The sequence below is a fragment of the Nocardia sp. NPDC058658 genome, from assembly GCF_042716665.1.
GTDB lineage: Bacteria > Actinomycetota > Actinomycetes > Mycobacteriales > Mycobacteriaceae > Nocardia.
Window position 1 is genome coordinate 55818 of the sequence record NZ_JBHXRR010000018.1, and the last position, 57671, is coordinate 113488.

At 67.0% G+C, this 57671-nt stretch carries 51 protein-coding genes and 3 tRNA genes (2 of these 54 cut by a window edge); 27 read left to right on the top strand and 27 right to left on the bottom strand.

Annotated elements, in window-relative coordinates; all coding sequences use genetic code 11:
- A protein-coding gene (locus ACFWUP_RS22545) for a DUF6049 family protein (protein ID WP_379237308.1) crosses the window boundary here: on the top strand, nucleotides 1–1131 show its 3' end. The gene continues 1323 nt to the left of window position 1, outside the view; the window shows 1131 of its 2454 coding nt (coding positions 1324–2454); its start codon lies off the left edge, out of view; its stop codon occupies nucleotides 1129–1131.
- Nucleotides 1132–1204: 73 nt separating this feature from the next.
- Here the strand turns inward: ACFWUP_RS22545 and ACFWUP_RS22550 are convergent, their stop codons facing one another.
- A complete protein-coding gene (locus ACFWUP_RS22550) occupies nucleotides 1205–1564 on the bottom strand; it encodes a hypothetical protein (RefSeq protein WP_379237310.1) in 360 nt (119 codons plus the stop codon).
- A 774-nt stretch (nucleotides 1565–2338) separates the two neighbouring features.
- On the opposite strand from ACFWUP_RS22550, the gene ACFWUP_RS22555 reads away from it, so the two are divergent.
- From ACFWUP_RS22555 to ACFWUP_RS22580, 6 genes are all read left to right on the top strand, one after another.
- Nucleotides 2339–6109 carry a murein biosynthesis integral membrane protein MurJ gene (locus ACFWUP_RS22555; RefSeq protein ID WP_379237311.1) on the top strand — a complete coding sequence of 1257 codons (3771 nt, stop codon included), beginning with the start codon at nucleotides 2339–2341 and terminating at the stop codon, nucleotides 6107–6109.
- 292 nt (nucleotides 6110–6401) lie between these two features.
- Nucleotides 6402–6998 (top strand): RNA polymerase sigma factor SigM, encoded by a 597-nt coding sequence (gene sigM, locus ACFWUP_RS22560; protein WP_379237426.1) that lies wholly within the window; start codon nucleotides 6402–6404, stop codon nucleotides 6996–6998.
- Nucleotides 6999–7094: 96 nt separating this feature from the next.
- Complete coding sequence (locus tag ACFWUP_RS22565) at nucleotides 7095–7865, top strand: hypothetical protein (RefSeq protein ID WP_379237313.1); 771 nt, start codon at nucleotides 7095–7097, stop codon at nucleotides 7863–7865.
- Between the two features lie 89 nt (nucleotides 7866–7954).
- Nucleotides 7955–8941 carry a thioredoxin-disulfide reductase gene (gene trxB / locus ACFWUP_RS22570; RefSeq protein WP_379237315.1) on the top strand — a complete coding sequence of 329 codons (987 nt, stop codon included), beginning with the start codon at nucleotides 7955–7957 and terminating at the stop codon, nucleotides 8939–8941.
- Between the two features lie 15 nt (nucleotides 8942–8956).
- Nucleotides 8957–9283, top strand: coding sequence for a thioredoxin (trxA, locus tag ACFWUP_RS22575; RefSeq protein ID WP_379237317.1), 327 nt, complete (start codon nucleotides 8957–8959; stop codon nucleotides 9281–9283).
- Between the two features lie 133 nt (nucleotides 9284–9416).
- Nucleotides 9417–10613 (top strand): peptidoglycan-binding protein, encoded by a 1197-nt coding sequence (locus ACFWUP_RS22580; protein WP_379237319.1) that lies wholly within the window; start codon nucleotides 9417–9419, stop codon nucleotides 10611–10613.
- A gap of 61 nt (nucleotides 10614–10674) precedes the next feature.
- On the opposite strand, the gene ACFWUP_RS22585 is transcribed toward ACFWUP_RS22580, so the two are convergent.
- From ACFWUP_RS22585 to rpmH, 9 genes are all read right to left on the bottom strand, one after another.
- Nucleotides 10675–11400: a GNAT family N-acetyltransferase gene (locus ACFWUP_RS22585; RefSeq protein ID WP_379237428.1), complete on the bottom strand. Its 726-nt coding sequence runs from the start codon at nucleotides 11398–11400 to the stop codon at nucleotides 10675–10677.
- Nucleotides 11401–11481: 81 nt separating this feature from the next.
- Nucleotides 11482–12522 (bottom strand): ParB/RepB/Spo0J family partition protein, encoded by a 1041-nt coding sequence (locus tag ACFWUP_RS22590; protein ID WP_379237321.1) that lies wholly within the window; start codon nucleotides 12520–12522, stop codon nucleotides 11482–11484.
- Between the two features lie 48 nt (nucleotides 12523–12570).
- Nucleotides 12571–13566, bottom strand: a complete 996-nt coding sequence (locus ACFWUP_RS22595; protein ID WP_379237322.1) for a ParA family protein — start codon at nucleotides 13564–13566, stop codon at nucleotides 12571–12573.
- 409 nt (nucleotides 13567–13975) lie between these two features.
- Entirely contained in the window at nucleotides 13976–14722 is a 747-nt protein-coding gene (rsmG, locus tag ACFWUP_RS22600) for a 16S rRNA (guanine(527)-N(7))-methyltransferase RsmG (RefSeq protein WP_379237324.1), read from the bottom strand.
- An 84-nt stretch (nucleotides 14723–14806) separates the two neighbouring features.
- Nucleotides 14807–15343 (bottom strand): R3H domain-containing nucleic acid-binding protein, encoded by a 537-nt coding sequence (locus ACFWUP_RS22605; protein ID WP_266294803.1) that lies wholly within the window; start codon nucleotides 15341–15343, stop codon nucleotides 14807–14809.
- A gap of 25 nt (nucleotides 15344–15368) precedes the next feature.
- Nucleotides 15369–16448, bottom strand: coding sequence for a membrane protein insertase YidC (gene yidC, locus ACFWUP_RS22610; protein WP_379237326.1), 1080 nt, complete (start codon nucleotides 16446–16448; stop codon nucleotides 15369–15371).
- 4 nt (nucleotides 16449–16452) lie between these two features.
- Complete coding sequence (gene yidD / locus ACFWUP_RS22615; protein ID WP_379237328.1) at nucleotides 16453–16752, bottom strand: membrane protein insertion efficiency factor YidD; 300 nt, start codon at nucleotides 16750–16752, stop codon at nucleotides 16453–16455.
- Nucleotides 16749–17168: a ribonuclease P protein component gene (rnpA, locus tag ACFWUP_RS22620; protein ID WP_379237330.1), complete on the bottom strand. Its 420-nt coding sequence runs from the start codon at nucleotides 17166–17168 to the stop codon at nucleotides 16749–16751. The genes yidD and rnpA overlap by 4 nt, the downstream gene beginning before the upstream one ends.
- A 22-nt stretch (nucleotides 17169–17190) precedes the next feature.
- Nucleotides 17191–17334 (bottom strand): 50S ribosomal protein L34, encoded by a 144-nt coding sequence (gene rpmH, locus ACFWUP_RS22625; protein WP_082843828.1) that lies wholly within the window; start codon nucleotides 17332–17334, stop codon nucleotides 17191–17193.
- A 693-nt stretch (nucleotides 17335–18027) separates the two neighbouring features.
- On the opposite strand from rpmH, the gene dnaA reads away from it, so the two are divergent.
- The 13 genes from dnaA (at nucleotide 18028) to ACFWUP_RS22690 (ending at nucleotide 34086) form a co-directional block, all read left to right on the top strand.
- Nucleotides 18028–20400 (top strand): chromosomal replication initiator protein DnaA, encoded by a 2373-nt coding sequence (gene dnaA, locus ACFWUP_RS22630; RefSeq protein WP_379237332.1) that lies wholly within the window; start codon nucleotides 18028–18030, stop codon nucleotides 20398–20400.
- A 772-nt stretch (nucleotides 20401–21172) separates the two neighbouring features.
- Complete coding sequence (gene dnaN, locus ACFWUP_RS22635; RefSeq protein ID WP_379237334.1) at nucleotides 21173–22348, top strand: DNA polymerase III subunit beta; 1176 nt, start codon at nucleotides 21173–21175, stop codon at nucleotides 22346–22348.
- A gap of 15 nt (nucleotides 22349–22363) precedes the next feature.
- Nucleotides 22364–23560, top strand: a complete 1197-nt coding sequence (gene recF / locus ACFWUP_RS22640; RefSeq protein WP_379237336.1) for a DNA replication/repair protein RecF — start codon at nucleotides 22364–22366, stop codon at nucleotides 23558–23560.
- A gap of 128 nt (nucleotides 23561–23688) precedes the next feature.
- Nucleotides 23689–24225 carry a DUF721 family protein gene (locus ACFWUP_RS22645; RefSeq protein WP_379237338.1) on the top strand — a complete coding sequence of 179 codons (537 nt, stop codon included), beginning with the start codon at nucleotides 23689–23691 and terminating at the stop codon, nucleotides 24223–24225.
- Between the two features lie 408 nt (nucleotides 24226–24633).
- Nucleotides 24634–26667 carry a DNA topoisomerase (ATP-hydrolyzing) subunit B gene (gyrB, locus tag ACFWUP_RS22650; protein WP_379237430.1) on the top strand — a complete coding sequence of 678 codons (2034 nt, stop codon included), beginning with the start codon at nucleotides 24634–24636 and terminating at the stop codon, nucleotides 26665–26667.
- A gap of 57 nt (nucleotides 26668–26724) precedes the next feature.
- On the top strand, nucleotides 26725–29232 hold the full coding sequence (gene gyrA / locus ACFWUP_RS22655) for a DNA gyrase subunit A (protein ID WP_379237340.1): 2508 nt from the start codon (nucleotides 26725–26727) through the stop codon (nucleotides 29230–29232).
- Nucleotides 29233–29274: 42 nt separating this feature from the next.
- Nucleotides 29275–30261: a DUF3566 domain-containing protein gene (locus ACFWUP_RS22660; protein WP_379237342.1), complete on the top strand. Its 987-nt coding sequence runs from the start codon at nucleotides 29275–29277 to the stop codon at nucleotides 30259–30261.
- A 136-nt stretch (nucleotides 30262–30397) separates the two neighbouring features.
- Nucleotides 30398–30471, top strand: a tRNA-Ile gene (locus ACFWUP_RS22665).
- 29 nt (nucleotides 30472–30500) lie between these two features.
- Nucleotides 30501–30608 carry a DLW-39 family protein gene (locus ACFWUP_RS22670; RefSeq protein WP_211300361.1) on the top strand — a complete coding sequence of 36 codons (108 nt, stop codon included), beginning with the start codon at nucleotides 30501–30503 and terminating at the stop codon, nucleotides 30606–30608.
- Nucleotides 30609–30639: 31 nt separating this feature from the next.
- A tRNA-Ala gene (locus ACFWUP_RS22675) sits at nucleotides 30640–30712 on the top strand.
- A gap of 122 nt (nucleotides 30713–30834) precedes the next feature.
- Nucleotides 30835–31626 carry an acyl-CoA dehydrogenase gene (locus tag ACFWUP_RS22680; RefSeq protein ID WP_379237344.1) on the top strand — a complete coding sequence of 264 codons (792 nt, stop codon included), beginning with the start codon at nucleotides 30835–30837 and terminating at the stop codon, nucleotides 31624–31626.
- 607 nt (nucleotides 31627–32233) lie between these two features.
- Nucleotides 32234–33235 (top strand): ATP-binding cassette domain-containing protein, encoded by a 1002-nt coding sequence (locus ACFWUP_RS22685; RefSeq protein WP_379237346.1) that lies wholly within the window; start codon nucleotides 32234–32236, stop codon nucleotides 33233–33235.
- A 56-nt stretch (nucleotides 33236–33291) separates the two neighbouring features.
- Entirely contained in the window at nucleotides 33292–34086 is a 795-nt protein-coding gene (locus ACFWUP_RS22690) for an ABC transporter permease (RefSeq protein WP_379237432.1), read from the top strand.
- A gap of 1 nt (nucleotide 34087) precedes the next feature.
- Here the strand turns inward: ACFWUP_RS22690 and ACFWUP_RS22695 are convergent, their stop codons facing one another.
- Nucleotides 34088–34237 (bottom strand): hypothetical protein, encoded by a 150-nt coding sequence (locus tag ACFWUP_RS22695; RefSeq protein ID WP_170112099.1) that lies wholly within the window; start codon nucleotides 34235–34237, stop codon nucleotides 34088–34090.
- Nucleotides 34238–34290: 53 nt separating this feature from the next.
- Here ACFWUP_RS22695 and ACFWUP_RS22700 point away from each other — a divergent pair, with 53 nt between their 5' ends.
- Complete coding sequence (locus tag ACFWUP_RS22700; RefSeq protein ID WP_379237348.1) at nucleotides 34291–34824, top strand: peptidylprolyl isomerase; 534 nt, start codon at nucleotides 34291–34293, stop codon at nucleotides 34822–34824.
- 75 nt (nucleotides 34825–34899) lie between these two features.
- Here ACFWUP_RS22700 and ACFWUP_RS22705 read toward each other — a convergent pair whose 3' ends face one another.
- Nucleotides 34900–35349, bottom strand: a complete 450-nt coding sequence (locus ACFWUP_RS22705; protein ID WP_379237350.1) for a PH domain-containing protein — start codon at nucleotides 35347–35349, stop codon at nucleotides 34900–34902.
- 82 nt (nucleotides 35350–35431) lie between these two features.
- Nucleotides 35432–35695, bottom strand: coding sequence for a cell division protein CrgA (gene crgA / locus ACFWUP_RS22710; RefSeq protein WP_378910628.1), 264 nt, complete (start codon nucleotides 35693–35695; stop codon nucleotides 35432–35434).
- A gap of 129 nt (nucleotides 35696–35824) precedes the next feature.
- Between crgA and ACFWUP_RS22715 the strand changes: the two genes are divergently transcribed.
- The 3 genes from ACFWUP_RS22715 (at nucleotide 35825) to ACFWUP_RS22725 (ending at nucleotide 37766) form a co-directional block, all read left to right on the top strand.
- The gene (locus ACFWUP_RS22715; RefSeq protein WP_379237352.1) at nucleotides 35825–36487 is read left to right on the top strand and encodes an aminodeoxychorismate/anthranilate synthase component II; all 663 of its coding nucleotides are present in this window, start codon (nucleotides 35825–35827) and stop codon (nucleotides 36485–36487) included.
- On the top strand, nucleotides 36484–37164 hold the full coding sequence (locus tag ACFWUP_RS22720; RefSeq protein ID WP_379237354.1) for a RibD family protein: 681 nt from the start codon (nucleotides 36484–36486) through the stop codon (nucleotides 37162–37164). The genes ACFWUP_RS22715 and ACFWUP_RS22720 overlap by 4 nt, the downstream gene beginning before the upstream one ends.
- 143 nt (nucleotides 37165–37307) lie before the next feature.
- Complete coding sequence (locus tag ACFWUP_RS22725; protein WP_379237356.1) at nucleotides 37308–37766, top strand: deaminase; 459 nt, start codon at nucleotides 37308–37310, stop codon at nucleotides 37764–37766.
- On the opposite strand, the gene ACFWUP_RS22730 is transcribed toward ACFWUP_RS22725, so the two are convergent.
- The 8 genes from ACFWUP_RS22730 to ACFWUP_RS22765 all read right to left on the bottom strand — a co-directional run bounded on the left by ACFWUP_RS22730 (nucleotide 37763) and on the right by ACFWUP_RS22765 (nucleotide 48167).
- Nucleotides 37763–38182: a CBS domain-containing protein gene (locus ACFWUP_RS22730; protein WP_379237358.1), complete on the bottom strand. Its 420-nt coding sequence runs from the start codon at nucleotides 38180–38182 to the stop codon at nucleotides 37763–37765. The two genes, ACFWUP_RS22725 and ACFWUP_RS22730, sit on opposite strands and share 4 nt — an antisense overlap.
- A 100-nt stretch (nucleotides 38183–38282) precedes the next feature.
- Nucleotides 38283–40184: a Stk1 family PASTA domain-containing Ser/Thr kinase gene (pknB, locus tag ACFWUP_RS22735; RefSeq protein ID WP_379237360.1), complete on the bottom strand. Its 1902-nt coding sequence runs from the start codon at nucleotides 40182–40184 to the stop codon at nucleotides 38283–38285.
- The gene (locus tag ACFWUP_RS22740; RefSeq protein ID WP_379237362.1) at nucleotides 40181–41689 is read right to left on the bottom strand and encodes a protein kinase; all 1509 of its coding nucleotides are present in this window, start codon (nucleotides 41687–41689) and stop codon (nucleotides 40181–40183) included. Before ACFWUP_RS22740 ends, pknB begins: the two co-directional genes overlap by 4 nt.
- A 37-nt stretch (nucleotides 41690–41726) precedes the next feature.
- Entirely contained in the window at nucleotides 41727–43193 is a 1467-nt protein-coding gene (locus ACFWUP_RS22745; RefSeq protein ID WP_379237364.1) for a peptidoglycan D,D-transpeptidase FtsI family protein, read from the bottom strand.
- Entirely contained in the window at nucleotides 43190–44662 is a 1473-nt protein-coding gene (locus ACFWUP_RS22750; protein WP_379237366.1) for an FtsW/RodA/SpoVE family cell cycle protein, read from the bottom strand. The genes ACFWUP_RS22745 and ACFWUP_RS22750 overlap by 4 nt, the downstream gene beginning before the upstream one ends.
- Complete coding sequence (locus ACFWUP_RS22755; protein WP_379237368.1) at nucleotides 44662–46110, bottom strand: PP2C family protein-serine/threonine phosphatase; 1449 nt, start codon at nucleotides 46108–46110, stop codon at nucleotides 44662–44664. The genes ACFWUP_RS22750 and ACFWUP_RS22755 overlap by 1 nt, the downstream gene beginning before the upstream one ends.
- On the bottom strand, nucleotides 46107–46583 hold the full coding sequence (locus ACFWUP_RS22760) for an FHA domain-containing protein (protein ID WP_062992366.1): 477 nt from the start codon (nucleotides 46581–46583) through the stop codon (nucleotides 46107–46109). Before ACFWUP_RS22760 ends, ACFWUP_RS22755 begins: the two co-directional genes overlap by 4 nt.
- Before the next feature lie 168 nt (nucleotides 46584–46751).
- A complete protein-coding gene (locus ACFWUP_RS22765) occupies nucleotides 46752–48167 on the bottom strand; it encodes an FhaA domain-containing protein (RefSeq protein ID WP_379237370.1) in 1416 nt (471 codons plus the stop codon).
- A 219-nt stretch (nucleotides 48168–48386) separates the two neighbouring features.
- Here ACFWUP_RS22765 and ACFWUP_RS22770 point away from each other — a divergent pair.
- Nucleotides 48387–48472, top strand: a tRNA-Leu gene (locus ACFWUP_RS22770).
- Nucleotides 48473–48751: 279 nt separating this feature from the next.
- Here ACFWUP_RS22770 and ACFWUP_RS22775 read toward each other — a convergent pair.
- A complete protein-coding gene (locus tag ACFWUP_RS22775; RefSeq protein WP_379237372.1) occupies nucleotides 48752–49390 on the bottom strand; it encodes a methyltransferase domain-containing protein in 639 nt (212 codons plus the stop codon).
- Between the two features lie 93 nt (nucleotides 49391–49483).
- On the opposite strand from ACFWUP_RS22775, the gene ACFWUP_RS22780 reads away from it, so the two are divergent.
- A complete protein-coding gene (locus ACFWUP_RS22780) occupies nucleotides 49484–50881 on the top strand; it encodes a hypothetical protein (RefSeq protein WP_379237374.1) in 1398 nt (465 codons plus the stop codon).
- 802 nt (nucleotides 50882–51683) lie between these two features.
- Here the strand turns inward: ACFWUP_RS22780 and ACFWUP_RS22785 are convergent.
- On the bottom strand, nucleotides 51684–52709 hold the full coding sequence (locus ACFWUP_RS22785; RefSeq protein WP_379237376.1) for a stage II sporulation protein M: 1026 nt from the start codon (nucleotides 52707–52709) through the stop codon (nucleotides 51684–51686).
- Nucleotides 52710–52727: 18 nt separating this feature from the next.
- Here ACFWUP_RS22785 and ACFWUP_RS22790 point away from each other — a divergent pair, with 18 nt between their 5' ends.
- Nucleotides 52728–53474, top strand: coding sequence for an RDD family protein (locus ACFWUP_RS22790; RefSeq protein WP_379237378.1), 747 nt, complete (start codon nucleotides 52728–52730; stop codon nucleotides 53472–53474).
- A 181-nt stretch (nucleotides 53475–53655) separates the two neighbouring features.
- Here ACFWUP_RS22790 and ACFWUP_RS22795 read toward each other — a convergent pair whose 3' ends face one another.
- The 4 genes in view from ACFWUP_RS22795 to ACFWUP_RS22810 are tightly spaced (at most 4 nt apart) and all read right to left on the bottom strand, a layout consistent with a single transcriptional unit that may run on beyond the window.
- Nucleotides 53656–54942: a DUF58 domain-containing protein gene (locus ACFWUP_RS22795; protein ID WP_379237380.1), complete on the bottom strand. Its 1287-nt coding sequence runs from the start codon at nucleotides 54940–54942 to the stop codon at nucleotides 53656–53658.
- Nucleotides 54943–54946: 4 nt separating this feature from the next.
- Complete coding sequence (locus ACFWUP_RS22800; RefSeq protein ID WP_379237382.1) at nucleotides 54947–55933, bottom strand: AAA family ATPase; 987 nt, start codon at nucleotides 55931–55933, stop codon at nucleotides 54947–54949.
- Nucleotides 55930–56955 (bottom strand): DUF4129 domain-containing protein, encoded by a 1026-nt coding sequence (locus ACFWUP_RS22805; RefSeq protein ID WP_379237384.1) that lies wholly within the window; start codon nucleotides 56953–56955, stop codon nucleotides 55930–55932. The genes ACFWUP_RS22800 and ACFWUP_RS22805 overlap by 4 nt, the downstream gene beginning before the upstream one ends.
- Nucleotides 56952–57671: the 3' portion of a hypothetical protein gene (locus ACFWUP_RS22810; protein WP_379237386.1), read on the bottom strand. It continues 165 nt past the right edge of the window; only the last 720 of its 885 coding nucleotides appear in the window; its start codon lies off the right edge, out of view; it ends in the stop codon at nucleotides 56952–56954. The genes ACFWUP_RS22805 and ACFWUP_RS22810 overlap by 4 nt, the downstream gene beginning before the upstream one ends.

The following is a 57671-nucleotide window of genomic DNA, read 5'->3' on the forward strand; positions in this document are numbered from 1 at the left end:
GCCGCCGCCGGCACCGATCCGGCGCTGCGCGTGGCCACCTTCGACATCTGGTCGGCGACCGCGCTGGCCGCGGTCGGTTCCAATCCGCCGACACCGTCGTTCACGCCCTCGAAGGTGCGGTTCGATGTCACCAACGACTCGCGCGCGGCCCGTTTGCAGGATGCGCTCGGTGCGATGTCGTGGAGTGCGCTCAATCCCTCCGCGGACCGGCCGCGCTCGCAGTTGCTGATGCCGCCGCAACAGTGGGGGGCCAGCCGGGAAGAGGGCGTCGCGCTGCTCAAGCACGTCGAACTGCTCACCCGCAACAATCTGGCCGCGCCGCGCAGCTTCGTCGACCTCGTCACGCAGGCACCCGACCCGCACCCGTACGCGCTGGAATACCTGCCGCGCGCCGCGCAGGACGCCGCCCCGCAACGGTTCGTCGGGCCGGTGCAGGCGCAGGGCGCGCGGGTGACCGAGCTGATGCGCGCACTGGTCGAACTGCCCGAATCCGAACTCACACCGCTCGCGTTCCTCACCCCCGCACGCGAGGATCTGCTGCGCGCGCTCAGCCTGTCCGACCGCAGAGCCGACAACGACACCCTCGCCGACCTGCACGCCCAGCGCCGCATCGACCAGGTGACCCGCGAAATGGACACCATGTTCGCCTCGGTCTCGGTGCTACCACCGGGCGGGGTCTACACCCTCGCCTCCGAACAGAGCCCGTTGCTGCTGGTCGCGCGCAACGAACTGCCCGTCGCGATCCGGGTGATGTTCCGCATCGACGCACCCGCCGAGACGAACATCACCGATATCGGCGAACAGCTGCTTCCACCATCCGGGACCCGCTCCTTCCAGATCCCGACCGAGGTGAGCGACAGCCGTAAGCTGGTCATTCCGATCGCCCTTACCACTCCCGAGGGGATAGCGCTAGGAGAGGCGACCTCGGTCTCGGTGCGCTCCAACGCCTACGGTCAGGCGCTGGCCATAATTACCGGATGTGCCGCGATACTGCTGTTGCTGCTGGCCGGACGCCGACTGCTACGCCGGTTCCGCGGCCAACCCGACCCAGCCGACGAAGGGTTCACCCCGGAAACGGTCGAACGCGCGGGTCGGCTGCGACGCGCACGACAGCGGCTCCGACGACAGTGAACACCCGCGCCTGACGCGCGCGACAAGGCACCATGGCAGACAAGGACGAGAGTGGCACTGGTGAGCGAAACGCTCACCGGACCGGCGGGATTCGCGGGTTACGCCGGGTACAGGAGGCATGATGGGCGACGATGATTCCGCTCATCGGCGTGACCACGACGACGACCCGACCCTGCGACGGGCGCCGAGCGCGCCATGGGAACGCGGGATGACGGCCGGTCAGGACGCCGATCGCGACGAGGCAGTTCCGCACGCGGATCGGCGGCCCGGACCCGAGTTCGCCGCGCCCCGCGATGGTCGTCCGGTTCAGCCCGGTGAGCCCGGGTTCGATCCGCGAGCGCCTCGTCATCCGGCTGCCGGCCCGCGTTCCGGGGATCGCCCCGGCGCCGACCCTCGCCATCCAGGTGAACGACCAGGCGCCGACCCTCGGCATCCAGCGGAACGTCCCGGCCCCGAACCTCGGCCCGACGTACCTGGCCGTCAACAGTTCGGTTACCGGCCGGGTTCAGCCGACCCGAGCGCACCTCAGCCGCCTTCGGCTCACCGCACCCCCCGCCCTCCGCTGCCGCCGAATCAGCAGGGTTACCGCCCCGAACCGCCGCCCGGGTACCGCCCCGGAGCAGACCGGGCCGGCGCGCCGCAGCCACCCGCCGGACCAGGTCGACCACCCCAGGGCCCTGTCGGCCGTCCCGCACCGGAGTCGCCACGCGCACCGCACGGCGAACGCCCCGGGCAGGCCCCGAACCCGCGTCAACAGCCTCCCGGCCCGGCGTACCGCTCGGGCGAATTCCCGCAGCAACAACGTCCCGACGGCGTCCCACCGCAGCGACCGAGCGGCGCACCCCAAGGCCCCGCCGGTCCACCAGGACGAACCGGCGAACCCGCCCGTCCGGTGGGTTTCGACCGTGACGGCCGTCCACTACGCCCGCAGCAACGTCCGACCCAGGCGGGCCCAGGCCCGGACGGATTCGCCTCGCGCCGACCCGGCCCGAACCCGTCGGGCGAGTTCCCACGGCAGCAACGCCCCGGCGCAGGTCCCGGACCAGATGCCCCTCGCCGACCCGACCCGAACTCGTCAGGCGAGTTCCCGCAGCAGCGTCCAGGCCCCCCGCGCGGGTCGCAATCCGGTGCGATTCCGCGGCAGGCTCGGCGGCAGGGCCCGCCGGAGCCGACTCGACCCGCGCCGCCGCGGGCGAGTTTTCCCGGGATGCCCGCTGCTCCCGTCGATCACCATGCCGCGCGGCCGGTACGCGCGAACGCCGGCTTCGTCGATGACAGGCCCGTAGACGGTCGGTCGGCCGAGCGGACTCAGGTCATCGCGAAGCCGAAGAAGGTGGAGGTCGCCGAGAAGGCCGCCCCGATGAGTGCGAACGCGAAGCTGCTCAAGGATTCGGGTTCGATCGCCGTCGCGACGTTGATCAGCCGGATCACCGGGTTCGCCAAGCAGCTGTTGCTGCTGACGGTGCTCGGCCCGGCCATCGCCAGTGCGTTCATCTCGGCGAACCTGATCCCGAACATGATCGCCGAGCTCGTCCTCGGCGCAGTACTCACCGCCATCGTCGTGCCGACCCTGATCCGCGCCGAACAGGAGGACGCCGACAACGGCGCCGCGTTCGTGCGCAGATTGGTGACAGCGGCCTTCGTGGTGCTGTTCGTCGCGACCGTGCTCACCTTGGCGGCCACGCCGATCCTGGCCGGTCACGTGCTCGTGTCGGCCGATGGCAAGGTCAATACCGACCTCACCATCGCGCTGACATATCTGCTGGCACCGGCGCTGCTCTTCTACGGCATGTCGGCGCTGTTCACCGCGATCCTCAACACCAGGCAGGCGTTCAAACCGGGTGCTTGGGCCCCGGTGATGAACAACGTGGTCGCATTGACGGTGCTGGCGATCTACGCGCTGACGCCCGGCGAGATCACCCTCGATCCGGTGCGGATGAGCGATCCGAAACTGCTGGTCCTCGGCCTCGGCATCACCGCGGGCGTCGCGACACAGGCGCTGTGTCTGCTGCCAGCGATCCGCAGGCACGGGATCAATCTGCGTCCGCTGTGGGGCGTCGACGCGCGCCTCAAGCAGTTCGGCAAGATGGGCATCGCGATCATCCTGTACGTGCTGATCAGCCAGATCGGCCTGGTGGTCGCGAACAATATCGCCTCACAGGCCGACGAGGCGGGTCCGGCGATCTTCGCGAACGCGTGGGCACTGTTGCAGCTGCCCTACGGCGTGATCGGGGTAACCCTGCTCACCGCGATCATGCCGAGACTGAGCCGCAGCGCCGCCGACGACGACACCCCGGCGGTGGTCGACGACCTGTCCGTGGCCACCCGCCTCACCATGATCGCGCTGATCCCGATCGTCGCCTTCATGACTCTGGCCGGGCCCGAGATCGGCGAGGCGCTCTACGGCTACGCCCGGTTCTCCGGCGATGCCGAACGTCTCGGCGACGCGGTGAGCTGGTCGGCGTTCTCGCTGATCCCGTATTCGCTCGTGCTCATCCACCTGCGGGTTTTCTACGCCCGCGAACAGGCGTGGACGCCGACCTGGATCATCCTCGGCATCACCGCGATCAAGATCCTGGTCTCGGCGCTGGCACCGGTCATCGCCCGCGACAGCGACGACGTGGTGATCATCCTCGGTGTCGCCACCGGCCTCGGCTTCACCGCGGGCGCGGTGATCGGCGGCGTACTGCTGCACCGCAGCCTCGGCGACTTGCGGATGGTCAATGTCGGCCGAACTGTGACCAGAGTGTTGCTCGCCTCGATCGCGGGCGGCGCGGTGATGCTCATCGTCGACACCGTGCTCGGACTCGACCGCCTCGCCGGCGGCGCGGGCTCGTTGCTGCGCGTCTTCGTCGATGCGCTGGTGATGTTCTCGGTGACCTTCGGTTTGATGCGTCTGGTCGGTATCCCCGAGGTCGTCGCGATCACCGTCGCGATCTCGCGCAAGCTCGGCATCACCCCGCCCGCGCCGGATCTCGGACTCGATGACGCCCCGTCCGACGACATCTACGCGACCACCGTCCTTCGTCGTCCCGATACCTACGGATTCCCCGCATACGGGCAGTCTTTGGACACTCAGACCATGGTGTTGCCCGTCATTCGACCGGGGGCTGTTGACAACACCGGTCAAGCACAGTTCCCGTACGCTGTTCCGCAGACCGACACGGGTTTTCAGGCCGAAGGAGGACCGAGGGTGAGCGATGACGCGGTGGGCGGCGTCCCAGCCGCTGATTCTGCGGCGCGCGCGGCAGCAGGAATGTCCACCGAGGTCGGGCCCGATGCTCCGAACTCGGCGGGGTCCGAGCAGACCGACGCGCCCGACGATCGCGACAGCAAGACCGAAGACGCGCGTTCGGCCATGCCGCCGCACGATCCGACACACGACACCGGCATGTTGCCGATCCCACCGCAGGTGCCCCCGAGCGCCGCGGCGAACCGCGCGCAACGCGGTCCCAAACTCATCCCCGGCGCGTCCGTGGCGGGTGGCCGCTACCGGTTGCTGGCCGGTCACGGTGGGGCGCGTGGGCTGAAGTTCTGGCAGGCACTCGACATCAAGCTCGATCGCGAGGTCGCGCTGACCTTCGTCGACGCCGATCAGAGCGCGGGCGAGAACTCCGGGCACGACGGCCCGCAGGCGGTGCTCTCGCGCACGCTGCGCCTCGGCCGGATCAATTCGCCCGGCCTGGCCAGGGTGCTCGACGTGGTGCGCGGCAGCTCCGGCGGCATCGTCGTCGCCGAGTGGACGCCCGGTCGTTCGCTGCGTGAGATGGCCGAGACCGTGCCGTCGCCGATCGGCGCGGCCAGGGCCATCAGGGCGCTCGCCTCGGCGGCCGAACTCGCCCACCGTGGTGGCGGTTCGCTGTCGATCGATCATCCCGACCGGATCCGGATCAGTGCCTCCGGTGACGCCGTTCTCGCCTTCCCCGGCACGCTCGGCGATTCCGACGCCCAGGGCGACGTCCGTGGCCTCGGCGCGATGCTCTACGCCCTGATCACCGCGCGCTGGCCGATTCGCGTCGGTGGCGTCACCGGTTCGGCGGCCACCATCGGCGGCCTTCGCCTTGCCGATTTCGGGCCCGACGGCACGCCGGTGGAACCGCGGCAGATCCGCCCCGAGGTGCCGTTCGAGATCTCGGCGGTCGCGGTGCGCTCGCTGGAATCGAACAAGGGTGTGCGCACCGCCGCCACCGTGCAGCACGTGCTCGAGCAGGCCTCGGTCGTCGACCAGAAGACCGATTTCATTCCGGTCTTACGACTGGGTCAGCGGGCGGTCGCCCCCGGCGCCGATTCGCTCGCCGACCCGGAACTGCTCGCTGCCGAGCGCGAACGCTCCAAGCGGATGATGTGGATCATGGTCGGCCTCGGCGTGCTGGCCGCGCTGGTGGTCGGCGTGCTGATCTGGTGGATGGTCAGCATCTTCGCGCCCGGCGCGTCGGACAAGCCCCTCGATCAGCAGATCAATATCGGGCTCACCTCGAGTGTGGCGCCGCCCGCGGCGTCGGCACCGCCCAACTCCGAAGTACCGGCACCGCCGACGAGCGTGCCGGTGCCGGTCACCGGCGCCGCGGTGTTCTCCCCGGAGGGCACCCCCGACGGTGCCGCGGCGGCGGGCGCGGTGCTCGACAACAACGCGGCGACGCTGTGGCGCACCGACCAGTACTTCCAGCAGTTCCCCGCCCTCAAGAAGGGCGTGGGGCTGCTGGCCACGCTGCCGACCCCGGCCAAGCTCACCAATGTGTCGATCACCTCACCCAGCGCGGGTAGCACGGTCGAGATCCGCACCTCGCCCACCGAGGCGCCCACGCTCGACCAGACCCAGCTGATCGGTTCGGCCAAGCTCGGTGACGGGGTCACCGACATCGCCGTGCAGACCGATCAGGCGGCTCGTTTCGTGCTCGTATGGATTACCGGACTGGCGAATTCGGGCGGTCAGTTCCAGACCGCGATCGCCGACGTCCGCTTCGACGCCGCGCCGTAGTCGCGCCGCGTCGACACTTCCACTTTCGCTATCCGCGCAGGTGGTCGATCATTTCTGGGCTGATCGCCGAGCGTCATCGAACCGCGGTCCGGTTGGTGCGTAATTGTTATCGACGATATGATCGCCCAGCACTCTCGGCTGAGAGTTACCCAGGATTTGTCGATGTCGATCCTGGACGCTGCGTAGTAGTCAGGTGATGGATCGGCCTTGTTCCGCCGACTCGAAGTCGCCGTAACGAGCACTGTCCAAGGGGTCGGTTTTGTCGCCGGAAGTCAACGAGCAGGTCTGTGGTGTGCCACCACGGCAGGGCGTGACCGGCGGCGGCTCGTTCCTCGAGAACGGCAGCGACAAGCAACTGCTGGCCGCCCACATCCGTGGCGAACCGCACGCCTTCGCCGAACTGCTGCGCAGGCACTCCGACCATCTCTGGCAGACCGCGCTGCGCACCTCCTACAACCGCGAGGACGCCGCCGACTGCCTGCAGGACGCGCTGTTCTCCGCGCACCGCACGGCCGAGACGTTCCGCGCCGAATCCGAGGTCCGCAGCTGGCTGCACGCGATCGTGGTCAACGCCTGCCTGGACCGGATCCGGCGCAACAAGACCCGCCGCGCCATCTCGATCCTGCCCGACACCATGCCCGAGGCGATCGACCCGCACGACGCCTTCGCACACTACGAACTGTCGACCGTGGTGGCCGAGGCCTTGTTCACCCTCCCTGACGAACAGCGATTAGCCCTGGTCATGACCGAGATGGAGGGTCGTAGCGTCGCCGAAACGGCCGCCGCGCTCGGCGTGGCGCCGGGCACGATCAAGAGCCGATGCGCCCGAGCGCGCGTACGTTTGCAAGAACGTTTGGAATTTTTCCGGGATCCAGGGAACCGGATGTAGTCGGGATGCGTCATTAACAGTGACGCTCGAGAAGACGAACAAGTCAGCGATGTAAATCCTGCGATCCGATATCGACAGAACAGGGGAGGTGCGAGGGTGTCTCGATCCGTACCGCAGCCTCCGTTCCCGTCGGAACTGCTGGCCGATCTGCATGCCGACAACCTCGCGCCCGAACTGCGCGAGCAACTGTGGCCCATGGTCCGCACCGACGTAGACGCGCTGCACTACCTGAACAAGCTCGACGAGGTGAACACCCACCTCCGCACGCTCGCCACCGACGAGCGGGTCATGCACCGCATGCCCGACGACGTGGCCGACCGCATGTTCCGTTTCGTCGCCGACCTCGACGCGGGGGAGGGGCCCACCGAACGCATCACGCCGCTGCGCTCGATCCCGGCGGTCGACGACGACGGCCCGACCGAACGCATCACGCCCCCGATCCCGCTGGACCGCTACCGTTCCCGGCGCCGCATGGGTCTACTCGCCGCCGCGGTCGCGGCGGTGGCTGTCCTGGCGAGCGCCGGTGTGGTGTTGAGTACCTTCGACACCACCCAGGGCACCCCCACCGCCGCACCGCCCACCGAACCGACCGCACCCGACGAGCTGACCACCGCGGCCGCAATGCGGGCACTGGGCAAACGCGACGTGGTCGGCCCACTCGCCGACGACGCCGCCCTCACCCGCTGCGTACAGGCCAACGGCATCGACCGCGCGGTCCTTGGCGCGACGAACATCACCTTCCGCGGGGGCGACGCGGTGCTCGTCCTCGTCCAGGGGCCCAAGGTGCCGACGATCACCGCGCTGGTCGTCGGCACCGGCTGTACCACCGGCACCCCCGAACAGCTCACCCTGCGCGACATCGGCTGAGGCCCAGCCGCAGCACGTACCCCGGGAACACAACCGTTTAGGCTGTTGTTGACCGACACGTCCCCAGATTGCTTTTTCGGAAGGGCCCCATGACCACGCCAGTACGCGACCTGATCATCGTCGGCTCAGGACCCGCCGGCTACACGGCGGCCGTCTACGCCGCCCGCGCGGAGCTGAAGCCGCTGGTCTTCGAGGGCACCCAATTCGGTGGCGCCCTGATGACCACCACCGAGGTGGAGAACTTCCCCGGGTTCCGCGACGGCATCATGGGCCCCGATCTCATGGAGCAGATGCGCGACCAGGCCAAGCGTTTCGGCGCCGAGCTGCGCACCGAGGACGTCGACGCGATCGACCTGTCCGGTCCCGTGAAGACGGTCACCGTGGGTGAGGAGACCTTCTCCGCCTACGCCGTGATCCTCGCGATGGGTTCGGCCGCTCGCTACCTGAACGTGCCGGGGGAGCAGGAGCTGCTCGGCCGCGGCGTGAGCGCCTGCGCCACCTGCGACGGCTTCTTCTTCAAGGGCCAGGACATCGTGGTAGTCGGCGGCGGCGACTCCGCCATGGAGGAAGCGACCTTCCTCACCAAGTTCGCCGCGAGCGTCACCATCGTGCACCGCCGCGAGGAGTTCCGTGCCTCGCGAATCATGTTGGAGCGCGCCAAGACCAACGAGAAGATCAAGTTCCGGCTCAACTCCGAGGTGATCAAGGTCAACGGTGACAAGAGCGTCACCAGCCTCACCCTGCGCGACACCCGCACCGGCGAGGAGTCCGAACTCGACGCCACCGGGTTGTTCGTCGCCGTCGGCCACGATCCGCGCAGCGAACTCGTCAAGGGCCAGGTCGCTCTCGACGGCGAAGGCTATGTGCTGGTGACCAATCCGGGCACCGCCACCGATGTGGCAGGCGTTTTCGCCGTCGGCGACCTCGTCGACCACACCTACCGGCAGGCGATCACCGCCGCGGGCACCGGTTGCCGCGCCGCGATCGATGCCGAGCGGTGGCTCGCCGAACAGGGCGACATCACCGCCAACACGCTCGACCACGCCGACGGCCCGGCCGCGGTCCCCACCAACTGAAAAACTGGAGAAACCATGAGCGCCAACACCATCACCGTCACCGACCAGTCCTTCGCCGATGACGTCCTGCTCAGCGAGAAGCCGGTGCTCGTCGACTTCTGGGCCGACTGGTGCGGCCCGTGCAAGATGGTCGCCCCCGTGCTGGAGGAGATCGCGGGCAGTCACGCCGACAAGCTGACCGTGGCCAAGCTCGACACCGAGGCCAACCCCGGCACCGCCCGCGACTACCAGATCCTCTCGCTGCCCACGATGATCTTGTTCCAGGGCGGCAAGCCGGTGAAGCAGATCGTCGGAGCCAAGGGCAAGGCGGCGCTGCTGCGCGAACTCGACGGCCTCATCTAGCACAGCGCATCCCACAAAGACGCTTCCGACCGGCCGACGCGCCGTAGGATGCCTGGACCCGGGATTCCCGCAAAGCGGCCCGGATCTGAGACAATCGACGCCTAGCTCCGGCCGAAGGAAAGGGCTCTCACGCATGCACCGACTTCGTCACGGCGATTCAGGACCAGCCGTCGCAGAGGTTCGGAGCACCCTCGCAAGCCTCGGTTTCCTGCATCTCCCGCACGTCGAATCCACCGACGGACCCGAGTACTGGAAAGACACCGAGGCGGTGTTCGATCGGCCCCTCGATTCGGCGATCCGCGCGTTCCAGCAGCAGCGCGGTCTGCTCGTCGACGGGGTGGTCGGTCCGGCCACCTATCGCGCGCTGAAGGAAGCCTCCTACCGCCTGGGTGCTCGCACGTTGATCTACCAATTGTCGGCACCGCTCTACGGTGACGACGTGGCCACCCTGCAGCGCAAGCTGCAGGACCTCGGCTTCTACGTGTACCGGGTGGACGGGCATTTCGGCCCGCACACCCACGAGGGGCTCAGCGCGTTCCAGCGCGAGATCGGCCTGTCCGCCGACGGTATCTGCGGGCCCGACACGCTGCGCTCGCTGGATCTGCTCGGCGCGCGCGTCACCGGCGGCAACCCGCACCGCATCGCCGAGGAAGAGGTCGTGCATCGGGCGGGCCCGCAGCTCACCGGCAAGCGGATCGTGATCGATCCCGGATTCGGCGGCACCGACAAGGGTTTCGCGGTGCCCACCGAATTCGGCGACGTGTACGAGTCGGAGATCCTGTGGGATCTGGCGTCCCGGCTCGAGGGCCGGATGGCCGCGACCGGGATGGAAACCTTCCTGTCCCGGCCGTGGGGCGCCAACCCCACCGATGTCGAACGCGCCGAAACCTCCAACGCCTTCGACGCCGATCTGATGATCTCGCTGCGCTGCGCGACCAGTGACAACCCGTCCGCGCAAGGTGTGGCCGGGTTCTACTGGGGCAACTCGCACGGTTCGGTGTCGATGATCGGTCAGGTGCTGGCCGGCTTCATCCAGCGCGAAGTGGTGGCCCGCGCCTCGGTGCAGGACTGCCGCACGCATCAGCGCACCTGGGATCTGTTGCGCCTGACCAAGATGCCGACCGTCCAGGTCGATCTCGGCTACCTCACCAACTCCCACGACGCCTCGGTGCTCACCAACCCGCGCATGCGCGACGTGATCGCCGAGGCGATTCTGATCTCGGTGAAGCGGCTGTATCTGTTGGGCCAGGACGACCAGCCCACCGGCACCTACACGTTCGCCGAACTCCTCGCCGAAGAACTGGCGGCGGCGGACGCGAGCAACGCCTAGTTCCTCCGCAAAGACCAACGGCCCCGCGAATTTTCGCGGGGCCGTTCTTTGTTGTCTCGGGTCAGTGCACGCCGACGCGCGCCGGCGGTTCCATCGAGGCGGCGGCGAGGAGTTGGTCGAGTGCGCGCTCGACGTCTTCCTTCCACCCGTGATCGGAGTCGAGTTCCAGCCGCAGGCGGGGGAAGCGGTGGTGCGGGGCCACCACTTCGAAACCGACCTCGGCGAGGAAATCGGCGTCGATCATGCAGGTTTCGGGACTGCACCGGGTATCCGAGGACGGATCGCGCAGCGGCGCCGCGATCCGTTCCATCAACCGCATCGACGAGCCGAACCCGCGATCGGCGACCGAACTCGACGGAGGACCGTTGCGAATCCCGAACGCCTCCAACGCCCGCACGCCACGACGCACCAGATCGCCCACCACGGCCTGAACCAGGTGGTGGGCTACATCGGCCTCGTCATAGGGGAATTCGGCCTGCAGCGTGGTCAGCAGGACCGCGTCCGGGCTCACGGGGGAGGTGGGGAACAGCGAGGACCGCGGCACGGCGCTCGGGGGCGAGTACAGCGCGCAGCCCGCGAGGTTGTTGTCCACGTGGGCCACCTGCCCGCACGAACCCCATTCGAGCATCACCGTCGAGAGCCAGGCTTCCTTTTCGAAGACCGGATCACTGAACGCGTGCGAGTCGGCGGCGACGGCCGGGTCGAGCTCCCAGAACACACACCGCCGGGTGTGCGCCGGGAGCTGACCGAGCCCGTCGAGAGTCAAAGCCGTGACGCTGGTCGGCACCGCCCTGTTCAGCCGCCAGCTGTCGGATTCATCCACGCTCACGCCACATCACTATTCACAGTACGGTGCCGCCTCTTTCAGTCACAGTGACGTTTCAGGGCCGACTTGCTCCATCAGCGCCACGATGCGCTCGAGATCTTCGACGGACCCGAACTCGACAACGATCTTGCCCTTGTTCTTTCCGAGACTGACCGTGACGCGAGTGTCGTAGGAACCCGACAGCCGCTCGGCCACATCCTGCAGACCCGGCATATGGATCGGCTTGCGCTTCGGTGCCGGGGGAGCCTTGGCGGGGTTGCGGTTCGCGAGCTGCACCGCCTCCTCGGTGGACCGCACCGACATACCCTCGCGAACGATCCGCGCCGCCAGTTCTTCCTGTGCCTCCGCGCCTGCGTCCAAGCCGAGCAGCGCCCTGGCATGTCCGGCCGAGAGCACCCCGGCGGCCACCCGACGCTGCACGGGAATCGGCAGCTTCAGCAGACGAATCATATTCGTCACCACCGGCCGGGAGCGACCGATTCGCGAAGCCAGTTCCTCGTGGGTGACGTCGAATTCCTCGAGCAGCTGCTGATAGGCCGCCGCCTCTTCGAGGGGGTTCAGCTGCACGCGATGGATGTTCTCCAGCAGCGCGTCGCGCAGCATCGAGCCGTCGTCGGTGTCGCGGATGATCGCCGGGATCGTCGCGAGTCCGGCCTCCTGGCACGCGCGCCACCGGCGCTCGCCCATGACCAACTGGAACTTGTCGACGCCCGCTTCCACGCGGCGCACGACGATCGGCTGCATGAGCCCGAACTCGCGAATCGAGTGGACCAGCTCGGCCAGTGCTTCTTCTTCGAAGACCTGACGCGGCTGCTTCGGGTTCGGCTCGATCTGGTCGGCCGGGATCTCGCGGTACACCGCACCGCCGGGGGAGACCAGCTCGGCTTCTGCTTCAGCCGGTGTTTCGGGTTCCGGCTCCGCGTCCGGAACGCGATGCAGGAACGCCTCGGCCGGTTGCGGACCGATGGGATTGATCCCGATCACGCTCGCGGCGGCACTGCTCAGGCCCGGCGCCACGGCCGGACCCGTCGGGATCAATGCGGCCAACCCGCGACCGAGACCGCCCTTTTTCGCCTGACTCATCGGCTACCGATCCCTTCGTCATTCACCATCACAGCGTGCCAACTCACGCTACGACGCGTCTTGCTTCAGCTGCGCACGACTGGCCAGCTCGCGTCCCGCGTCCATGTAGCTCATCGCACCGCGCGAGCCTGGATCGTAATCGAGCACGGTCATCCCGTAGCCCGGCGCCTCCGAGACCTTCACGCTGCGCGGGATCATCGACTTGAGGACCACGTCGCCGAAGTGATTGCGCACCTCCTCGGCCACCTGGTCGGCCAGCTTGGTGCGGCCGTCGTACATCGTCAGCAGGACGGTCGACACGTGCAGCTCCGGGTTCAGGTGCGCCTGCACCAGCCCGATATTGCGCAGCAGCTGACCCACGCCCTCCAGCGCGTAGTACTCGCACTGAATCGGGATCAGCACCTCCTTGGCCGCCACGAGCGCGTTCACCGTGAGCAGACCGAGCGAGGGCGGGCAGTCGATCAGCACGTAGTCGATATCGAATCCCGCCGTGCTCGCCTCGCGAATGGCGGTCTTCAACCGCCCTTCGCGGGCGACCATCGAGACCAGTTCGATCTCCGCGCCGGCCAGGTCGATCGTCGCTGGGACGCACAGCAGGCGCTCGCTGTGCGGGCTCACCTGGATCGCGTCCTTGACGGTCACTTCACCGATCAGCAGTTCGTAGCTGGACGGCACACCCGAATTGTGGGCGACGCCCAGCGCCGTACTCGCGTTCCCCTGCGGATCAAGATCGACCACAAGGACTGTCATTCCCTGGTGCGCGAGCGCCGCAGCAAGATTGACAGTCGTAGTCGTCTTACCGACGCCGCCCTTCTGGTTGGCGATCGTGATGATCCGTTGCTCAGAGGGTTTCGGCACAGTGACCTTTCCTGGATGCAGAATCTGGCTGGCGCGTTGCGCTTCCGCCGCGATCGGGGTCTCGGCCGGGGAGATATTCCCGAAAGGAGTGTTCCCGAACGTCTCCGCGTCGAAGCTGCTGGAATCCAGCATCCCCGGGACCCGCGACGTTGTTTCCCGTGAAACATTCGCCGGACCGCTCGACATAGATTGCTCCTAACCCGAGAAACTTCAGATCACGTACCCCCGACGAGCGTCGGCGCCGTGTCGTCACAAACAAACTGTGTCGGTGGAGAACTCGAAGATTCGAGGAGGGTGGCTCGCTCCCGCCCGACTCTGAACAGCTTGCCAGCCCGGCGTCACTTAGGAAAGCTGAATCGCGGGCACGCCAGGGGGGACACGCCCAATAGTCCCGAATTAACTTCCCGCACGGATGTTTCACGGGAAACAACCCCGTGAATCCACTCGATCGCTTCGGGAAAACCCGGACCGGCGTTCCACGTGAAACACTCACACTCCGCAAACGCGGGACCCCACCGCACCTACCGAAAATAGGCCCGCGCCGACCCCATGCAACTACCCTCGGCATAATTCGTCACGTTACGAAACGCGAGAATCAGGATTCACGACGCTTTCGCGCCTTCTTCTCGACTCCGGCCGCTTTGCGCTCACTCCGACGAGTCGGACGCTCGGCACGGGGGAGGAGTTCGGCGCTGATGACGAGCGTCGGGATTTCCACGATGCCCGCGCCGCAGCCGACGACACGAAGATCGGTGGCGCCGTCGCGAATCAACTCGGCCCCGTCGCGCTCGAGTTCTTCCGCGGCGCTCGTTCCCTTGAGTGCGAGCATCCGGCCGTGGTCGCGCAACAGGGGGAGCGACCAGTGCGCGAGTTTGGCGAGGGGGGCGACCGCGCGAGAGGTCACCACATCCGCACCGCCCGCTTCCTTGATCACCCCGGACTGCTCGGCGCGGCCGCGGACCACGGTGATGTCCAGTCCGGTCTCTTCGATGAATTCGCTGAGGAAAATCGTACGGCGCAGCAACGGTTCCACGAGCGTGATGCGAAGGTCCGGGCGTGCGATGGCGAGGGGGATTCCGGGGAGTCCCGCGCCGCTGCCGATGTCGACCACCGAGGCGCCCTCATCGATCAGCTCGCCGATGACCGCACAGTTGAGAATGTGTCGCTCCCACAGCCGGGGGACTTCGCGGGGGCCGACGAGACCGCGCTCCACGCCGGCCGTCGCCAGCGCCGCGTAGTACCGGCGGGCGATGTCCAAGCGGTCGCCGAACACACGGGCAGCGGCGGCGGGCGGTTCCAGCTCGTCGGACGGCACACCCAGTTCTCGTTCCACGTGAAACATCCTTCTCCGTTGAGGGCAATGAAAAAGCCCCCGGTCCGAGACCGGAGGCCTAATCACTTGTTCGTGGTTACGGCGGAAGTCAGCCTACTCGGGCACGACCACTACATGACGATTCGGCTCGACGCCTTCGCTCTCGCTCGCCACACCGTCGATATCGGCAACCGCGTCGTGCACGATCTTGCGCTCGAACGGAGTCATCGCGGACAGCGCCTCGGGCGCGCCCGACTCGAGCACCCGCTTCGCGGCGGCGACGCCGATCTCGCTCAGATCGGTCCGGCGCTGCGCACGCCAGCCGGCCACATCGAGCATCAGGCGGCTGCGCACGCCGGTCGCCTGCTGCACGGCCAGCCGGGTCAGCTCCTGCAGCGCGTCGAGCACTTCACCGTTGCGCCCCACGAGCTTGGTCAGATCGCGGCCGCCGTCGATGCTCACGATGGCGCGGTCGCCCTCGACATCGAGGTCGATATCGCCGTCGAAGTCGAGCACATCGAGTAGCTGCTCGAGGTAGTCGCCCGCGATCTCGCCCTCTTCGATCAACGCTTCTTCGGCGTCGTTCACGACGTCAACAGCAGTCGTCGCCACAGTGGCGTCCCCTCCGTCGGTCTCGGTCTCAACAGTCATTGGATTCCCTCTATCCGATCGCGTCTCAGCGCTTACGCTTCTGGTTCGCACGGCCACGGTTGCCCGGCCGCTGCTGCCCGCCGGGCTTGCGCTTACCGCCGCCCTGCTTGTTGCCCGACTGCTTGGGGGTGCCGTTGCTCGCGGTGCCGTTGGTCGACGCCTGATCCTCGGCGGGCGCGTCCTGCACTCGCTTGCGGACGTCGACCGGCTTGGCACCGGGCTTTGGCGCGTTCTGCGCCCGCTGCTCGAGCTTCTTCTGCTTGCGCTCTTCGTCTTCCTTTTCCATCCGGCCGAACACCAGGTGCTGCTGTCCGTAGGTCCAGATGTTGTTGGCCACCCAGTAGAGCAGGATGCCGATCATCAGGAAGGGGCCACCGACCATCACGCCGAGCGGGAAGACCCACAGCGACAGCTTGTTCATGATGGCGGCCTGCGGGTTCGCCGCGGCTTCCGGCGTCTGCCGCTGAACAGAGGCGCGCGCGTTGAAGTGCGTTGCCAGACCGGCGATGATCATCAGCGGGACCGCAACGAGTGCGATGGTCAGCTTGGTTGGCGTACCGCCCCACTCCGCAAATGCTTCCAGTTCATCTGTTGGCGCGGTGATGAACGACGCGATCGGTGCACCGAAGATGCGGGCACTCAGGAACGACTGAACGTCATAAGCACTGAAGATGTAGTTCGGGGTATGCGCGTTCTCATAGATGGACATGTCCAGCTGGCCCCAACCGCTACCGGTGCGGTTGAACGAGCGGAGCACATGGAACAGACCGAGGAAGACGGGCACCTGCACCAGCACCGGCAGACAGCCCATGAGCGGGTTGAAGCCGTGTTCCTTCTGCAGCTTCTGCATCTCCCGCGCCATGGTCTCGCGGTCGTTCTTGTACTTCTTCTGCAGCTCCTTGATCTGGGGCTGCAGCTCTTGCATCTGCTTGGTGGTGCGGACCTGCTTCACGAACGGCTTGTACAGCACCAGCCGCAGGGTGAAGACCAGGAACACCACGGCGAGGCTCCAGGTGAGCCCGCTGTCCGGGCCGAACACAAAGCCGAAGGCCTTGTGCCAGAACCACAGAATTGCGGATACCGGCCAATAGATGATGTCGAGCACGGCTCTAGGTACTCCCGTCGTTCGTATCGCCGATCAGCACGGGCGATGACTTTGTGCAGGCTTTCGACCCGCGCTCAGGCACGGGATCCCACCCTCCAGGGTGCCAGGGCGCGCATTTCACGAGCCGCACGACCGTCAATGCCGATCCGACGACCAACCCGCGGGTACGCAAGGCAGTCACCGCGTACTCACTGCAGGTGGGGGTGAACCGGCAGATCGGCATCCGGGTGGGGGAGACATAGTTCCGATAGAGCTCGATCAACCAGATCAGAGCTGTCGCGGGTAGGCGGAGCAGGGTCCTCATCGCCGTTCACCGGCCGGGGTGCGACCGAGCGCGAGCTCCGGTTCTGCACGCAAGCCGAGCTTACGTAGACCGGCGCGTAGCTGGCGCAACAACTCGGCGGAATCGGCGGTCGCGGCGCCGGGCAGTGCCCGGATCACGACATCGGTGCCGACCGGTAGTTCGTCGACCACCTGGGCACAGATATGACGCAGGCGGCGGGCCACCCGGTGGCGAACCACCGCGTTTCCCACCGCCTTGCTGACAATCAGTCCGAACCGAGGACCGCCTACGCGGACCGGTGAATCGCCGTCGGCGAGGTCGTCGTACGTGTGCGTGAGCGCATGTACGACGAAGTCTCGCCTCCCGATTCGCTGACCGCGGCGCACCGTGCGGGAGAATTCGGCACGGTGGTGCAACCGATACGGCTCAGGCAACACCCGAGCGTCCGACTACGCGCGATCAGGCAGTCAGTTCGGTACGGCCCTTACGGCGACGCGCCGCAACGATGGCGCGACCCGCACGGGTACGCATCCGGAGACGGAAGCCGTGGACGCGCGCCCGACGACGGTTGTTCGGCTGGAACGTCCGCTTGCCCTTGGCCACGGTCAACACTCCTGTAGTAGGTGGGCACCAATCGGTGCCCGAAGTCTGTACAAATGATTTGTCTGCGCTGCGGACCGCGGTCTACGCACAGATTGCCTTGGCGATCGGTGTGCAGCAGACAGCCGCCAACCGCGCCAAGGGGTGACTGTACGAGGGTACTTACCTCGAACGAACGGGTCAAACTCGGCCCCCACGTACCTGTCACCGGCACGATGTCCAGGCTACCGGACGCCCGTGTCGACTCTGGAACCGGCCCGACCAGCGACGACACTCCCGGGCTCCCGGCTCGACACGCCCGGGGGTGGTGACGCATCCGGCGACTTTTCGTGAGTTCTTCCACAGCTCTGGCTTTGCGCGGCGCCGCCCGCTAACCTCTGTAGCCGGGGGATTGCTGAAGAACCGCAGGTCCAGCCCCGTTCACCGCCACACGCTGGCGGAATTCCTTTATCCCCAGGTTTGTCCACATCTGTGGATAATTGTGTGGATAGACGGCCTCAGTGGCATATTCGTAGGACCGACGGTGCCCGCGCCGCAGTTCGGAACAACCGGACTTCACGGTGTTCGAACCGGCTTCGGTTGTACGCACCGATCACTGGATTTCGCAGGTTTCACCGTATAACGCCTGGTCACAGGTGCGATCCGGCACATGCGGAGGCCGTGGGGCCAACAAACCGCATCCGGGGAGGACGCTGCATGGACGACGAGCAGAACGTGCTGGCCACAGTGTGGCCGGAGGTGGTTGCCGAGCTCACCACCGGCTCTGCCGACGGCGCCATTCCCGCGGTGAGTCGCGCGCAGCAGGCCTGGTTGAAGCTGGTGAAGCCGCTCACCGTGGCGCAGGGTTTCGCGTTGCTGTCGGTTCCTTCGTCGCTGGCGCAGGAGGCGATCGAGCGCGATCTGCGTGAGCCGATCCTGCGATCGCTCGGCCGTCGACTCGGTCCCCAAGTGGAAGGACTCGGGGTGCGCATCGCCGCGCCGAGCCCGGCCGCGGGGGAGCGGGCCGGTAGTTCGCCTCGGCACGCCAGGATGACGAGCAGGCCGGAGCGTCCACGCGAACATACAGAGCGCCCGCGCGAACACGCAGAACGTCCGCGCGAACACGCAGAACGTCCGCGCGAGCAGGTGCGCCCGCCAGCCGGTTATCCCGGACCCGATTTCAGTGTTCCCGATTACGCGGCGCGCGGTGAGTACGGCGGCCCGCGCTACGGCGCGAGCGACTATCCCGTCCAGGGCGGTGAGTACGGCAACGACTATCAGCCCAACGGCGAGTATCCGAACAGCTACGGTGGCCGGGAGTACCCCGGGCAGTCGGGCGAGTACGGCGAGCGCAACGACTACTCCGGGCACCGCGAATACCCGGCCGAGTCGGAGTACCAGCAGCAACCCGAATACAAGCAGGCTCCGACGGAGTTCAACCAGCCGACCGAGTACAAGCAGGCGCCCGCCGAGTACGGCCAGCAGTCGGAGTATCAGCAGGCGCCCCCGGAATACGGGCAGCAACCCGAGTACAAGCAGCCGTCGTCCGAGTACAGCCAGGCTCCTGAGTACGGTCAGCAGCCCGAATACAAGCAGCCGGCCTCGGAGTACAGCCAGTCCTCGGAGTACGGGCAGAAGCCCGAGTACCAGGGTGAGCGCAACGAGTTCCCCGGCACCGATTTCGAGCCGACCGCGGTGTACCCGGTGCCCGACTACCCCGGTGGCGAGTTCGGCGGCCGCGGTGAGTTCCGTGGCGCGCGCCCGGACCAGCGCGTCCCCGAGACCGGCCAGCCCGCCCGCCGCGAGCAGCCCGCTTCGCCGCGCCGCGAGCACTCCGGTCAGGAGTCGCTGTTCACCCCCGAGCCGCAGCGCGCGCCGAACCGGGGCAGGCCCGCCGAAGAGCCCGCCGCCGCGCGTGCCGAGGAGCCGAGCGTCGAGGACAAGCCGTTCCCCGGTCAGCCCGGTGCCCAGCCGGTCGACGACGAGCCGGTGGTGAGCAACCGCAACAACTGGCCGACCTATTTCAACAAGTCGCCAGAGGCCCCGCCGCAGTCGTCTTCGTCGGCCAGCCTCAATGCCAAGTACACGTTCGAGACGTTCGTCATCGGCGCGTCCAACCGGTTCGCCCATGCCGCCGCGGTCGCCATCGCGGAAGCGCCCGCGCGTGCTTACAACCCCCTATTCGTCTGGGGCGCTTCAGGATTGGGCAAAACCCACCTGCTGCACGCGGCCGGTCACTATGCCCAGCGACTGTTCCCCGGCATGCGGGTGAAGTACGTCTCCACCGAGGAATTCACCAACGACTTCATCAACAGCCTGCGCGACGACCGCAAGGTGGCGTTCAAGCGCCGCTACCGCGAGACCGACATCCTGCTGGTGGACGACATCCAGTTCATCGAGGGCAAGGAAGGCATCCAGGAGGAGTTCTTCCACACCTTCAACACCCTGCACAACGCGAACAAGCAGATCGTGGTGTCCTCGGATCGCCCGCCCAAGCAGCTGGCCACCCTGGAGGAACGGCTGCGCACCCGCTTCGAGTGGGGCCTGATCACCGATGTGCAGCCGCCCGAGCTGGAGACGCGCATCGCGATTCTGCGCAAGAAGGCTCGGATGGACCGCCTGGATGTGCCGCACGACGTGCTGGAACTGATCGCGAGCCGGGTGGAGCGCAATATCCGCGAGCTCGAGGGCGCGCTGATCCGGGTGACGGCGTTCGCCTCGCTCAACGGCCAGCCGCTGGACCTCTCGCTGGCTGAAGTGGTGCTGCGCGATCTCATGCCCGATACCGCGGCGCTGGAGATCAACGCGGCGACGATCATGGCCGTCACGGCCGAGTACTTCAACACGACCCTGGAGGAGCTGACGGGGCCGGGCAAGGCGCGTCCGCTGGCGCAGGCGCGTCAGATCGCCATGTACCTGTGCCGTGAGCTCACCGATCTGTCGCTACCCAAGATCGGTCAGGCGTTCGGTCGCGACCACACCACGGTGATGTACGCGGAGAAAAAAGTGCGCAAGGAGATGACCGAGCGTCGTCGCGTGTACGACCAGGTCCAAGAACTCACAGCCCGAATCAAACAGCGCTCCCGCTGATTTCATCCACACCCGGAACACCGCCCTGAGCTGGGGCGGTGTTCTTTTTTGTCCTGTGGATTCCTCGAGGAATTCCTGTGGATTCCCCAACCCTGCCAACAGGTCGGTGCACAGGGTGTTGGGCGAGGGTGTGCAGCGTTCATGCACAGGCAGTTGTCCACATCATCCACAGGACGATCCGCTAACACCTGTGCACTAGCGGTGACCTGCGGCATCGCCGAATCGGGCCTGTGGATTCCTCGAGGAGTTCCTGTGGAGTCCTCGAGGAATCCCCACCGCTGTCACCAGGGTGACCCGACGTGTGAACAACTGGGTGAATCCGGTGGAACAACTCGAGGACAACTCGAGGATGGAATGGGGACAACTTCGTCGCTCCACAGCCGCCGCGGATTCATCCTCGAGTCACCCCAAGGTCATCCCCATGCCACCAAGTGCTCTGACCTGCGGATACGGCCGAAATCCACAGATTCCACAGTGCCTACTACTACTTCAGTTCTCCTTCTAGAGAGAATTCTTTTAAAACAGGCTGTGTGGAAACTCGGTTGGGGACGCTCGAGTCGGGCGGTGGTTCACTCACAGGCAGGCAAGGAGGAGCGGGGTGGATCGACGAGCGCGAAACCGCCGGGAGGGTCGATGCGGCGTTCGCGCATCACACGGGTACCGTTTGCTTGTCGGTCGGTTGTGCGAGACTCAGTGCGCGGCCGACACAGCAGTTCAACTCCGCTGACACACACCGCACACGGATTCGAAACTCGGAGAGGACAATCGGGCGATGGAGCTTGCGAGCATGAAGTTTCGGGTCGCCCGAGAGGACTTCGCCGAATCGGTGGCCTGGGTGGCGCGCAGTCTCCCGTCCCGGCCTCCCGTGCCTGTTCTGGGCGGTGTCCTGTTGGTGGCCGACGAGAACGGCCTGACGGTTTCCGGGTTCGACTACGAGGTCTCCGCGCAGATGCGGGTCGCGGCCGAGGTCGCCGGTCCCGGCCAGGTACTGGTCTCGGGTCGCCTGCTCGCCGACATCACCAAGTCGCTGTCGAACAAGCCGGTCGATGTCTCCGTCGACGGCACCCGCGTGCTCATCGCCTGTGGCAGCGCGAAGTTCTCCCTGCCGACCATGCCGGTCGAGGACTATCCCCAGCTGCCCGAGGTGCCGCAGCAGACCGGTGAACTCACCGTCGACGTGTTCGCCGAGGCCGTCGGCCAGGTGGCCGTCGCCGCGGGCCGTGACGACACGCTGCCGATGCTCACCGGCATCCGGGTGGAGATCGAGGGCAACGACGTGGTGCTGGCCGCCACGGACCGTTTCCGCCTCGCTGTGCGCCATCTGCAGTGGAATCCCACCCGCTCCGATATCGAGACCGCGGTGCTCATCCCCGCGCGCACGCTGTCCGAAGCCGCCAAGACCCTCGGTTCCGCCGAGGCGCCCGTGCAGCTGTCGCTGGGCAGCGGTGGCGGCGCAGACGGCCTGCTCGGCATCGTCAACGGTGGTCGGCGCACCACCACCCGACTGCTCGACGCGGAATTCCCCAAGTTCCGCCAGTTGCTCCCCAAGGAACACACCTCCATCGCCACCCTGCCCGTCGCGGTGCTGTCGGAGGCGATCAAGCGCGTCGCCCTGGTGGCCGAGCGTGGTGCCCAGGTGCGTCTGGAGTTCTCCACAGACGGCGTCCTGCTGTCGGCGGGTGGGGACGACGCGGGACGGGCCGAGGAATGGCTCGAGGCCGATTTCCGCGGCGAACCGCTCACCATCGCGTTCAACCCCGGCTACCTGACCGAGGGCCTTGCCGCGCTGCACACCGACCGGGTCACCTTCGGGTTCACCACCCCCAGCCGTCCCGCGGTGCTGCTGCCCGCTTCCGACGAGGAGCCCAAGGTGCTCGAGTCGGGTGCGTTCGCGGCGCTGGAGAGCCAGTACATCTACCTGTTGATGCCGGTCCGGCTGCCCGGCTGACTCGGCTAAGGCGGCATGTTCATACGTGAGCTGTCGGTCCGTGATTTCCGGTCGTGGGAACGCGCCGACCTAGAGTTGTCCCCAGGGCGCACGGTGCTGTTGGGGGCGAACGGCAACGGTAAGACCAACCTGCTCGAAGCCGTCGGCTATCTGGCGACGCTCGCCTCGCACCGGGTCTCCGCCGACGCACCGCTGATCCGGATGGGTGCCACCCAGGCAAGGATCGGCGCCACGGTGGTGAACACCGGCCGCGAACTGCGGGTGGATGTGGAGCTCAAAGCGGGCGCCGCCAATCGAGCGCAGATCAATCGTTCCCCGGTGCGCCGTTCGCGCGAGATCCTGGGGATTCTGCAGACCGTGTTGTTCGCGCCGGAGGATCTGGCGCTGGTGCGCGGCGATCCGGGGGAGCGGCGCCGGTTCCTCGACGAGTTGTGCACAGCCCGGTTGCCCAGGCTCGCCGGCGTGCGCGCGGACTACGACAAGGTGCTGCGGCAGCGGTCGGCCCTGTTGAAAACCGCTGGGCGCCAGTCGCGTTCGCGTGCCGATCTGGGCACCCTCGACGTGTGGGACGGCCACCTCGCCGACCACGCGGCGGTGCTGCTCGCCGAACGGTTGCGCCTGGTCCACGACCTGTATCCCCATCTCTCCCAGGCATATCGGTCGATCGCGCCCGAATCACGGCCTGCGGCAATCACTTACCGCTCCGGGTACCTGCCGCCGGAACTTCTCGATCCAGGCAGGGCACCCGAGCCCGGTGATACCCAGCTGCTGCACGAGATCATGCTGCGCGAACTGGCCGCGGCCAGGAACCGGGAACTCGATCGCGGGGTCTGTCTGGTCGGCCCGCACCGTGACGATCTGGAATTGCTGCTCGGCAGCGCGCCCGCGAAGGGTTTCGCCAGTCACGGGGAGTCCTGGTCGTTCGCCCTCGCGCTGCGGTTGGCCTCGTTCGAGCTGTTGCGCGGGGAAGGCTCCGAACCGGTGCTGCTGCTCGACGACGTGTTCGCCGAACTCGATCGCCGTCGCCGCGCCGCGCTCGCGGAGGTCGCCGCCGGCGCTGAACAGGTGTTGATCACAGCCGCCGTGGCCGAGGACGTGCCCGCGGAGTTGGCCGCCGAACCGTTGCGTGTGCACACGACCGGGGAGGCCGACCGGCGAACTTCACAGATCGTCGCAGAACCGGTCGAACAGACCGAAGATATGCACAGTTAGCGATAGTTATCCCCAGGCCCTGTGGAAAACCCGCAACATGCTGGACATATGCAGCGCGGTTGCTCACCGACCCCGTCAGCGCCCCGGCGTAGACTCCACCCACCCTCGATACCGGAAGGCGGAAACCCGTGTCCGAAGATCCCGCACCGGAGCTGCGCGGCATCGATCTGGCCCGCCGCGCGCTGGAAGAGGCGCGCGCCGCGGCCAAGGCGAGTGGCAAGTCCGTCGGCCAGGGCAGGGCCTCCCCGGTGCGCAAACTGCGGGCCGGTGGCAGGCGGCGCAGCGGGTGGTCGGGCTCGGGCCCCGACGCCCGTGATCCCCAGCTGCTGGGGGCGCTCAGTGGCACGCTGGCGAAGAGTCGTGGCTGGTCAGGCAAGGTAGCCGAGGGCACGGTGTTCGGCAGCTGGCCCCGCGTGGTCGGCGAGGACATCGCCTCGCACGCCACTCCGGTGACCCTGGAGAACGGTGTGCTCAAAATCGCCGCCGAGTCCACCGCGTGGGCCACCCAGCTGCGCATGTTGCAGGGCCAGATCCTGGCCAAGATCAACGCCGCGGTCGGTCAGGGCGTGGTCACCTCACTGCGGATCACCGGCCCCGCCGCACCCAGCTGGCGCAAGGGCGACCGCCACATCAAGGGCCGCGGCCCGCGCGACACCTACGGGTAGCCGAGGGGTGACCGGGTCGAGATTCGTTGCGCGCGCGTCGCTCTCACCCCCGAAGTTGTGGACATGTACACAGGGCCTGTGGATAACTTTCGCCGCCACGAAACGGGGGGATCGCGCCGCGTCGGCGAGCCGGTTCGAGCCCGTGCCCTATTCGCTCCCAAGAACGGCAAAATTCCCGTTGAGGCGGAAAACTCCCGCAGTGAGACGATTTCTTGCATTACCGGCGAAGCCAGGGGTGTCGTAGGTGCACTGTAAGTTGGGCTTACCAGTAGGATGGTGACGTAACCAGCGGCGAACCTTCGGCGCGTGCTGTGCAGTCCGTGATATCTGATGGCTCTCCTGCGAGCCGTGCGCGTGCTGCCCGGATCGCTGCGCCAGGGATCAGCAAGTAAGGAGAGCTACCGACAAGTGGCTGCCAACGACTCCAACGCATCGGGCAAAGATTCAGGCTACGGTGCCTCTTCCATCACGGTCCTCGAAGGTCTCGAGGCGGTGCGCAAGCGCCCTGGCATGTACATCGGTTCCACCGGTGAACGCGGTCTGCACCACCTCATCTGGGAGGTTGTGGACAACTCGGTCGACGAGGCGATGGCCGGCTACGCCAGCAAGGTCGAGGTGACCCTGCTCGCCGACGGCGGCGTCGAGGTGATCGACGACGGTCGTGGCATCCCGGTCGCGATGCACGCCCAGGGCGTGCCGACGATCGAGGTCGTCATGACCCAGCTGCACGCCGGCGGCAAGTTCGACTCCGACTCCTACGCGGTGTCCGGTGGTCTGCACGGTGTCGGTATCTCGGTGGTGAACGCCCTCTCGACCAAGGTCGAGGTGGAGGTCAACACCGACGGTTACCACTGGAGCCAGACCTACAAGGACGCCAAGCCCGGCAAGCTGGTGCAGGGTGAGCCGACCAAGGCCACCGGCACAACGGTGCGGTTCTGGGCCGACCCGGAGATCTTCGAGACCACGAACTACAACTTCGAGACGGTCGCGCGGCGCCTGCAGGAGATGGCCTTCCTGAACAAGGGCCTCACCATCAAGTTCACCGACGAGCGCGTCGCCGAGGGCGATGTCACCGACGAGGTGGTCAGCGAGGTCGCCGAGGCGCCCAAGGACGCCGAGGTCGTCGCCGCGGAAGCGGTCGAGCACAAGGTGAAGACCCGCACCTACCACTACCCGGGCGGCCTGGTGGACTTCGTCCGCCACATCAACCGCACCAAGTCGGCCATCCACAACTCGGTCGTCGGCTACACCGTGAAGGGCACCGGCCACGAGCTCGAGGTCGCGATGCAGTGGAACTCGGGTTACTCCGAGTCGGTTCACACCTTCGCCAACACGATCAACACCCACGAGGGCGGCACCCACGAAGAGGGTTTCCGCGCGGCGCTCACCACGGTGGTCAACAAGTACGCCAAGGAGAAGAAGCTCCTCAAGGAAAAAGACGGCAACCTCACCGGTGACGACATCCGCGAGGGTCTGGCCGCCATCGTGAGCGTCAAGGTCGGCGAGCCGCAGTTCGAGGGCCAGACCAAGACCAAGCTCGGCAACACCGAGGTGAAGTCGTTCGTGCAGCGTGCCTGCAACGAGCACCTGCAGCACTGGTTCGAGGCCAACCCGGCCGACGCGAAAACCATCGTGCAGAAGGCGGTGTCCTCGGCGCAGGCCCGGATGGCCGCCCGTAAGGCGCGCGAGCTGGTGCGTCGCAAGTCGGCGACCGACCTGGGCGGGCTGCCGGGCAAGCTGGCCGACTGCCGGTCCAAGGATCCGGGCAAGTGCGAGATCTACATCGTCGAGGGTGACTCCGCCGGTGGTTCGGCGAAGTCGGGTCGCGACTCGATGTACCAGGCGATCCTTCCGCTGCGCGGCAAGATCATCAACGTCGAGAAGGCCCGCATCGATCGCGTCCTCAAGAACAACGAGGTCCAGTCGATCATCACCGCGTTCGGCACCGGTATCCACGACGAGTTCGATATCGCCAAGCTGCGCTACAACAAGATCATCCTGATGGCCGACGCCGACGTGGACGGTCAGCACATCGCGACGCTGCTGCTCACGCTGCTGTTCCGCTTCATGCGTCCGCTGGTGGAGCACGGTCACGTGTACCTGGCCCAGCCGCCGCTGTACAAGCTCAAGTGGATGCGTTCCGAGCCCGAGTTCGCCTACTCCGACCGTGAGCGCGACGCGCTGGTCGAGGCCGGGCTTGCCGCGGGCAAGAAGATCAACAAGGACGACGGGATCCAGCGCTACAAGGGTCTGGGCGAGATGAACGCCAAGGAGCTGTGGGAAACCACGATGGACCCCGCGGTTCGGGTGCTTCGTCAGGTGACGCTCGACGACGCGGCCGCGGCCGACGAGTTGTTCTCCGTGCTGATGGGCGAGGACGTGGAAGCACGTCGCAGCTTCATCACCCGCAATGCCAAGGACGTCCGTTTCCTCGATGTGTAAGCGGCGCAGCGCTTTCGGGCGCGCCCGCTCGCATATCGGCCCCTCGAAGGAGATTTGATGACTGAGACCACGCTGCCACCGTCCGGCGGTGCGGGCGACCGGACCGAACCGGTCGACATCCAGACCGAAATGCAGAACAGCTACATCGATTACGCGATGAGCGTGATCGTGGGCCGCGCGCTGCCCGACGTGCGTGACGGCCTCAAGCCGGTGCACCGTCGCGTGCTCTACGCGATGTACGACAACGGCTACCGCCCCGATCGCGGGTACGTGAAGTCCGCGCGTCCGGTCGCCGAGACCATGGGTAACTACCACCCGCACGGCGACTCGTCGATCTACGACACCCTCGTGCGCATGGCCCAGCCCTGGTCGCTGCGCTACCCGCTGGTCGACGGCCAGGGCAACTTCGGTTCCCGCGGCAACGACGGCGCGGCCGCCATGCGCTACACCGAGTGCCGCCTGACGCCGCTCGCGATGGAGATGCTCCGCGATATCGACTCCGAGACGGTCGATTTCGTCCCGAACTACGACGGTCGCTCGCAGGAGCCGACCGTGCTGCCCGCCCGCGTGCCCGCGCTGTTGATGAACGGCTCCAACGGCATCGCGGTCGGCATGGCCACCAACATTCCGCCGCACAACCTCAACGAGCTCGCCGAGGCCATCTACTGGGCCCTGGAGAACTACGAGGCCGACGAGGAAACCACCCTCGCCGCGTGCATGGAACGGGTCAAGGGCCCCGACTTCCCGACCCACGGCCTGATCGTGGGCGGTCAGGGCATCCACGACGCCTACACCACCGGTCGCGGTTCCATCCGCATGCGCGGTGTGGTGGAGATCGAGGAAGACGCGCGTGGTCGCACCACGATCGTCATCACCGAGCTGCCCTACCAGGTCAACACCGACAACTTCGTCAACTCCATCGCCGAGCAGGTGAAGGACGCGAAGATCGCGGGTATCTCCGATATCCACGACGAGTCGTCGGACCGTGTCGGCATGCGCATCGTGGTCACGGTCAAGCGTGACGCGGTCGCGAAGGTGGTGCTGAACAACCTCTACAAGCACACCCAGCTGCAGACCAGCTTCGGCGCGAACATGCTCTCGATCGTCGACGGCGTCCCGCGCACCCTGCGTCTCGACCAGATGATTCGCTACTACGTGAATCACCAGCTCGAGGTCATCGTGCGGCGCACCCGCTACCTGCTGCGCAAGGCCGAGGAGCGGGCCCACATCCTGCGCGGCCTGGTCAAGGCCCTCGACATGCTCGACCAGGTCATCGCGTTGATCCGCGGCGCGGCCAACACCGACACCGCGCGCACCGGCCTGATGCAGCTGCTCGACATCGACGAGATCCAGTCGACCGCCATCCTCGACATGCAGCTGCGTCGCCTGTCGGCGCTGGAACGTCAGCGCATCATCGACGATCTGGCCAAGATCGAGATCGAGATCGCCGACTACAAGGACATTCTCGCCAAGCCGGAGCGCCAGCGCGCGATCGTGCGCGACGAGCTGGCCGAGATCGTCCAGAAGTACGGCGACGACCGCCGGACCCGGATCATCGCCGCCGACGGTGACGTCAACGACGAGGATCTGATCGCCCGCGAGGACGTGGTCGTCACGATCACCGAGACCGGCTACGCCAAGCGCACCAAGACCGACCTCTACCGTTCGCAGAAGCGCGGCGGCAAGGGCGTGATGGGCGCGGGCCTCAAGCAGGACGACATCGTCAAGCACTTCTTCATCTCGTCCACGCACGACTGGCTGCTGTTCTTCACCAACAAGGGCCGCGTCTACCGGGTGAAGGCCTACGAGCTGCCCGAGGCGAACCGGACCGCGCGTGGTCAGCACGTGGCCAACCTGCTGGCCTTCCAGCCGGATGAGAAGATCGCCCAGATCATCCAGCTCAAGACCTACGAGGACGCCCCGTACCTGGTGCTCGCGACACGCGCGGGTTTGGTGAAGAAGTCGAAACTCACCGATTTCGACTCCAACCGGTCCGGCGGCATCGTCGCGGTGAACCTGCGCGACGACGACGAATTGGTCGGCGCGGTGCTGTGCTCGTCCGACGATGACCTGCTCCTGGTCTCGGCGAAGGGTCAGTCGATCCGGTTCGCCGCGACCGACGAGGCGCTGCGTCCGATGGGTCGCGCCACCTCCGGTGTGCAGGGAATGCGATTCAACACCGACGACGAGCTGCTCTCGCTCAACGTGGTGCGTCTGGGCACATATCTGCTGGTCGCGACCGCAGGTGGGTATGCCAAGCGGACCGCGATCGAGGAGTACACCGCGCAGGGTCGTGGCGGAAAAGGCGTATTGACAATCCAATACGATCCGAAGCGTGGCAGCCTGGTGGGTGCGCTCATCGTCGACGACGAGGACGAGTTGTACGCGATCACTTCCAGTGGTGGCGTCATCCGCACCGCAGCCAAGCAGGTTCGCAAGGCAGGACGCCAGACCAAGGGCGTGCGATTGATGAACCTCGCGGATGGCGATACCTTGCTAGCGATCGCGCGCAACGCCGACGAGCCCGATCCCGATCAGCTCCTCGGCGACGTGGCTTCGGAGTAATACACCAAATAGCGGCGGCAACGAACGGATCTGAGGATTCCATTGACCACACCGAATCAGTCGAACGACGATCGGAACCAGACCAACGGCGTCACCGAGCGGATCGCCACGTCTCCGATCCCGCCGCGACCGATCCCACGCCAGGACGGTCCGGCCGAGGGCGCGGCGCCGGAATCCGGTGCGGCCGGGGCCGATTCGTTCGACGGTAAGGGCGGTAAATCCTCGCCCTACCAGGACGGGTGGGCTCAGCTTCCCCAGCGTGAACCGCAGTCGAACCTGTACCGGCCCGGCGAATCGCCGAGTCAGGGACGGCCGGCGGCGGGCAGTAAGCCCGCCGGCGGCGCGTCCTCGGGCGGACTCAAGGGCAGCGGCGCGTCCAACGCCCGCACCACCGCGGACCTGGCGGCCAAGGCCGCCCGCAAGGAAGCGGCGATGGTGAAGTCCGTCGGTATCGACGGGCCGACCCGCTCCATCGCGCGTCCGGAACTGGTCAAGGACATGCCCGACCTGTCCGACGTGCGCCACCCGGCACCCGAGGCGCCCCCGGCACCCACCGGGCTGCCGATGGCGCCGCAGCCGCAACGTCCGATGGGGCCCAGCGCGCGGGCGGCCGCTGCGGGCACTGCTTCGCCCGCGGCACCGGTGGCCATCGCGGCCGCCGCGTCGGGTGAGCCGCTGCGCGCGACGGTGCAGATCCGCCGGATCGACCCCTGGTCGACCCTGAAGATCACGCTGGTGATCAGCGTGGCGCTGTTCTTCGTGTGGATGCTGGCCGTCGGCCTGCTCTACATCGTGCTGGCCGGCATGGGCGTGTGGGACAACCTGGACAACTCGCTCGGCGAGATGCTCAACCAGGAGGGCAGTTCGTCGAGCCTGATCGACGCGGGCACGGTGTTCGGCTACGCGGGCGTGATCGGTCTGATCAACGTGGTGCTGTTCACCGCGCTGGCCACGGTCGGCGTGTTCATCTACAACCAGTGCTGTGATCTGGTCGGCGGCATCCAGGTCACCCTGGCCGATCCCGACTAGAAGTTCGGTTTTCCGGCGCGGCCGGTCAGTCCAGGAAACTGGGTCTGACCGGCCGTTTTGGTTATCGGTGGGCAGGTAAGGTAACCTCGTTTCTCGTTGCGGTTCACTGCTCACGCAGGGGATCGACAATGAGTTCGGGCCTATAGCTCAGGCGGTTAGAGCGCTTCGCTGATAACGAAGAGGTCGGAGGTTCAAGTCCTCCTAGGCCCACTCCCGAACAGCACAGTAGGGTGGGAATCATGAAGATTGTCCTCATGGTCGGTGTTGTGATCGCCGTTCTCATCGGTGTCAGCAAATTCCGCAAACGCGACGACGCAGACCTCTGGCGCGAGGTCACCACCCGCTGATTCGGTTGCCAACTGGTCAAGTGACCAGTAAGGGGCCTTAGCTCAATTGGCAGAGCACTGCCTTTGCAAGGCAGGGGTTAGGGGTTCGATTCCCCTAGGCTCCACATCTGTGAATGCTGTAAATCCTTCGGGCTTCGATTTTCTCCTCACCGCCGCTCCCGCCGACAATATTTCGGCTGATTTCGCGGCGGACTGGGCCCGTCACCGCGCACGGTCCCATGGTTTCGTGAGTTCTCTCGACCGGGCCGCGATCGTCGGATTCGACAGTGCCGGCACCGGTCCCGCGTTCCTCGGGGGATACCAGGAAGCGCTGCACGCGCTGGTTCCCTCGCTCGATCCCGCCGAACTCTCCTCGATGTGCGCCACCGAGGCCGCCGGTGCGCGCCCCTCGACGATGACCACCTCGGTCGACGCGGACGGCCTCGTCAGCGGTACCAAATCCTTCGCCACGCTCGGCACGTTCGCCGATCGATTCCTGGTGATCGCCCGATCGGGCACCCGCGACGACGGCAAACCGATGCTGCGGGCCGTGCTGGTTCCCGCCGGTGCGGCCGTCACGGTGACGTCGCTGCCCGCACTGCCGTTCGCACCCGAAATTCCGCACGCGGAAGTCACTTTCGACGCCGCACCGGGCGAAGTGCTGCCCGGTGACGGTTACGCGGACTACCTCAAGCCGTTCCGGACCGTCGAGGACCTGCATGTGGTGGCCGCTGTGCTCGGTCAGCTCATCCGGGTTGCCCGGCTGGCGCAGTGGCCCGCGGGGCCCGTAGAACAGCTCCTGGCGTTGTTTGCGGCCGTCCGTGGGGTGGGTGCGGAGGACCCGGGGTCGCCGGGGGTGCACATCGCGCTCGGCGGTGTCTTCGATCGGCTCACCGCGTTGCGTGCCGAACTGGAGCCGCTGTGGGCGCCGGTGGACCCGGAGATCAGGGAGCGCTGGGAGCGTGACGAGCCGCTGCTCGGGGTGGCGGGGAAGGTGCGGGCGGCCCGGCTGGCGACCGCGTGGCGCGCCGTGGGCTGATCGCCGTCATCCCTGGGTTGCCGTGGGATCGCCGGCGCGTGGCCGGGTGTGCCGCTCGGCAGAGGTGGTGCGCGTCAGGCGATCTGGCGAGCTGCGACCTTGCCGGAAAATGGGGAGCGGGCCTCGGCGAAGGGGGGGAGTTAGCCGAGGCCCGCGTAGGGTCGGCCCGGGGGGGAGGGGCCGACCTGAACGATCCTACGCGATACACACGGAATTCGGGTACGCGCACCGGGCGAGTTTGTGAGTTTTTTCGGCTGTTCGCGCCGGTGTCGGTGGTGGTCGGGGGCGTGGTGATCGACAGGTATCCGGGACGGATACCTGTCAGATGTCCTACGAAGCGTGAAATATGCTGGTACGCAGCGTTTTACGGGAAAAAGACGGTGAACCTGTTCTCGTCGCACGCGCGGCTCCAGCACAACGAAAAGGTGCTCTTGTTCGTGATATGCGACAGAAAATCAGTCCGATTCGCCGCGTGTCGCAACGCCTCGGCATGTCGAACAGATGTGTACATCTGATCGACGGGCGCGCCGGAATTGGGGATGCGACTTGTCGGTGGGTAGGGCAATACTGGGGCAAAAGGATCGCCAACCACGACTTCAGGAGAATCATGCCCGACGCAATCGTCGCCGAGGGGCTGGTCAAGCGGTATGGGAAGCTCGTCGCCCTGGACGGGCTCGACCTCTCCGTTCCGGAAGGAACCGTCACCGCGCTGCTCGGCCCCAACGGCGCGGGCAAGACCACAACCGTTCGCGTACTCACCACGCTGCTCGTCCCCGACGAGGGAACCGCCACCGTCGCGGGGATCGACGTACTCAACGATCCACAGGCCCTGCGCTCGCGCATCGGCGCCTCCGGCCAGTACTCCGCGGTCGACGAATACCTCACCGGCTTCGAGAACCTCGAAATGGTCGGCAGGCTCTACCACCTCGGCACCCAGCGCAGTAAGGAGCGGGCGCGCGAACTGCTCGACCGCTTCCGGCTCAGCGATGCCGCCGACCGGCCCGTGAAGGGCTACTCCGGCGGTATGCGCAGGCGACTGGACCTGGCGGGCGCGCTGGTGGCGAATCCGCCGGTGCTGTTCCTCGACGAACCGACCACGGGTCTCGACCCGCGGGCCCGGCTCGACCTGTGGGACGTCATCGAGGAACTGGTCGCGGGCGGCACCACGCTGCTGCTCACCACCCAGTACATGGAGGAAGCCGACCGGCTCGCCGATTCGATCGCGGTGATCGACCACGGCAAGGTGATCGCGCGCGGCACCGCCGACGAACTCAAGGCGCTCGTCGGCGGCGACCGGATCGAACTCACCGTCGGCGCTGTCGACCAGCTGACTGTCGCCAAGCAGGTGCTCGGCGGGCTGGCCGACGGCGAAATCCACATCGAACCCGGCCTGCGCAAGATCACCGTGCCGGTGGCCGACGGGTCACAAGACCTCGTCGCCGCCATCGGCAAGCTCACCGAGCACAAGGTGGACATCAACGACGTCGCCCTGCGCAGACCCTCGCTCGACGACGTCTTCCTGACGCTCACCGGGCACGAGGCCGAAGAACTCGTCAACGGCGAACCCGAGGCACAGACCGTGGGCGCCGCGGAAGGAAAGAACCGATGACCGTCACGCTGGACAAGCACGGGGTGGAGCAGCTCCCGTTCGGGGAGCGACTGTCGATGGTCGTGAGCGACAGCATCACCATCGCCAAACGCAATGTCATCAAGATCAAGCGCGTGCCCGACGTGCTGATCTTCACCACGATGTCGCCGATCATGTTCGTGCTCATGTTCGCCTACGTCTTCGGCTCGGCGATCAAAGTGCCCGGCATGGAAGGCGGCTACCGCGAATACCTGATCGCGGGCATCTTCGTCCAGACCGTGGTGTTCGGTGCCTCGTTCACCGGTGCGGGCCTGGCCGAGGACATGCAGAAGGGCATCATCGACCGGTTCCGGTCCCTGCCGATGGCGTCGTCGGCGGTGCTGGTCGGGCGCACGATCAGCGATGTGGTGATCAACATCGTCAGCCTGGTGGTGATGTCGCTGACCGGTCTGATCGTCGGCTGGCGCATCCGCGGATCGTTCCTCGACGCGGTGCTCGCCTACGCGCTGATGCTGCTGTTCGCGTACGCGCTGTCGTGGATGATGGCGGTGGTCGGCCTGCTGGTCCGGGCACCGGAGGTGTTCAACAACGCCAGCTTCATGGTGATCTTCCCGCTCACGTTCCTGTCCAACGCGTTCGTGCCGATCAACGATCTGCCCGGTCCGCTGCGGGTGTTCGCCGAGTGGAACCCGATGTCGGCGGTCACCCAGGCGGTGCGTGACCTGTTCGGCAACACCTCACCGCTGGCGCCGACCTCGGACGCGTGGTCGATGCAGAATCCGGTGACGACATCGCTGATCTGGATCGTGGTGATCCTGATCGTGTTCGTGCCGCTGGCTCAGATCCAGTACAAGAAGTCGGTCAGCCGCTGAATCAGTGCGCCGAGCCGTTGCGGGAGTACCCCAGCCGCGGCGGCTCGGCGGCCGGTTCGGGCAGTTGGGGGCGCTTGGCGCGGGCCAGGTAGGCCAGGGCGCCCGCCCCGGCGAGTGCGATCGACGCGAGCAGCGGATTACGAAGCTTCATTTCACCACTGTGGCACAAACAGATTCGCCGTGCCGCGTGGCACCATAACTCCCGTGACCTCACCCAACCAGACGGCCGTGGCAACTCTGCACACCAACCACGGCGATATCAGGATCGCGCTTTTCGGCAACCACGCCCCGAAGACGGTGCGCAATTTCGTCGGTCTCGCCGACGGCACCGCGCCGTACTCCACCGTCAATGCCGGCGGTACGGACAGTGGCCCGTTCTACGACGGCGCCGTCTTTCACCGGATCATCCCGGGGTTCATGATCCAGGGCGGCGACCCGACCGGCACCGGCCGTGGTGGGCCGGGCTTCGAGTTCGCCGACGAGTTCCACCCGGATCTGCGCTTCGACCGTGGCTATCTGCTCGCGATGGCCAATGCGGGGGCGGGCACCGCCACCAATGGTTCACAGTTCTTCATCACCGTCGGCGCGCAGCCGCACCTCAACCGCAAGCACTCGATCTTCGGCGAGGTGGTCGACCCCGATTCGCGCAAGGTGGTCGACGCGATCGCCTCGGTGAAGACCGATCGCAACGATCGTCCGACCGAGCCCGTGATCATCTCGGGCGTGACGATCGACTGATCACAGCTCAGAAAAAAACTCCCCGTCGCAGATGATCGCGGCGGGGAGTTCTCTATTGCTTCACGTGAAACAACGTCAGTCGGAAGTCACTGACGCGAAGCCGTTGACGACGAGTGCGTCGTAGACGTCGTGGGGGTTGGTGCCCAGGTCCCAGCGGCCGAAGATCAGGAGGCGTTCGGTGTCGTCGTGGCGGACGTCGATCTCGAGCATCGCGGTTTTGCGGCCGATGCGGCGGTAGGACACCATCCGGATCCGGTCGATCCGGTCCAGGGGGTATTCGTTCGGGCCGGTGAGTGTGCCGACCACCAGGCGAGGCGCGGAACCGGGGATCATGGTGAGTCGCGGGCGCTGGCGGATACCGAGCGCGGCCATGGCGAGCACCGCGACGGCGGCGAGGCCGACGAGCAGCCTGCTCGGCCCGTCCTGGGCCAGGATCGCGATCACTACCAGCAGTAATCCGCCGCCGGTGACGGCGAACAGACCCGCGACGGGGGTCGACCACGAGACGGGTTGTGCGTCGTTCACGTGGTGGTTCGCCCCTCTATCCTCGAGTTGTGCACAGGGTTATCCACAGGTGTGCATGAATAACACGCGTGTAATCCTGTGATCAGCGCCAGCGCATGGTCATGATCAGGCCGACGACCATCAGGCCGAACCCGATCAGGAAGTTCCACGCGTTCAGGTCGTTCATGAAGCCGATGTGCTCTGCGGCCAGGTAGTAGACGATCAGCCACACCAGGCCGGCGAGCATGAAGCCCAGCATGATCGCGACGTACCAGACCGGCGACGGGCCCGCTTTCACCTTCACCGGCGTGCGGCTGGCGGGGCTCGGGGTGTAGTCGGCCTTCTTGCGGACCTTGGACTTGGGCATGACGTCCTCGAATTCGGAGTACAGGTTAATCTCCAGGCTATCCCACCAGGGATCTCATGAGGTATCGCACCAGGTATGTCACGACGTAATGGATGCGACGACCACTGGATAGCCAGATACCCTCTACGCATGCGTGTATTGGTCGTCGACAACTACGACAGCTTCGTCTTCAACCTGGTGCAGTACCTCGGCCAGCTCGGGGTCGATGTCGTGGTGTGGCGCAATGACGACGCCCGCTTGGACGATCTGGACACCCTGCTCACCGTTGGCGACGAGGGCGGCACCTTCGACGGCGTGTTGGTGAGCCCCGGCCCCGGCAGCCCCGATCGGGCGGGCGCGAGCATTCCGCTCGTGCACGCGGCCGCGAAGCACAACAAGCCGCTGCTCGGCGTGTGCCTCGGGCATCAGGCGATCGGTGAGGCGTTCGGCGGCACCGTCGACCGGGCGCCCGAGTTGCTGCACGGCAAGACCAGCGACGTGTTCCATCTCGGTTCCGGTGTGCTGGCCGGGCTGCCCGACCCGTTCACCGCCACCCGCTACCACTCCCTGACTGTGCTCCCGGAAACCATGCCGGAGGACTTGGTCGTCGTCGGCCACACCGAGAGCGGCATCGTGATGGCCATGCGTCACCGCACCCTGCCCATCCACGGCGTGCAGTTCCACCCGGAGTCGGTGCTCACCCAGGGCGGCCACCGGATGCTCGCCAACTGGCTAGAGGTCTGCGGCGAACGGCCGGCGGAAGCACTCGTCTGCGCGCTCGAGGCGGAGGTCGCCGCGCTGGTGACCAAATGAGAGTTCTGCTCTCGGTTGCCACGAGCCTCGACGGGTACATCGATGACGCGAGTGCGCAGCGACTCCTGTTGTCGAACGCCGACGACTTCGATCGGGTCGACCAGATCCGCGCCGAATCCGACGCCATCCTGATCGGCGCGCAAACGCTGCGCTCCGACAATCCCCGGCTGCTCGTGAACAGTGCCGAGCGGCGGGCGGCGCGGGTATCGGCGGGCATGCCGGAGTATCCGGTGAAGGTGACCGTCACCGATTCCGGCGATCTCGATCCGCAGCTGCGCTTCTGGCACACCGGCGGCGAAAGGCTCGTGTACACCTCCGACGCGGGCGCCGCGAAGCTGGGCGACCGGCTCCACGGACTCGCCGAGGTGATCAGTCTCGGCGAGCGGCTCACGCTCACCGACCTCGTCGACGACCTCGACAAGCGCGGTATCCACAGGCTCATGGTCGAAGGCGGCACCGGCATGCACACCGGTTTCCTCGCGGCCGACCTGGTCGACGAGATCCGCCTGGCGATCGCCCCGATCCTGGTCGGCGACCCGGCGGCGCCGCGCTTCGTCGGACCGGCCGAATTCCCCGGCGGCACAGGTCGCCGGATGCACCTGGCGGGTGTGGAACAACTTGGGGATGTAGCTGTGCTGAACTACCTGGTCAGCCCTGCTTCCGACCCACAGAACTAACTGGTACCGCGAACAAAATCACCACGCTGACCTGGGAAAATCCCGTTGTTCACAGTTCGTGGACAACTTTGCTCCACACCTGAACATGACCGATTCCACATCACGCCGAGGTTGTGGATAACTCGCTGACCACAGGGGACGCCATGAGCCACGACGACACCGACCACCGGTTCATGCACAGGGCGATAGAACTCGCCAGGAACTGTCCCCCCAGCCCGACGGCCTACTCGGTGGGCGCCGTCATCGTCGCCGACGGCGCGGAGATCGCCACCGGCTTCTCCCGCGAAACCGACGAGAAGGTGCACGCCGAAGAGGCAGCACTGAACAAACTCGACCCCGCGGACCCCCGCCTGACCAGGGCGACGATCTACAGCACCCTCGAACCGTGCTCCACCCGCGCTACCGCGACCCGGCTACCGTGCACCGAACGCATCCTGGCCGCGGGCATCCCCACGGTCGTGATCGCCTGGCGCGAGCCGAGCCTGTTCGTCGCCGCCTGCGAGGGTGTGGACAAACTCCGCACCAACGGCGTGCGCGTGGTGGAGCTCACCGACCTGGCCACCGAGGCCATGTCGATGAACACCCACTTGGACCTGAGCTAAGGCCGCCCGTAGATCGCGGTCACGAACTCACCGAGCTGATTGTCGTCGAGGTGCCGGGCCAGGTCGGCTTCGCTGATCATCCCTACGAGGCGTTTGTCCTCGATCACCGGCATCCGCTTCACCCGGTGCGATTCCATCTGATCGAGCACGTCTTCAACATCGGCGTCCGCGCTGACCCACCGCGGGGTCGCCTCGCACAGTTCCGCCGCCGTCGTCAGATCTGGGGAAAGACCGAGCGCGACGCACTTCACTACGATGTCGCGGTCGGTGATGATGCCGCACATGCGCTCGTCGTCATCGGCGACAACGATCGAGCCGACACCGAGATCGGCCATCGCCGTGGCCGCGGTCGCGACGGTGTCACCGCGGGTGATCCACTGCGCACCGGGCTTCATGATGTCCCTGGCTGTGGTCATAAGGGGCTACCTCCTCGGTCAGCAAAGCTGGGTGGGATGAAGCAGCCCTATTCTGCGCCCGCAGAACAGCGGCAGGCGCGTTCGCCATCCAATCGAGACCTCAGCGCGGGATCGGCGAAGCTCCTACGTGCAGCACCACATTGCCGTTGAACACCACCGTCGAACCGGCCGCCGGGTTCTGGCCGACGACCTTGCCCGAGGCATTGCCGTCGAGCGTGATCACCGTGGTCTGGCTGAGCTGACCCGTCCAGCCCTCGGCTCTCAGCTTCTCCTGGGCCTGCACCGGCGTGAGCCCGGTCAGATCGGGGACGGTGATCCGGTCACCGGAGGAGACATGGACCGTGATGGTCGAGCCCTTCTCCGCGTTGGTGCCGCCTGCCGGGTTGGTGGCGAGCACCTGGCCCTTGGGCAGCGGGGATCTGATCTCCTTGATTTCGACCGTGAAACCGGCGGAATCGACCAGATTCGGCTGTGCGATGGAGATGTCCTGGCCCACCACGCTCGGCACGCGCACCTGTTCGGGCCCGCCGCCGATGGTGAGAACGATCAACCGGTCGATGTCGACCCGCACGCCCGCGCTCGGTTCCTGCGCGATCACCTTGTCGATGTCGGTGGTACTCGACGGCTTGCGCGCGACATTCGGATCGAGTTGCAGCCCGATCGAATTCAGCTGTCGTTCGGCATCGGCCTGACTCATGCCGAGTAGTCGCGGCAACTCCACCTGTGTCGGTCCGGTCGACACCTGCACGGTCACGGTGCTGCCCTCGTCGATGCGCGAACCTCCGAGCGGCTGGGTCGCGATCACATTGCCCGGCGCCACTTTGCCGTCCGGCTTCTCCTGGACGGCCACATAGAAACCGGCCTGCCTCAGCGCGGTCTGCGCCTGCTCGGAGGTCTTGCCCGACAGGTCGGGAACCGCCACCTGATCGGGCTTGCTACCGGGCCCGACCAGCACCCAGAACAGCCCGAACGCCACCGCCAGCGCGGCCGCCAGACCGAGCGCGATCAACCCGGTGCGGTTGCGTTCCTCACCGGCGGGCCCCACAGCGGGGTGTTCGGAAGTGTCGTCGCGGCGGTCGTGAAAGTGGTGTGGTCCGGGGTCGTCGTCATAGTCGTAGTCGCCGCGGTCTTCGTCGTTCATCACCATCGGCGCGCTCGGCTTCTGCCCGCCGAGCACCCGGATCAGGTCGGCGCGCATCTCCGCGGCCGTCTGGTACCGGTTGGCCGGGTTCTTGGCCATCGCCTTGAGGATCACCGAATCGAGCTCGCGCGGCACGCCGGGATTGACCGACGACGGCAGCGGCGGGTCTTCCTTCACATGCTGGTAGGCGACCGCGACCGGGGAGTCGCCGGTGAACGGCGGCTGCCCGGTGAGGATCTCGAACAGCACACAGCCGACGGAGTACACATCCGAACGCGCGTCGACGGTTTCGCCGCGCGCCTGCTCGGGTGAGAGGTACTGGGCGGTGCCGATCACCGCGGCGGTCTGGGTCATCGGGTTGGCGCTGTCGGCGATCGCGCGGGCGATGCCGAAGTCCATCACCTTCACCGCACCGGCGCGGTTGATCATGATGTTGGCCGGCTTCATGTCGCGGTGCACGATCCCGGCCTTGTGGCTGAAATCGAGCGCGGCGCACACGTCGGCCACCACTTCCATCGCCTTGCGCGGCGCGAGCGGGCCCTTGCCGCGCACGATGTCGCGCAGGGTGTCGCCCTCGACGTACTCCATCACGATGTAGGGCAGCGGGCCGCCGTCGACGGTGGCCTCGCCGGTGTCGTAGACGGCCACGATGGCCGGGTGGTTCAGCGCGGCCGCGTTCTGGGCTTCGCGCTTGAACCGCAGGTAGAACGTGGGATCGCGGGCCAGATCGGCCCGCAGCACCTTGATCGCCACGTCACGGGACAACCGCACGTCGCGGGCGCGGTGCACCTCCGACATGCCGCCGAACCCGATGATCTCGCCAAGCTCGTACCGCGAGGAGAGATTCTTCGGGGTCGTCATGGTTGTCCTATGGTCGGGCCTATGACCGTGTCGCTGTTGGGGAACGGCAGGTCGAAGGTGGGCAGCCGGGGGCGATTCACGGTGGTGGTGCCCGCGGCGGGCGCCGTCGTGGTCGACTCGGGTTTGGTCGTCTTCGGCGGCGTCGTCGGCTTGGGTTTGGTGGTGGTCGGCGGCTCGGTGGTGGTCGGCGGCTCGGTCGTGGTGGTGACCGGCGGCTCGGTGGTGGTCGGGCGCGGCGGTTGCGTCGTGACCGGCGGTTCCTCCGACGTCACCGGCGGCGCCACGGGGCGCGTGGTGGTCACCGGCGGGGGCAGCGGCTTCGTGGTCTGCACCGTGGTGGTCGTGGTGGTCGAACCCCGGTTGGGTTCACCGCCGAACAGCACCCACAGCACGATGCCGCCGAGCGCCAGCGCGCCGACGCCGAGGGCGATCAGCCACTTCTGGTTGTTCTTGGCGTTGCTCGCCGGGACGGGCGCGGGCGCCGCAGCCTGGGTGGCAGGGCCGCTGTAGCCGCCGGTCGGCGGACCGACCGGACCGCCGGGCTGATGGCCGAAGCGCATGGTCGCGCCGTCGTAATCCTGGGCTGCCGCCGCGGGGATCGCCACGGTCGGGCCGGGCGGGAGCACCCTGGTCGCGCCGGTCATGGACGTGGCGCCACCGGGGACCGGCGGCATGTGCCCGGCGCGCACCGCGGCCACGGCATCGGCGAACTCGCCGCCGCTGCTGTAGCGCTGCAGCGGGTCCTTGGCCATCGTGATGGCGATCAGTTCCTGCACGTTCGCGGGCAGGTCGTCGGGCATCGGCGGCGGCGCGTCGCGCACGTGCTTCATCGCGACGGTGATCGCGCCCTCACCGGTGAACGGACGCACGCCTGCCAGTGCTTCGTAGCCGACGATGCCGAGCGAGTACACGTCGGAGGCCGCGGTGGCGTCCTCGCCGACGGCCTGTTCCGGCGCGATGTACTGGGCGGTGCCCATCACCATGCCGGTCTTGGTCACCGGCGAGGCGTCGACGGCCTTGGCGATGCCGAAGTCGGTGATCTTCACCTGACCGGTCGGCGTGACCAGGATATTGCCCGGCTTCACGTCGCGGTGCACCACGCCCGCCGCGTGCGCGACCTCGAGTGCGCGCCCGGTCTGCTCGAGCATGTCGAGGCCCTGGACGACCGAGAGCCTGCCCATCCGGTTGAGGACCGCGTTGAGCGGTTCGCCCTGCACGAGCTCCATGACCAGGTACGCGGTCTCGCCGCCAGAGGGGTCGGTGGTCTCGCCGTAGTCGTAGATGCCCGCGATCCCAGGGGCGTTGAGCTGTGCGGTGGTGCGCGCTTCCACCCGGAACCGCGCGCGGAAGGTCGGGTCGGCGGAGAACTCGGTCTTGAGGACCTTGACCGCCACCCGGCGATCGAGACGGGTGTCCATCGCCTCCCACACCTGACCCATACCGCCGGTGGCGATGAGCCGCTGCAGGCGGTAACGATCGGCGATCAAAGCACCGTTGTTCAGCATCGGGGCCCCCGTGTTGTCACTCGCACACTCATTTCGTTCAGCCCCCTGCCAGGCCCGCGTCGAGCACCGACCTGGCGATCGGTGCGGCCACCGAACCGCCGGTGGCCTGCAACGCCCGATCTCCGCCGTTCTCGACGATCACCGCGATGGCGATCTTCGGGTTCTGCGCGGGCGCGAAGGCCATATACCAGGCATGTGGCGGGGTGTTACGGGGATTACTGCCGTGTTCGGCGGTTCCGGTCTTGGACGCGATCTGATACGGCGTGCGTCCACCGCCCGCAGTATTGGCCTCCGAGGCGACCATCAAATCCTTCAATGTCGACGCTACCTGCGGCGTCACGGCCTGTCCGACGCTGACCGGCTCGGACTTGCCGAGTTCGGACAGATCGGGCGCCTGGGCCTGGTCGACCAGATACGGCTGCATCCTGGTGCCGCCGTTGGCGAGGGTCGCCGCGACCACCGCGATGTCGAGCGGGGTCACCGACACATCGCGCTGACCGATGCTCGACTGACCGAGCGCGGCGTTGTCCGGGATCGGACCGACGGTCGACTCGGCCACCGGGATCGGCACTCCACGATGCGGGCCGATGCCGAACGCGGCGGCCTCGTCCTTGAGCTTCGCCGCGCCGATCCTCACGCCGAGTTCGACGAACGCGGTGTTGCACGAGCGCCGGAACGCCTCGTAGAGGCTGGCCGTCGGCTGGTCGCCACAGGTGCTGCCGCCGTAGTTCTCCAGCGTGGTGCTCGTCCCTGGCAGGGTGATGTTGGGCGCCGCGGTGAACTGGGTGTCCGGACCGGCGATGCCGTTGGACAGTGCGGCTGCGGTGACGATGGTCTTGAACGTCGACCCCGGCGGATAGGTCTGCGAGACAGCGCGATTGAGCATCGGCTGGGTGTCGTCGGTGCTCAGTCGCTCCCACGCCGCCCGCCCCGCTGCGCCGTCGTGGCCCGACAGCTCGTTGGGGTCGTAGCTCGGCGTGGAGACCATGGTCAAGATCTTGCCGGTGCTCGGCTCGATCGCCACCACGGCGCCGGTGTAGCCCTTCGACGTCATCTGCTCGTAGGCGACCTGCTGCATGATCGGATTCAGCGTAGTGAGCACGTTGGCGCCGCGCGGATCACGGCCGGAGAACATGTCGATGAGCCGACGCCCGAACAGGCTCGAGTCATTGCCCGACAGCAGCGGATCCTCGGCCAGTTCGAGCCCGGTCTTGCCGTACTGCATCGAGTAGAAGCCGGTGATCGGCGCGTAAGCCGCTGGCAGCGAAGGGTATTGGCGCAGGTACTTGTACCGGTCGTCGGTCGCGACCGAGCCGGCGAGCACGGTGCCGCCCGCGGAGATCTGACCGCGCTGGCGCGAGTACTCGTCGAGCAGCACGCGCACATTGCGCGGATCGTTGCGCAGGTCGTCGGCCTTGACCACCTGCAGGTAGGTCGCGTTCACGAGCAACGCGACCACCATCACCATGACGGCGACGGCGACGCGACGCAGAGGTGTGTTCATTCGCTCACCCGGCTTTCCGGCCGTCGCACCAGTTCCGTAGCCGCGTCGGCGATCGGGGCGGGCGCGCGCTTGCGGGTCGGTGCCGGTGCGCGGGCCGCATCGGAGATCTTGATCAGCAGTCCGAGCAGCGCGTAGTTCGCCAGCAGCGACGAGCCGCCGTAGGAGATGAACGGCGTGGTCAGACCGGTGAGTGGAATCAGTTTGGTGACACCGCCGACGACCACGAAGATCTGGATCGCGATGGTGAAGGAAAGGCCGGCGGCGAGCAGCTTGCCGAAGCTGTCACGCACGGCGAGCGCGGTGCGCAGCCCACGGACGATGAAGATCAGGAACAGCATCAGCACCGCGGTGAGCCCGATCAGACCGAGTTCCTCGCCGATGGTGGTGACGATGAAGTCGGTCTTGGCGAACGGCACCTGCTGGGGCCGTCCGCTGCCGAGGCCGGTGCCCGCGAGCCCGCCGGTGGCGAAACCGAACATCGACTGCGAGATCTGATAGCCGGTGTTGTTGTAGTCGTCGAACGGGTGCAGCCAGGTGTCCACGCGCACGCGCACGTGCCCGAACAACTGATAGGCGAACACGAAGCCGAGCGTGAGCAGTCCGCCGCCGATGATCAGCCAGCCCACCCGCTCGGTGGCGATGTAGATCATCACCAGCACCGTGCCGAAGATGAGCAGCGAAGTGCCGAGGTCCTTTTCGAGCACGAGCACGCCGATGCAGACGACCCACACGATCAGGACCGGGCCCATATCGCGCGGTCGCGGCCATTCCATGCCGAGGAAGTGCTTGCCCGCCGCGGTGAACAGGTCGCGCTTGGCCACCAGCACACCGGCGAAGAAGACGATCAGCAGGATCTTCGCGAATTCGCCCGGCTGCATGCTGAATCCGGGCAGCCGGATCCAGATCTTGGCGCCGTTGACTTCGGAGAACCGGCTCGGCAACAGTGCCGGAATCGCCAGCGCGACCAGGCCGACCAGGCCTAGTGTGTAGGTGTAACGCGCCAGCGTGCGGTAGTCCCGCAAGACGATGAGCAGGGTGATGAACACCACGATGCCGAGGCCGGTCCACATGACCTGCTGGTTGGCGTCGGGGGAGGGGATCGCGGTGGCGTCGTACGCCGCCTTCTGCGCGTCCGCGAGATCGAGCCGGTGGATCAGCACCAGACCCAACCCGTTGAGCAGCGCCACGATCGGTAGCAGGAGCGGGTCCGCGAACGGAGCGAACCGGCGCACCGCGAGATGAGCGATACCGAACAGCGCCAGGAACGCCACCCCGTACTTGGCGATGTCGGTGGTGATCGACTGTTCCTGGCTTGCCTCGACGATGAACAACGACACCGTCGTGATGCCCGCGGCCCCCGCCAGCAACAGCAACTCCTGGTTGCGTCGCGTCGACGGCGGCGGTGCCGGGGCGAACCCGCCGGGCGGACTGGGGAACGCCCCAGCCGACGGTGAGGGCGGTGCGGACATCAGTCCGTCACCCGGCAGTCCGCCCCTGAGATCTGCGGGGTCGTCGGGGGTGCGGTCGTGGTGGTCGGCGCCGGGGTGGTGGTCGGTGTCGCGGGCTGATCAGGACCGGGTGTCGGCACACCGCCGGGCGGCACCGGGGTCTGCTCGGGCGGCAGCACACCGGGCTGTGGCACCGATTCCTTCTTCGGGCACACCGGCAGGAGTTCGTCGCGGGCAATCACTTTCATGCTGCCGCGCGCCTTGTCGAGCGAATCCGGCGGCAGGCTCTTGTTCACCTGGTCGCGCCCGGTCTGCTTCAGGTCACTGACCATCAGCGTCTTGCAACCGGTCGGCGCGGACTTACCCACCTGGAGCAGAGTGAGCTCGCCCTTGTTGTTCACACAGCCGGTGAGCTCCACATCGTGGATGGAGTAGCCGAGGATCGAACCGGGCAGGCCGCGCATCACGACCACCTTGTCGTTGTCGGCGCCCACGTAGTAGTTGCTGCGAATCATCTTGTAGCCCACCACGAGTCCGATGGCGACCGCGGCGATCAACGCCAGTGACAGCAACAGCCAGCGCAGCTTGTGCGACTTGGTCTCCACCGGCGGCGGGGTGGCCGCGGCCCGGCGCGGTTGCGCGCGCGGGGGGCGCATGGCGGCGGCGCGCCCGGCGGCGGTGTTGGGCGGCGGGGCGTCTTCCTCCTCCTCGGTGGAGGCGGCGCCCGCGAGGATCGGGTGGCTCTGGCCGTAGTCGAGGTCGATCACATCGGCGACCACGACGGTCACGTTATCGGGACCGCCCGAGCGCAGAGCCAACTCGATGAGCCGGTCGGCGCACTCGTCGGTGTTGCCCTCGCGCATGGTGTTGCCGATGGTCTCGTCGCTCACCACGTCCGAAAGTCCGTCGGAGCACAGCAGATAACGGTCACCGGCGCGGGCTTCGCGCATGATCAGCGTCGGCTCGATCTCGTTGCCGGTGAGGGCCCGCATGATCAGCGACCGCTGCGGGTGGGTGTGCGCCTGCTCGGCGGTGATCCGGCCCTCGTCGACCAGCGACTGTACGAACGTGTCGTCGCGGGTGATCTGGGCGAGTTCGCCGTCGCGCAGCAGATAGGCGCGCGAGTCGCCGATATGGACGAGGCCGAGCTTGCGGCCCGCGAACAGGATGGCGGTGAGCGTGGTGCCCATGCCGTCGAGTTCGGGTTCGGCCTCGACATGGTCGGCGATCGCGGCATTGCCGGAATGCGTTGCGTGGTCGAGCTTTCCGAGGATGTCGTCGCCGGGCTCGTCGTCGTCGAGATGCGCCAGCGCGGCGATCATCAACTGCGAGGCCACTTCTCCGGCGGCGTGCCCACCCATGCCGTCGGCCAGCGCTAACAGGCGTGCGCCCGCGTAGACCGAATCTTCGTTGTTGCCCCGGACGAGTCCGCGGTCGCTTCGCGCGGTGTAGCGCAGAACAAGAGTCACGATCGCAGCTCGATCACTGTTTTGCCGACCCGGACAGGAGTACCGAGCGGAACGCGGACGGCGGTGGTGACTTTCGCGCGGTCGAGATAAGTGCCGTTGGTGGAACCGAGGTCTTCCACGTACCAGTCGTCACCACGCTGAGACAGTCGCGCGTGCCTGGTCGAGGCGTAGTCGTCGGTGAGTACCAGCGTCGAATCGTCGGCGCGTCCGATGAGAACCGGTTGCGTGCCGAGGGTGATCCGAGTGCCGGCCAGTGATCCATGAGTCACCACTAGATACTTGGCGCCCTTCTGGCTTCGGCTGAAGGAGGGCAGACCGATGGATCCGCGATTTCCGCGGGTTGCCCTCGGCTGTATCCGTATGCCGGATGCCGCGTAGATATCGCTGCGCAAGGTCCGCAGAACGGCCCAGACGAACAACCAGAGCAGCAGCAGGAATCCCGCGCGGGTCAATTGCAGGATCAATCCCTGCACGGCGTTCCACCTCCTGTTCGCCCGGGTACGTCGGTACGGCAGGTGCGGGGCGAACCACCCCCACCAGCGTGCTGGCTTGCGGGCCCCGAGGTCGGGACCGTGCGTGTAATGGCAGCATCATAGAGCCGACAGCGTCGACTCTAGACGTGCACCGCGCAGCTTACGGGATCAGACGATCCGGATCAGGATCTCGGAATGTCCGGCCCGGATGACGTCGCCGTCGGCGAGCTGCCAATCCTGCACGGGGGAACCGTTGACGAGCGTTCCGTTGGTGGAACCGAGGTCCGACAGCATGGCCGTCTGACCGTCCCAGCGCACCTCGATATGGCGACGCGACACACCCGTGTCGGGTAACCGGAAGTGGGCGTCCTGGCCGCGGCCGATGATGTTGGAACCCTCGCGCAGCGCGTAGGTGCGGCCGCTGCCGTCGTCGAGCTGCAACGTGGCCGAGTAGCTCGACTGGGCGGCGGGGGCACCGTAGCCCGCGCCCTGCTGGCCGTAACCCTGTTGGCCGTAGCCCTGCGGGGCGGGCTGGGCGTAACCGCCCTGCTCCTCCTGGCCGTAGGCGGGCTCGGCGTAACCGGGCTGCGCGCCGTAACCCTGCTGGCCGTAGCCCTGCTGCTGCGGTTCGGCGTAGCCCTGCTGGCCGTAGCCACCCTGCTGGTCGTAACCGGGTTCGGCGTAGCCCTGCTGGCCGTAACCGGCCTGCTGGCCGTAGCCCTGCTGTGGTTCGGCGTAGCCCTGCTGGCCGTAGCCGCCCTGCTGGTCGTAACCGGGCTCGGCGTAACCGGGCTGGGCGCCGTAGCCGCCCTGCTGGCTGTAGGCCTGCTGGCCGTAGCCGCCCTGCTGGTCGTAACCGGGCTCGCCGTACGCGGGCGCGGCACCGTAACCGGCCTGCTGGCCGTAGCCCTGCTGGGCGGGGGCGGCGGGGTCGTAGCCGTTCTGGTACTCGCCGCCGGGCTGGCCGTACGCGTCGTATCCGGGCTGCGCCTCGGGCGCGCCGTAGCCACCGCGGCCGTAGTCGTCGGCCGGGTAGGGAGCCCCTGCCGCGCCGACGGGCGGCGGTGCGTACCCGCGGTTGCGTGGATCGGACTCCGCGGGCTCTCGGCTTGGCTCGTAGCCTGAGTTATGCGTCATGGGGCCAGCTCCTGGTTGCGGGTGTGCGGGTCGTTGTGGCGGTCCGGGGCGAGGTGGGGCCGTCCCACGACCGGCGTCGGGGTCGACGCGGCCGCTCGCTCTGAACATTCCGGTGTGCAGCGTAGGTGATGCCTCGAACGCCACGTGTACTTCGCCGTAGGTCTGCCAGCCTTGCTCGCGGATGTAGTCCTGCAGGTGTTTGGCGAACGCTTTGGTCGTCAGGTCGTGATCGGCATCGAGCTTGCCGTGATCGGTTTCGTTGATCGTGATCACGTAACTGTTCGGCGCGAGACGATGCCCGCCCTCCAGATCCTGGATCTGATCTGCGGCTTCCTGCTGCAGCGCGGCCTCCACCTCCTGGGGAACCACACTGCCACCGAACACCCTCGCGAACACGTCACCGACGGCGCCCTGCAAGCGACGCTCGAATCTCGACACGATGCCCATCACAGCCCTCCCTTCGGTGCGCGTGTCCGCCCTCCTCGACACGCTCGTTACGGCGTGTCCGGACCCGACCACGTTCCTTGCATGATATCCACGATCCTCCACCTGGGTAACTCCCGGCGGCGCCCCCCGGTTCCCTGACCGATATCCACGGCATCACCGCAGGTCAGCGAATCGATTTTATTTTCGCCCGCGGGGCATGTTAGATTTTTCCAGTCGCTCGGGCGAGTGGCGGAATGGCAGACGCGCTGGCTTCAGGTGCCAGTGTCCGTAAGGACGTGGGGGTTCAAGTCCCCCTTCGCCCACCAGACTAAAGGCTCGATCCTCTTGGATCGGGCCTTCAGTCATTTTCGGGCTCAGGGGCGGGCGATGCGGAGCAGGGCGGCGCGCAGATCCGGGCGGGGGGCTTGTGAGTCCAGCTCGAGTAGCGCGGTCTCGGCGATGGCCGCTACCAACAGGACGGCGACGGGGCCGGGTCGGACCAGCCGAGCGCCGTGAGGTCGGTCGTGATCAGGGTGGCGGCCGCGCTGTTACGGGCGGCCACTTCGGTGGACAGGCGTGCACGGTCGATCGTTGTGCAGGCGAGATCAGGCCTTGTGGGCGATGAGCAGGTGGTGCGGGATGGGCGGATTCGGCAGGGTGCGCTGCTCGACGGTCAGGCCGGCGGCGGTGAGCGCCGCGGTGACCTCCGCGACGGGGCGCAGCGTGAATCCGTAAGGGGTGAACGGCATTTTGGCCATCGCTTCGGGATCGCCGACGCCGATCACGACCGTGCCGCCCGCTCGCAGTACCCGCGCGAGTTCGACGCAGGCGGCAGGCAGGTCGTCGAGGAAGTAGATGGTGTTGACGGTGATCGCCGCGTCCAGGCTCGCATCGGGCAGCCCGAGCGCGGTGAGGGTGCCGTCGGCGAGTACGAGGCGGCCCTCGGCGGCCTCCATGGCGAACCGGCCGCGGGCGCGGGCGAGCATGTCGGGGGACGGCTCGATGCCGTGCACCGTGCCCTCGGCGCCCACGCGGGCGAGCAACAGCTCCAGCCCCACCCCGCCGCCGAAGCCGATATCGGCCACCGTCGCGCCGGTGGTCGGGTCGGCGGCGTCGACGGCCGCCGCGATGGCACGTTTGTTGCCGCGGTTGAGCACGAACGCCACGCCCTTACCGAGCACGCCGTGCGGGTTGCCGAGCTGGCCGGCGATTGTCGTGAGCAGGCGATCTTTGACCCCGGTCATGTGGTCATCGTAGGTGGGATCGGCGTCACCGCCGGTGCCTCAGCGTGATCGGAACACTTTTCCCCTGCGCGGAATTCGGGTTCGATACCGACCGTGTCGTCTGTAACCCGCGTTCTCGCTCTGGCTCTCGTGTCGGTGTGCGCCTGGTCAGGTCCGGCGTCGGCGGACCCGGCGCCGGTGACCGGTCCGCTCGCGACGAACCCCTTCCTCGGCCCACTCGGGACGGCGACGATGCACGGTGACGCCGGGTCCTCGGATGTGACGCCGCTGGCCGGGCCCGCACCCGGGGCCGCCGTCACGGTGTATCCGCTCGGGGCGGCGTGCCCGACGTTGCTCCAAGGCGCGGACGGATTGGTGGTCGGGTTGTGCACCGCCATCGCGGGCCAGACGCCGACGGTGTTCCTGTTCGACTCCGGTGCGGCGGGTGGGGCACTGGCTTCGTTGCCGCTGACCAAGGGGAGCTTGCTCGGCGGGGTGTACGCCTATCTCGACAACGAGGACCGGCTGGTTGTTGTCGACGGTGGGCGACGGTTGTTGCGGGTCGCGCATGGTCGGGGTGAGGACGGTGCGTGGCGGTTGGCGGCCACCGTGCAGGCAGACCTCGGTGGTGCAATTCCGCAGGGCGACAACGTGACCGGGCTGGTTCCCGACTGGGCGGGCAATGTGTGGTTCGCGACGGGGCAGGGGGTTCTCGGGTTCGTCGGACCGGACGGGCGGGTGGGGAGGGTGGCGCTGCCGTTCGGGGAGTCGGTGGCCAACAGCATCTCGTCGGCGCCCAATAATGGTGTGGCCGTGGCAAGTACGCACGCGTTGTACGAGTTGCGTGCGAAAGACGGTCAGCCGGAGATTCTTTGGCGCTCCGCCTACGATCGCGGGTCGGCACGCAAACCCGGGCAGCTCAGCTGGGGTACCGGCTCCACGCCGACCTACTTCGGGCCGGTGAGTGGCGACGAATACGTGACCATCGTCGACAACGCCGACGGTGCGGTCCATCTGATCGTGGCGCGTTCCGGTTCGGGGGAGCAGGTCTGCTCGGTGCCGATACCGGTGGGCGGCAGCGAGAATTCGCCGATCGCGATCGGGTCGTCGATCTTCGTCGCGAGCACCTACGGCTATCCGTACCCCGCTGTTCCCGAGGGTGCGGGGCCCGCTGTTCCCGCGAGCGCGCCGTTTCGCGGGGGTCTGAGCCGGGTCGACATCACCGAGGACGGCTGTGTCCCGGTGTGGGACAGCCCGATCCGCAGCGCGGCCGTTCCACGCCTGTCGCTCGCCGACGGCGGCATCCACACTCTGCGTCGGATCGGACCGGATCTGACAAGCCCCCTCGACGGATTCGAGTATGTCGTTCTCGATCCGCAAACAGGTGTCGTCCGCGCCTCCACACCGCTGCCGGGGACCGTCGCCGAGGATCCGCTACAGATGGCCGCGCTCATCACCCACGGCCGTGCGCTGTGGCAGGGAACGGTCACGGGGATCGTCCGCGTGGGCTGAGGAGGTCGCACAGTGGGCCGCTCGTCGCGGCGCGTTCCCCTGGATCTCCGACGCACTCTCGCGGATGCCCGCTTCTATGCCCCGACCTCGGCAAAATAGTCTCTGATACCCGTAGGTGAGGCGAAGGTCACACTTGCTGTCGGACGGCGTATTCCGGCTGTTCTTCTGCTGATTTCGAGCCGTTCGGCGGACCTTTCGCAACCGGTCATCCGTTCAGTTAGAGGCCCTGAATCCAGCATTTCAGCCCGATTGCTGAGTGCTGATCTTGTTTGCAGGGTCTTAAACAAACTCTAGGTCTCTTTTAATGTTCCAAGTGATCGGCAACTGTAATTCCGTTGCTGTTACCGCAGGTGAACGGCTATGGGGTGACCCCGGTGTGATCCGGGGCAACCTCGCCGAACATTCGCGCAGGGTTGCTGTCGAAGGCGGGTGACTCGTTTTCGAAGGTTTGCCGGGGGTGAATTCTCGGTGCCGCCGAGCGCTCGATCAGGGTGGTGCCGGAAGTTTGCTGTGGGTGTGAAAATCGGTGCCTCCACAGCGCTTTGCAGGTTCGCAATTCCTACCCCGGACCTGCGCGTTGGGGGTTGCGTGGGCATAACGATTGTGTACAGTTGACGGTAACGCTGGCCGCAGTTCGAGCCCGACTCGCTGCGGCCAGCGGAACTCAAATGGGGGAGTTCTTCACCGTCTTGTAACCTTCCGTAGCTGCCCGTTGTCCGGTGCTGTCCCCGCCGGGTGTGCTCGGAGTTGTCGGCCTCACAAATGCACGCACAGATGTTCTCGAAGGAACGCAGATGCGAGGTCAGCGCGTCTGCGCCGGTGTCGCCAACCACTGCTGCGACGGATCCGCCAGTGCGACGGGCGCCACGGATCGCGCGTCCTGTTCCTCGGCCACCCGCCTGCCGATCCCGAAGACGTAGAACAGGAACAGCGCCTCGGCCGCGAAACCGAGCCCGATCCGCACGGGCACCGGCAACGGACTCGGCGTCACGAACCCCTCCAGCAGTCCACACACCAGCAGCACACCCACCAGCCCGAGCGCCACCGTCGCGGTCGCGCGCCCCTGCCTGGCCATCGCGACCGCCCTGCTGTCCCGTCCCGGGTCCACCAGCGTCCACCCGAGCTTCAACCCCACCCCGCCCGCGACGAACAGCGCGGTGAGCTCGAGCGTGCCGTGCGGCAGGATGAAGCCGAAGAACGAATCCAGCCGCCCCGCGTCGGCCATCAATCCACCGGTTATCCCCAGATTCAGCGCGTTCATGAACAATGCGTACACAGCCGGGAGGATCAGTACACCGGTGAACAACGCGATCGCCGAGACCAGTGAATTGTGGGTCCAGACCTTCGCGGCGAAGGCCTCGTTGGGGTGCTCCGAGTAGTACGTTTCGAACTTTCCCCCAGGTCCAGTGATGATCGACAGGTCACCCCTCGGTACCCCCAAGGCATCGCGTGCCGCCTCGGAACTATCCACAAGCACCGCGATCACGCCCGCGACGGCCAGAAAAATCGCCGTTGTCCCCAACCACCACGGCCACGCTCTGTACACAGCCGCGGGGAAGTGATGGGTGAAGAACCGGCCCACCTCGCGCCACGGCTGTGAGCGCGCCGCCAGCACCCGTCCGCGCGCCCTGGCCACCAGTGCACTGAGCCGGTCGACGAGCTCCGGATCCGGGTGGTGTCCCTGCAATCTCGCCAACTGCTGCGAGGTGGACCGGTACAGCCGGACCAGCTCGTCGGCGTCGGCACCGGACAACTTGCGCTGGCGAACCAGCTGATCGAGCCGATACCAAGACCGTTGACTCGCCCAGCTGTAGGCATCGGTGTCCATATCGGGAATGCTAGCCACATGGCTGAATTCACTACCGGTGAAGCGGTGGCGCTCGAGCTCCCCATCGCGCGGATCCCCAGCCGTGCGGGCGCTTTCCTACTCGACCTCATGCTCCAACTGGCCCTCGCCGCGACGCTGGCCTATGCCTTCACGCTCGTGCTGATCTTGACCGACGCCGACACGGCCTGGCTGTCCGTGACGATGGTCGTCACGCTGGTGACGGTGCTGATCGCCTACCCCGTGGTGAGCGAAACCGTCTCGCGCGGGCGGTCACTGGGCAAGCTGGCCTTCGGCTTGCGGGTGGTGCGGGCCGATGCCGGACCGATCGATTTCCGGCACGCGCTCACCCGTGGCCTCGCGGGCGCGATTGTGGATTTCTGGATGCTCGGTGGGTTCGGGGCGGTCGCGGTTGTCACGTCGCTGTGTTCGCGTGAGGGCAAGCGGGTGGGTGATGTGCTGGCCGGAACGGTGGTTGTCCACACCCGCCAGGCCATGCCGATGCCGTCACTGGCCGTCGCGCCACCGTGGTTGGCCGGTTGGTCGGCGCAGCTGGATCCGAGCGGTATCTCCGACGAGCTCGCCGCAGCGGGCCGCCGGTATCTGACCAGACTGCCGACGCTGACGCCGCCCACACAGCACTATCTGGGCGTCCAGCTCGTCGAGGAGATGTGTGCGGCGCTGCGCTGCCCGGTGCCGACCGGCTACCCGCCGTACCACGTGCTCGGCGCGATTCTCGCTCGGCGACAGCAGCTTTCGCGGGTGTGAGATCCCCAGCCTGTGGATGAATCTCCTGTGCATGAATCAGGCTGTGCGCGAACCCACTTGTGCACAAACCACCCTGTGGATGAATCTGTTGGCGAGTCGGTGGATGAGCTGTGAGTAGCGGTGGAAACTGCGGTTATCCACAACTCGGTGCGGTTGTGCACAACTCGCGATGTCCACAGATTTACAGCGAGCCGGACTGCTTCAGTTCGAGGTACTCGTCGGCCAGTGCCTCTGGCAGCTGATCGGGGGCGGCGACCACCACGGAAACTCCGCGCCGCCGCAGCGATTCCTGCATGAGAGCGCGTTCGGCGAGCACGGTTTCGGCGGCCGCCGCGGTGTAGACCTGTGCGCGATCGCCCGCCGCCGCGGCGACATCGGGGTCGATGACCGAAACGATCAACACCCGGTGACGCTGCGTGAGCGTCGGAAGGGCGGGCAGCAGATGCTCGGTGACGGTCGGCCCGTCCAGACTGGTGAACCACACGATCAACGCCCGCCGGCGAACCCGCGAGATCACCGTGCGGACCAGCCCGGAGGTATCGGTGTCGACCAGCTGTGGAGTAACGCCCGCGAGGGTGTGCATAAGTTTCAAAGGCAGCTGATTGCCGCCCACCCCACTCACTTCCGCGCGCACTCGCCGGTCATAAGCCACCAGGTCGACCGTGTCGCCCGCAGCCGCGGCCAGCCCACCGAGCAGCAGGGCCGCTTCGATCGAACTGTCGAGCCGGGTGCCCTCGCCGACGCGCCCCGCACTCGCCCGCCCGGTGTCCATCACCATCAGCATGTGCCGGTTGCGTTCGGGCCGCCACGTGCGCACCAGCACGTCATCGGCGCGCGCGGTGGCCCGCCAGTCGATGCTGCGCACGTCGTCACCGGCCACATACTCGCGGAACGAATCGAACTCGGTGCCCTGCCCGCGCGTATTGGCGACATTGCGACCCTCGAGGTGGTGAAGCCGCTTCACTTTCGAACGCAGCAGTCGCTCACTGCGAAACGCGGGCAGCGCGCGCACCCTGGCGGGCACGTCGATCCGGCTCTGCCGTCCCGCCAGACCGAGTGGACCGAGCAGTCGCACCGTCACCGGGCCCGCGACACGATCGCCACGATAAGTGGGAGTCAGATTGGTACGCAGGCGGATTCGCGTGTGCGGGGCCAAATCCAGGTGCTGGACGCGAATGTCGGCGCATGCGCTTTCGGGCCAGGCGTCCCACAGCAGTCCGCGCACGGCGCTCGTGCCGACATTGGTGACCACCAGCTCCACCTCGGTGCTGCGACCCAGCCGCACCACCGTCAACGGATCGCGGGTCAGCGACAGCGAATCCGCCCGCGCGGTGAGCGCGACATCCACGAGCAGCAACGCCACCAGCAGCGCGGACGCCCCGAGCACGCCGACCCATGTCGGCACCACGAACATCACCACCGCCGCCGCGGCCGTGGCGAGCAGCGCGAACCGGCCTGTGACCACCACGTCGCTAGACCGGAACCGGCACCGAGACCAGCAACGACGACAGCACACCCTCGGTGCTCACCCCGTCGAGCTCGGCCTCAGGACGCAACTGCAGACGATGCCGAAGTACCGCCATCGCAACGGTTTTCACGTCATCGGGGGTCACGTACGCGCGGTTGTTGAGCCAGGCGAAGGCGCGGGCGGCGGCCAGCAGTGCGGTGGCACCACGGGTGGACGCGCCGTGGGCGACGGCGGGGGAGGAGCGAGTGGCGCGGCACAGGTCGACGATGTAGGCCAGCACCTCCGGGCTCACCGCCACCTCGCCGACGGCCGCGCGGGCCGCCGCGATGTGCTCGGGGCCCGCGACCGGCCGCAGTCCGGCGGCACCGAGATCGCGCGGATCGAAACCGCTCGCGTGGCGCTGCAGGATGCGGAACTCGTCGTCGCGTTCGGGCAGGCGGATGTCGACCTTGAACAGGAACCGGTCGAGCTGTGCCTCGGGCAGCGGGTAGGTGCCCTCCTGCTCGATCGGGTTCTGAGTGGCGACCACCACGAACGGATCGGGCAGCGGGCGCGGCTGACCGTCGACCGAAACCTGGCGCTCCTCCATCGATTCCAGCAGCGAGGACTGGGTTTTCGGTGGGGTGCGGTTGATTTCGTCGGCCAGCAGCAGGTTGGTGAACACCGGCCCCTTGCGGAAGGTGAATTCGGCCGAATGTGGGTCGTAGATCTGCGATCCGGTGACATCGCCCGGCATCAGGTCCGGGGTGAACTGCACGCGCGCGTGGTCGAGTGCCAGCGAGGTGGCCAGCGCGCGCACCAGCAGCGTCTTCGCCACGCCGGGAACACCTTCCAGCAGCACATGGCCGCGGCACAGCAGTGCCAGCACCAGGTACAGCACGGCCTGATCGTTGCCGACCACCGCCTTGCCGATCTCGGTGCGCAGGGCGGCCAGCGCAGCCGCGGCTTCCTGTGCGCTCGGGGTTTTGTGAAGGACAGCGTTATCAGTCATCCGAGCTCCGTCTCGATCCATTCGAGGTGTGCGGCAATGTAATTCAGGGTCGCCTCGTCCGGCACATCGCCGAACAGGACAGTGCCGATCTGCTGAGCGGGTACGCCGAGGCGGCTCGCCACCGTCTCGACGAGTTGATCGTTGGTGAGCTCACCGCCCAGCCGCCGCTTCACCCGGCGCAAGGTCGCACCGCGCAGGATGTGCGCCACGTGGGCCACGTCGCCGGACCGGCGATACAGCCCCGCCTGCCCGGCGAGCAGTTCGTTCGCGGGGACCTCCACCGGGCGCGGCTCGCCGACCAGCGCGCCGCGTCTGCGCGCCCGCCACCAGATCAGCGCGAGGAAAGCGAGCAGGAACTGCAATCCGCCGAACGCCAGCCAGCCGGGTAGGCGGGTGAAGATCGAGTCCTTGCCGCTGCCGAAATCGAAATCGCTGTCGGTATCCGGCGTTTCCGGCGGATCCGGTGGCGGCGGCAGGTCAGGGGTTTGCGGTGCGGTGGGGGCGCCGCAGGACTGCATGGTGGCGTAGAGCAGCAGGGCGATGGCGAGTCCGGCGGCCAGCGCCGCCCAGAAGCGGGGACTGCGCAAGAACGCGGGCATCGACGGAAGTTGCCTGCGCGGCTTGGGTTCTCGCTCGATGACCTCGAGTTCGAGTGGGTCGAGTACCGGCGGCGGTGCGGACTGGGAGTACCGGTCGGCGTATTCGAGGCGGCGGTACTCGTCCTCGGTGGCAGAGCGGCCGCCGTAGACCACTTCGTCGAAACTCTGTGCGGCCGGGTGCAATTCGGCGGAATGCTCCATCGGAAGTGCGGTGGAGGCGTCGTCGGCGGTTTCCTGCGCGGTGCGCGAACGGCGCACCGGCAAGCTGCCGTCCTGTTCGAGTCCGCGCAGTACCGCACGGAAGCGTTCGCGCAGCGCGCGGTCGTAATCGCGTCGGCCTGCGGCGTTTTCGGCTGCGGCACGGTGGTCGGCGGCCGCACCGAGGCGCGGTTGTGGTGGGACACCGTCCGGGAATTCGGTCACCGGCGGTCCCCGGGGATTCTGATGTCCATACCTTCCCGAACACAACGCCTGCTGATGTAGGAGAGCGCGCGACTGGCCGCTTCGACGATCTCGCTCGCCGTCACTACCAGCAGGAACCCGCCGACGAGCAGGGTGATGATGGCCCACCGGTGCGTGCCGGAGAAGTCGGACAGAAAGAACGGAATACCGAACGCGGGCACCGCGAGAACCGCGAACAGGCATCGCTGCGTCAGCCACAGACCCGCCGTCGACCAGACCGCGCCGTCCATGAGCATCTTCGAACGGGCAACGCCCCCACGGAAACCCGCGTGCTCGGCGATGATCACCGGCTCGGTCACGAACCGCCGCGCCCGCACGTGCGAAAGCCAGATCAGCGCCAGCGGATAGGTGATCACCAGAATGCTCCCGAGCAGCAACACCCCGATCCCGCTGAGCGTGAACATGATCTGCGCCAACACCAGCGGCGTTGCCTGCCGCGCCGCAGCCCGCAACCCGTCGAGCACGCCGAAACGCACCCCGTGGAAGTCAGCGATCACGATAGCGATGGTCGACCCCCGCAGCACCAGCCGCACCACCCACGCGCTCACGGCGGTCGCCAGCACCGCACCCCACGCCGTCCCCGCATCGGACCCGTCGGTGAGATGCGAAACCAGCCCCGTCACCCCGAGCACCATCAGCACAGCGACCACCAGCGCCCCGCCGCCGAGCACCGCGAA

Bases quoted from the DNA above. Each gene is read 5' to 3' on its own strand.
- ACFWUP_RS22550 (WP_379237310.1), bottom strand. From the start codon at position 1,564: ATGCCGAGGGTCGGCGCCTGGTCGTTCACCTGGATGGCGAGGGTCGGC.
- ACFWUP_RS22555 (WP_379237311.1), top strand. From the start codon at position 2,339: ATGCCCGCTGCTCCCGTCGATCACCATGCCGCGCGGCCGGTACGCGCG.
- trxB (WP_379237315.1), top strand. From the start codon at position 7,955: ATGACCACGCCAGTACGCGACCTGATCATCGTCGGCTCAGGACCCGCC.
- trxA (WP_379237317.1), top strand. From the start codon at position 8,957: ATGAGCGCCAACACCATCACCGTCACCGACCAGTCCTTCGCCGATGAC.
- ACFWUP_RS22580 (WP_379237319.1), top strand. From the start codon at position 9,417: ATGCACCGACTTCGTCACGGCGATTCAGGACCAGCCGTCGCAGAGGTT.
- ACFWUP_RS22590 (WP_379237321.1), bottom strand. From the start codon at position 12,522: ATGAGTCAGGCGAAAAAGGGCGGTCTCGGTCGCGGGTTGGCCGCATTG.
- ACFWUP_RS22595 (WP_379237322.1), bottom strand. From the start codon at position 13,566: ATGTCGAGCGGTCCGGCGAATGTTTCACGGGAAACAACGTCGCGGGTC.
- rsmG (WP_379237324.1), bottom strand. From the start codon at position 14,722: ATGTTTCACGTGGAACGAGAACTGGGTGTGCCGTCCGACGAGCTGGAA.
- ACFWUP_RS22605 (WP_266294803.1), bottom strand. From the start codon at position 15,343: ATGACTGTTGAGACCGAGACCGACGGAGGGGACGCCACTGTGGCGACG.
- yidD (WP_379237328.1), bottom strand. From the start codon at position 16,752: ATGAGGACCCTGCTCCGCCTACCCGCGACAGCTCTGATCTGGTTGATC.
- dnaA (WP_379237332.1), top strand. From the start codon at position 18,028: ATGGACGACGAGCAGAACGTGCTGGCCACAGTGTGGCCGGAGGTGGTT.
- dnaN (WP_379237334.1), top strand. From the start codon at position 21,173: ATGGAGCTTGCGAGCATGAAGTTTCGGGTCGCCCGAGAGGACTTCGCC.
- recF (WP_379237336.1), top strand. From the start codon at position 22,364: ATGTTCATACGTGAGCTGTCGGTCCGTGATTTCCGGTCGTGGGAACGC.
- gyrA (WP_379237340.1), top strand. From the start codon at position 26,725: ATGACTGAGACCACGCTGCCACCGTCCGGCGGTGCGGGCGACCGGACC.
- ACFWUP_RS22670 (WP_211300361.1), top strand. From the start codon at position 30,501: ATGAAGATTGTCCTCATGGTCGGTGTTGTGATCGCCGTTCTCATCGGT.
- ACFWUP_RS22685 (WP_379237346.1), top strand. From the start codon at position 32,234: ATGCCCGACGCAATCGTCGCCGAGGGGCTGGTCAAGCGGTATGGGAAG.
- ACFWUP_RS22690 (WP_379237432.1), top strand. From the start codon at position 33,292: ATGGTCGTGAGCGACAGCATCACCATCGCCAAACGCAATGTCATCAAG.
- ACFWUP_RS22695 (WP_170112099.1), bottom strand. From the start codon at position 34,237: ATGAAGCTTCGTAATCCGCTGCTCGCGTCGATCGCACTCGCCGGGGCG.
- crgA (WP_378910628.1), bottom strand. From the start codon at position 35,695: ATGCCCAAGTCCAAGGTCCGCAAGAAGGCCGACTACACCCCGAGCCCC.
- ACFWUP_RS22715 (WP_379237352.1), top strand. From the start codon at position 35,825: ATGCGTGTATTGGTCGTCGACAACTACGACAGCTTCGTCTTCAACCTG.
- ACFWUP_RS22720 (WP_379237354.1), top strand. From the start codon at position 36,484: ATGAGAGTTCTGCTCTCGGTTGCCACGAGCCTCGACGGGTACATCGAT.
- ACFWUP_RS22725 (WP_379237356.1), top strand. From the start codon at position 37,308: ATGAGCCACGACGACACCGACCACCGGTTCATGCACAGGGCGATAGAA.
- ACFWUP_RS22730 (WP_379237358.1), bottom strand. From the start codon at position 38,182: ATGACCACAGCCAGGGACATCATGAAGCCCGGTGCGCAGTGGATCACC.
- pknB (WP_379237360.1), bottom strand. From the start codon at position 40,184: ATGACGACCCCGAAGAATCTCTCCTCGCGGTACGAGCTTGGCGAGATC.
- ACFWUP_RS22740 (WP_379237362.1), bottom strand. From the start codon at position 41,689: ATGCTGAACAACGGTGCTTTGATCGCCGATCGTTACCGCCTGCAGCGG.
- ACFWUP_RS22745 (WP_379237364.1), bottom strand. From the start codon at position 43,193: ATGAACACACCTCTGCGTCGCGTCGCCGTCGCCGTCATGGTGATGGTG.
- ACFWUP_RS22750 (WP_379237366.1), bottom strand. From the start codon at position 44,662: ATGTCCGCACCGCCCTCACCGTCGGCTGGGGCGTTCCCCAGTCCGCCC.
- ACFWUP_RS22765 (WP_379237370.1), bottom strand. From the start codon at position 48,167: ATGGGCATCGTGTCGAGATTCGAGCGTCGCTTGCAGGGCGCCGTCGGT.
- ACFWUP_RS22775 (WP_379237372.1), bottom strand. From the start codon at position 49,390: ATGACCGGGGTCAAAGATCGCCTGCTCACGACAATCGCCGGCCAGCTC.
- ACFWUP_RS22785 (WP_379237376.1), bottom strand. From the start codon at position 52,709: ATGGACACCGATGCCTACAGCTGGGCGAGTCAACGGTCTTGGTATCGG.
- ACFWUP_RS22790 (WP_379237378.1), top strand. From the start codon at position 52,728: ATGGCTGAATTCACTACCGGTGAAGCGGTGGCGCTCGAGCTCCCCATC.
- ACFWUP_RS22800 (WP_379237382.1), bottom strand. From the start codon at position 55,933: ATGACTGATAACGCTGTCCTTCACAAAACCCCGAGCGCACAGGAAGCC.